The sequence below is a fragment of the Cupriavidus cauae genome, assembly GCF_008632125.1.
Taxonomy (GTDB): Bacteria; Pseudomonadota; Gammaproteobacteria; order Burkholderiales; family Burkholderiaceae; genus Cupriavidus; species Cupriavidus cauae.
Genome location: NZ_VWRN01000027.1, coordinates 57208 through 113160, shown reverse-complemented (window position 1 = coordinate 113160; position 55953 = coordinate 57208). Strand labels below are relative to the sequence as shown.

Below are 55953 nucleotides of genomic sequence, written 5' to 3'. Positions count from 1 at the left end.
GTGGACAAGACCGACCTCGGCTTCGGCAAGCGCAGCTGGCGCTATTCGATGCTGGTCAAGAACGGTGTGGTCGACAAGATGTTCATCGAGCCGGAAGAGCCGGGCGACCCGTTCAAGGTCTCCGACGCCGACACGATGCTCGCCTACGTCGCCCCGGACGCCAAAAAGCCGGACCAGGTCGTGGTGTTCTCGAAGGAAGGCTGCCCGTTCTGCGCCAAGGCCAAGCAACTGCTGGCGGACAACGGCTACCAGTACATCGACGTGCCGCTGGAACACAAGATCCGCGGCAAGGTGCTTGGCGCGGTGTCCGGCACGATGACCGCCCCGCAGGTGTTCATCAACGGCAAGCTGATCGGCGGCGCCGAGCAGGTCGAGCAGTATCTGGCCGCCTGATCGCCCGCAGCGCCTTTATCCCCCGATTCCACTGATTCTTCCGTGGCGCGGTCCGGCAGTCGCCGGACCCGATGGCGGCGTGCCGCCCTCGGGTCCGTGGATTGAACCGCCCCGAATACTTCGAACATCCCGAATAGCTCGAATTCACCCATCGTCTCTCCGAACAGGAATTTCGCCATGCAAACCATCGTCACCGACATCGCCGTGATCGGCGCAGGCACCGCCGGCCTTGCGGCCTATCGCGCCGCCAAGGCCGCCGGCAAGCGGGCCGTGATCATCGAAGGCGGGGAATACGGCACCACCTGCGCGCGCGTCGGCTGCATGCCGTCGAAGCTGTTGATCGCGGCGGCCGAGGCCGCGCACGAGCTGCGCCATACCGCGCCGTTCGGGGTCCATGTCGATGGACAGATCCGCATCGATGGCCGCGAGGTGATGGACCGCGTGCGGCGCGAGCGCGATCGCTTCGTCGGCTTCGTGGTCCGTGGCGTCGACAATATTCCCGAGCGGGACCGTCTGCGCGGCTATGCCCGCTTCATCGACAACACGGTGCTGCAGGTCGGCGACGATGCCGACGGCACCGTGGTTCGCGCCGGCCGCGTGGTCATTGCCACCGGCTCGAGCCCGGCCGTGCCGCAGCCCTTCCGCGTGTTCGGCGACCGGCTGGTGGTCAACGACGACGTCTTCGACTGGCAGGACCTGCCGCGCCGCGTGGCCGTGTTCGGCCCCGGCGTGATCGGCCTCGAACTGGGCCAGGCGCTGTCGCGGCTCGGCGTGCATGTGCGCGTGTTCGGCGTGCGCGGGGGCGTCGGTCCGCTGACCGACCCGGCGATTCGCGCCTATGCCGCCCAGGCCTTCCAGCAGGAGTTCTATCTGGACCCGGATGCCAAGGTCACGGACATGGCGCGCGAAGGCGACGAGGCGGTGATCTCGTTCATCGACCGCGACGGCAATGCGGTCACCGAGCGCTTCGACTATGTGCTGGCCGCCACCGGCCGCCAGCCCAACGTGCGCAATCTGGGCCTGGAAAACACCGGGCTGGAGCTGGACGAGCGCGGCGTGCCCGTGTTCGACCCTGCCACGCTGCAATGCGGCTCGGCGCCGGTCTTCATCGCCGGCGACGCCAACGATGTCCTGCCGCTGCTGCACGAGGCCGCCGACGAGGGCAAGAGCGCCGGCGAGAATGCCGCCGCCTGGCCGCAGGTCTCGCCGGTGCCGCGCCGTGCGCCGATCGCGGTGGTGTTCGCCGATCCGCAACTGGCCATGGTCGGCCAGCGTTATGCCGACTTGCCGGCCGACAGCTTCGTCACCGGCGAGGTCAGCTTCGAGGACCAGGGGCGCAGCCGCGTGATGCTGAAGAATCGCGGGCTGATGCATGTCTATGCCGACAAGGCGAGCGGGCGTTTTCTCGGTGCGGAATGGATCGGGCCACGCGCCGAACATATCGCCCATCTGCTGGCATGGGCCTATCAGCAGCAATTGACCGTCGATCAGATGCTGGCGATGCCGTTCTATCACCCCGTGATCGAAGAAGGATTGCGCACCGCGTTGCGCGACGCACAGGCCCGGCTGCGCGCCTGAGCCGGTTAAATGCCGCCGTGGCGGCGTTCCTTGCCATTGCCGTTATGCGGCTTGCCGCGCATCCCCGCCTCGACATTGCGGGGGTGCGCATTATTATGTAATTGCCGAATATTGTGATTCTGTCTTATTGGATTACATTTTTTATAGTGACGCGCACATAACCGTGAGCTAGCATAACGGCACCCTACAACTGGCAAGGAATGACGATGGCGACTTACAAACAATTACTGGCAGAAAAGGAAAAACTCGAAGCGCAACTTGAGGAAGCCAGGCAAACCGAAGTGGCGACGGTGATCGCCCAGATCCAGCAGCTGATGGAGGATTATGGTTTGACGGCCGAGGATCTGGCACCGCGCCGCCGTGGCCGTCCTCGCAAATCGGCGGGACGCTCGGGTACGCCGGCGCCGGCCAAATACCGCGATCCCAAGACCGGCAAGACCTGGTCCGGCCGCGGCCGCGCACCGGCATGGCTGGGCAAGAATCGCGATCGCTTCCTGATCGCCGAGTAAGGTCGTGCGTGTAAGTCCGGGCGTGTAAGGTCGTGCGTTATTGCATTTCGCGAACGGTAATGCGTCGAATCGCAATATCCGACGCGGCCGATGTCCTGCCAGGGGATGCGATTTGCCGCCGGCCCGCCTGCGATTCTGTGCGATAGCCGATCCACGGGCGCCAGCATACCCATTGGTGTTTTGCGGGAATTCCCGCGTTTTGCACCGGTTCCGCCAAGTCTGCTTGCAAGAAGACATTGCGACAAGACAATGTGCAAGACATTGACGGCACTCAATTAAGTCTTTTCTTACAATCGAGCCGATCCTCCGTATTGCGCCGGGTCAACGCAATACGGGCCGGCCGCCGCCGAATTGCCGAAACGATAACGGTAACGGTGCGCCGCGCATCGAAACGCTCGCCGCACGCCAATACGATATCCTGCGCCGCTTCGGCGCGATCCTCCGATTCGCAGGTCAGCCATACCGCGCCTTGCAGGCAAACGACGGTGTATCCTTGGCCGATCACCAGCCGAAGCGGTTCGGTGCCAATGCGGCCAATCCGGCCAATTAGACCCATCCTGCCGATCCGGTCGGTCCCATCCATTCCGTCGAGTTCAGCGAATGCATGCATGGCAGTCTCCTGGCGTGCCCCGCATCGAGAAAGGGCGCCTTGTCATTGTGGCCACCCGCCTGATTCGCTGGCCGGATGTTTCGTCATCCCCGGTATTCCGGCGGATCATGGCCACCGCCGATGACAACGCCATCGGGGCCATATCCCTATCGGCTTCGGTCCGCGCCTGTGTCCACGCCTCTGTCCGGGCATTTGTGCCGGCCTCTGTCCGCGCATTTGGTCGCGCGTTTTTCCGCATCAGCCCGCCATGACGCCAATCAGCCAGGCCGCTTCCCATGCCCTGCGCGCGATGTCGCTCGATGCGCTGCGCGGATTCGACAGCGCGGCGCGGCATTTGAGCTTTACCGCCGCAGCCGACGAGTTGTGCCTGACGCAGTCGGCCATCAGCAAGCAGATCAAGAGCCTGGAGGACGCGCTCGGCGTGCCGCTGTTCCGGCGCGGGGCCAAGGGCTTGTCGCTGACGCCCGAGGGACGCCTGCTGCAGCAGGCCGCCAGGGAGGCCATCGAACGGCTGGCCGGCACCGTCGAGCGCCTGATCGCACCGGAGCGCAGCGCGATCTCCGTCACCACCACGCCGTCATTTGCCTCGCTTTGGCTGGTGCCACGCCTGGCGCGGTTCCAGGCGGAGGCGCCGGAGATCGACGTGCGCATCGACGCCTCGGAGGCGATCGCCAATCTGGACAGGGATGGCTTCGACCTGGCGATCCGGCTGAGCCAGCCGGGGCAGGCCCCCACCGCGCTGCTGCGCGAACGGCTGATGCTGGTGGCGGCGCCACAGGTCGCCGCGCGCATTCATCGGGCGGACGACATCCGTGCCGCGACGCTGCTGGTCTATCACGATCCGAATGCGCGTTTCGGCTGGATGTCGTGGGGCGAGTGGTATCGCCGCCTGGGCCTGACGCCGGTGGCCAGCCAGCCGTGCCTGTATTTCTCGCGCTACGAGCACGTCGTCGCCGCGGCCGCGGAAGGCGCGGGCGTCGCGATCGGCCGCACGCCGCTGATCCTGCCGCCGCTCGCCCGCGGCGAGCTGCAGGTGGTACTGCCGGATGCCGGAATCGACGGCATGGAATACCAGGTCGTGACCGCCGACCATGCACAGGCACGGCCCGCGGTGCACCGTTTCGAGGCCTGGTTGACGCGCGAACTGACGCGCGACGTCACCGGTTGACCAGAGGCGCCGCGCGCTCCCAGGCCGACACCGAGGACACCGACGACACCGATGACACCGACGACACCGACGACACCGACGACACCGGCGACACCGGCGACACCGGCGACACCGGCGACACCGGGCGATCAGAAGCGATGGCGCACGCCGACCCCGTAGTTGTTGCCGTGGGACAGGCCGCCGACCTTGTCGTAGTAATAGGCGACATAGACGTCGGTGCGCTTTGACAGGTTGTAGTCGTAGGCCACCGCCGCGGTGTTGCGCTCGACGTCGGCGACCTCGTTCTTGACCTTGCCGTAGGCATACGACAGCAGCAGGCTGCCCGCGCCGATCGGCACCGAAGCGCCGATCTGCCCGTTCGTGTGCTTGATGTCGCCGGTCGCGCTGTCGATATCGGATCGGATGTGCTGGCCCTGCGCGAACAGCTTGACCACCTTGAAGTCGTAGCTCAGGCCGGCCTGTACGGCGTTCTGCTTGCGAAAGCCCACCATCGCGGCCGGCGAGGTCACGTCGCCCGGCGTGTTGTGGAACTTGACCTGCTGGAAGGCGACGGTCGCGGCAAACGGGCCGTTGAAGTACAGCACGTTGCCGCCCCACTTGTTCTTGCCGTTGTCGCCGGCCTGCTCGCCGAAGGCGTAGATCGCGTTGAAGCTGAGCCCGCCGAACTTCGGCGACGAATAGACCAGCGAATTGCTCCAGCCCGAATCGCCGACGATGCCCGGATCGTAGACCGTGCCGCCATTGCTGCTGACATAGGTGTGGAAGATGGTCGGCGAGAAGTGGTACGAATCGACCAGCGGATTGAACAGGATCGTCGACAGGAAATAGGGCGTGGTATTGCGCCCGAGCCGGAGAGTGCCGGCCCTGTCGCTCTGCAGCCCGACGTAGGCGCTGCGCGTGAACATGCCGTCCGCATCGAAGCGGCCCGCGCGGCCGCCGTCGGCGCGATAGAAGCCGTTCAGGTCGAAGATCGCCTTCAGGCCGTTGCCCAGGTCCTCGGTGCCCTTGATGCCCCAATACGAGGTCTGCATGCCGCCGGCGCCCAGCACATAGGCGCGATCGCCGCCGACCGCCTTGTTGCTGCCGACGTAGGTGTCGACCTGACCGTACAGCGTCACGCTGGACTGCGCCAGCACGCCCCCGCTTGCCAATGCCGCCATGGCGGCCGCCAGCGCGCGCGCCGGCCTGGATTTCGTTGTTGTCATGCAAACCTCCATCGTTGACCCTGATTTCTCTCGTGCTTCGTTGTGATGTTTTTGTCGTGACGTCGCCGTGATCGTGCGCGTCGGCCCCGCTCGGCTGGCTCGGCCGTAGGACGGGGCGTTCGGATCAGTGTGCGGAAATCGGGCGGGACCGACCACCATCATTTTTCGCGCGACGCGAGCGCAAAATGTGTGCGGTGCCGGGGCAAGGACGGTGCAGCCGGATCGGCGCGCAGAGCCGACGCCGGGCGCTACGCGGCTACCGAGGCTACGCGGTTACCGAGTGCCAAATGAACCGCCAATGAGCGGCCAATGGGCAGCCACCAATGAGCGGCCAATGAGTGGCCACCGAGGGGCTGTCGAGCGGATACCGGCCGGCCACTACGCGACCAACGTCAACGGCGGGTGCAGCGCCCCGATGGCGGTCTTCAGATGTTCGGCGAATGCGGCCGCGGCCGGCGGCAGCGCGCGGCCCTTCCGCGTGGCCAGCACCAGCCGGCCCAGCGCCAGTTCCGGATCGCTCAGCGGCACCGCGGTCAGCGTGCCCTGCCGCGTTTCGCGCAGCGTGCCGGCATGGAACTGGAAGCAGATCGCATCGGTCTGCCGGACGAAACCCTTCAGCGTCTCGACCGTGGTCGCCTCGAGCATCACCGACAGATGCAGCCGATTGCGCGCGGCAATGGCCTCGATCAGCCGGCGGCTGGCAAAGTTGGCCGGACCGAGGGCGACCGGAAACGCCGCACAGTCGGCCAGCCGCAGCGTGCGCCGGGCCGCGAGCGGATGGTCCGGCCGCATCATCGCGCAGAACGGCTGCGGCGCGGCCGCCAGCTCCTGCAGCAGCGGACTGGCAGGCGGATCGTGCGCGAGCAGCAGGTCGGCGTCGTCCTGCTTCAGCGCATCCATCAGGGCATCGGTGCCGCCGATCGCCACATGGAATTGCACGCCGCGATGGCGCGCCTGATAGCGGCCGATCGCATCGGGCAGGAAATCGGTTGCCACCGACTCCGCCGACGCGATCCGCACCGAGCCGCGCACCAGCCCGCGCAGTTGCGCCATCTGCGCCGCGGCCGCGTCCAGGTCGGCCAGGCTGCGCCGGATCGTGGCCACCAGGACCTCGCCGGCCGACGTCAGGCGCACGCCGCGCGGCAGCCGCTCGAACAGCGGCGTGCCGATCTGCTGTTCCACCTCGAGAATCTTGCGGTTCAGCGCGGTGGATGCGACATGCAGCTGTTCGGCCGCCTTGCGGATCGAGCCGCAGCGGGCCACGGTGTCGAGGTACAGATAGACGCGGGGAGGGTGAAGCATCGGCTCGGGGCAGCAGGAATCGGAACGATCACTGCTAGCAAGGATCGTGCGCACCCTGTGCGCCCGGCGGACAACACGGCGATTGGGGCCCTGCGCTGGCCGATCGTCCGTTCGCGTCCTATTGTGGGACGTGGTTGGGTCGGTCCGGACGGTGCGCGGCCGGCCCTTGATCTGTAACAACTTCGACGGAGCGCAAGGCTATGCAGAAGACTGGATCGGCAAGATGGCAAGGCGGCATCAAGGACGGCGGCGGCACGATCTCGACCCAGAGCGGCGTGCTCAAGGATGCGCCATACGGCTTCAAGGCGCGCTTCGAGGGCGGCCCCGGCACCAACCCCGAGGAACTGATCGGCGCCGCGCATGCCGGCTGCTTTTCGATGGCCCTGTCGCTGATCCTCGGCGAGGCGGGCATGGTGCCGGACAGCATCGACACCAAGGCCACCGTGACGCTGGAAAAGGAAGGCGGCGGCTCCAGTATCACGGCCATCCATCTCGACGTGGCGGTGCGCATCCCCGGCGCGGACCAGGCCGCCTTCGACAAGTGCGCGCAGACCGCCAAGGAGAACTGCCCGGTGTCCAAGCTGATGAAGGCGCCGATCACGATGAATGCCACCCTGAATGCCTGAGGCCGGGTCCGCCGCCGTGCCGCGCCAACATGGCCCGGCGGCGAGATTCGCGGGAACCGGGCGCGAAACGCGCTTTCTATAATGGACAGGGCGCAGCGCCCCGCCATCCGGCGCTGCTGCCCGCCACCTCAGGAGGCAACATCATGCAGAGCAGCGAAGCGGTGCTCACGCAGGCCCGCGCGGCGCTGGCCAATCTGCCGTTCCACGGCCAGCATCTCCATCCCACCATCAATCTGCGCCTGTCCGACGGCGCTCTGATCCTCGAGGGCGACGTGCCGGATATCGTCGCCAAGACCCGGGCCGCGGCCCGGATGCGCAAGATCGACGGCGTATCGTGCGTGATCGACCATCTACGCGTGGCCAACGGCGCCGCGCCCGCAGGCGATGGCGAGCTGCGCAATGCCGTCTGCCAGCGACTGCTGCAGGCGGTGGATTTCCGCAGTTGCAAGATTTGCGTGCATGCCAAGGGCCGGCTGGAAACGCTGCGCGAGGCGGTGGGCGAGCGCAGCGGCTGGATCGAGGTCAATACCGTCGATGGCATCGTGACCCTGCGCGGACAGGTGATCAGCCTTTCCCATATGCGCCTGGCCGGCGTGCTGGCCTGGTGGTCGCCCGGCTGCCAGTGCGTGGTCAATGAGCTGGAGATAGCGCCGGCCGAGCGCGACAACGACGAGGAGATCACCGAGGCGCTGCGCCTGGTGCTCGAGTCGGACCCGCTGGTCAATGCGGACCAGATCGTCATCCGCACCGAAAACCGCGTGGTCACGCTGGAGGGCTATGCGGGCGAGGGCGCGCGCCGCCAGGCCGAACGCGATGCCTGGTATCTGCACGGCGTCGAGGACGTGGTCAACCGGATCGAGCGCCGGCCCGACGCCGTCTGACGTCCGAACGCGCGAGAAGCGCTGCCGAAGGGTTTGTGCTGTTTCTCGCCCCGGGCCCTGGCCCCCGCCCCCGGGCCCCGGGGCCCCGGTCCTTCAGGCCGCGGCGCCTTCGCGCAGCGCGTCCTCCACGCGCCAATAGCGGCGCCGCGCCCGCAGCGCGTAGCGGGCGCGATAGTGCGACATCGACATCCCTGTCGCGCGCTGGAACAGCCGCCGGAAGGTCGCCGCATCGCTGTAGCCGCACGCTTCGGCGATCGCCTGCGTGCCGTGCAGCGATACCTCCAGCAGCGTCTTCGCGCGTTCGATCCGCAGCGCATGCAGACAGGCCAGCGGCGTCGCGCCGGTGACCTGGCGGAAATGCCGCAGCAAGGTCCGCTCGCTGACCGCGGCGGCGCGGGCCACTTCGGCCAGCCGGTATGGCGCGCCGATATGGTCCTGCAGCCAGCGCTTGGCGCGGAACACCGGGCTGTCCGCCGTGGGCGTGAGCCAGCGCTGCGCCGTCAGCGCCGGTGTCAGCTGCTGGCGTTCGGCCTGCAACAGCAGCACGCGCGCGCTGGCCTGGGCCAGATCGGGATCGTGCAGATGGCCCAGCACGCGCAGCATGAATTCGGTCTGCAGAGCCGGCGCCACGCTGTGGAAGACGCGCCCGTGCACGCCCATCGGCTCGTCGTGCGTGAAGTCGCACAGCGGATAGCGGCGCGCCATCCAGCTTTGGTACAGCCACGGCGCGCTCACGCGCGCGCCGTCGAGCAGGCCGAGTTCGGCGGCATAGGCGATGCCGTTGAAGGACGCGGCGATCCAGCCGCCCGCCTGCGCATGCCGCTCCACCAGCCTGAGCACCGCGCGCTGCTGTTCGAACAGCTCGCCCAGATGCGGGGCGTTGCGGGCCATCACCCCGGGGATCACCAGCAGTGAATGCGCTTCGGCAGGCTGGGGAGGGGGTTCGACAGCGCGTTCGACGGCGCGCTTGTCCGCGCCCTTGTCCCCGCGCTTGTCCCCGCGCTCCGCCGGGCGCGAGCGCCGGCGCGCCCGGGCCAGCCCCGGTACCGGCATCGGCAGCGCGCGTCCCGTTTCCCCGATCACCTGCCAGCTGAGGCCGCAATCGCGGCCGGGGCGCTGCAATTGCGCGATGCCGCTGGCCGTGCGCAGCACGTCGAGCGCGGCAAACAGCGAGCCCGGCATGGCGTGGGGCAGCCACAGCAGCCGCACATGCAGCTCGGGCGCGGGGCGATCCGTCGCCGGCAGCAGGCCGAGTTCGGGGAAATCGTGTGCGGCAGCATCTTCGTCTTGGCAGGGCGGGCGGGACACGGACTTGGCGGGATCGGCATCGGAAATGGCGATATTGGTCCTCCCCTGTGCGACGGACAAGCCCTAGCATCCCGGATTGACTCCCGGCACAAGGCGGCCCTTGCCGCCACGACATTCCTACCCCGGGCCCTCACCAGGAGACTTCATGCAGCCACGTCTGCCCCCCGCCGTACGCCGCCTCGCCGCGGCCGCGCTGTTCGTCTGCACCGCCGCCGCCACCAGTGCGGTGCAGGCCGCGCCCGACGCGACGCTGTTCGAGGCAGCGCGCGCCGCGCAGCCGAAACTGATCGAATCGCTGAAGGAAATGGTGTCGATCGAATCGGGCAGCCGCAACGCGGCGGGACTGGCGCAGATGGCGGCGTATGCCGAGAAGCGGCTCGCGGCGCTGGGTGCGACCGTCGAGCGCGTCAAGCCGAAGAGCGGGGACAGTCCGATCGTCAAGGCGACGCTGACGGGCAACGGCAAGGCCCGCATCATGCTGATCGCGCATATGGACACCATCTATCCTCCCAACACGCTGGCCACGCAGCCGATCCGGCAGGATGGCAACAAGCTGTACGGGCCGGGCATCGCCGACGACAAGGGCGGCATTGCGGTGATCCTGCACGCGCTGGAGATCCTGCAGGCGAGCGGCTGGCGCGACTATGCGCGCATCACGGTGCTGCTGAACGCCGATGAGGAAATCGGCTCGGAGGGCTCGGGCGAGCTGATTGCCGCGCTCGGCGAGCAGCACGACGTGGTGCTGTCGTGCGAGCCGACCGCGGCCAAGGCGGTGGTCAAGGCCGAGGCGCTGCTGCTCGGCGCCAGCGGCACCGCCAGTGCGACGATGGAGGTCAAGGGACGCGCCGCGCATGCGGGCGCGGCGCCCGAGCATGGCCGCAACGCGCTGCTCGAACTCGCCCATCAGCTGCAGCAGACGCGCGATATCGCCAAGTCGGTGCCCGGCACGCAGCTGAACTGGACCGGCGCGCAGGCGGGCGTCGTGCGCAACCAGATTCCCGAAGTCGCGGTGGCGACCGCCGATGTGCGCACCACGGTCAAGGACGGTCCGCAGAAGCTGAAGGCCGCGCTGGAGCGCAAGGTCGCCGAGAGCAGGCTGATTCCGGATACGCATACCACGGTGTCGATGGAGGAGGGCCGTCCGCCCTTTGTCGTCAACGAAAAGGGCCGCGCGCTCGCGAAGCGGGCCCAGCAGATCTACGCCGAACTGGACGGCCGCCCGCTCGCGCTGGCGGAGGGGACCGGCGGCGGCACCGACGCCGGCTATGCCGCGCTGTCGGGCAAGCCCGCCGTGGTGGAGAGTTTTGGCCTCGCCGGGTTCGGCTATCACGCACGCGACGAGTACATCGAAATCGACTCGATCGTGCCGCGGCTGTATCTGATGACGCGCATGCTGCAGGAAATCGGCAAGCAATAGCGGGGTAGTCCACTGCGCGGGAGTCGCATTCCGCGGCAGTCGTATTTCACGGCAACCCCATTCCGCGGCAATTCCATTCCGCGGCAATTCCGTTTCGCAGTCGTTCCGCTTAAAACCCGCGCCATACCGCTTGTCCAATGCGCCCGCCGGCAAGAAACCGGCGCGCGCATTTTTTTGCGCAACGCTGCGCGAGCCGCCAGCGCAAGTTTTGCAAGGCGTGCAGGGATTGTCTTCCGGATTCACAACGTGGCGCCTGCGCTGGCGCGCAGCGGGATCGGCACGCCCGTTGCTAGAGCAAGAAACGCGTCGCCGGCGGCATGCCGCACGGCGTCTTTCGCTCACCCCACAATGGAGTTTCCATGGACACCTTGACCGATCTGCTGGATGCCAAGGGCTGCCCGCTGGGCCAGCAACATTTCACTTGGAAGGACCTGGTCCAGGCGCCGATCAGCAAGCTGGACGACGACGCATTCACTCGCGTCCGGATCATTCTGATGAATGGCATCGAATCCGATGCGCTGCGGCTCAAGCACATCATGTCCCGCTGCAATCGGGAATTGCGCATTCCGCTCGCGCAGATCCGCCGCGTCGAGCATCACCAGGCGACGATGATCAACTGGCTGATCGGCGCCGACCATTCCCCGCTGGAGACCACGATCGCCTACGAGCAGGTAGCCATCGAGGTCACCGCGGCCGTCGCGCAGACCGAGCCCGATCCCTACCAGGCGCAGGCCTATCGCTTCGGCCTGCTGGAGGACTTCGATCACCTGTACCGCTATAGCGCGCTGCTCGACCGGCTCGAAGGCAAGGACGCGAACGCGATCACGCAGGGCCATACCGACATCGTGCCGGGGCGCTCGACCTGGGTCGAACACCGCGCGCCGCAGGACGACGTGCGCGAGAGCTACGACCGCGCCAACGCCGCGCTGATCACCAAGATCCACGCCGCGATGATCACCGCGGCCGAGTACCAGACCCACGACTACTACATGAACATCGGGCCGCTGTTCACCGATCCGCTGGCGCGCCAGCTGTACGCCGAGATCGCCTCGATCGAGGAGCAGCACGTGACGCAGTACGGCTCGCTGATGGACCCCGACGAAAGCATGATCGAGAAGTGGGTGATTCACGAAGCGATGGAGGCCTACAACTACTACAGCTGCGTGCAGCAGGAGAGCAACCCGCGCATCAAGGCGATCTGGGAACGCTTCCTCGATTACGAGCTGGGGCATCTGCATGTCGCCTGCGAAATGCTCAAGCGCCACGAGAATCGCGATCCGGCCGAGATCTTGTCCGGGCCGCTGCCCAAGCCGATCGACTTCGCCAGTCAACGCGATTTCGTGCGCAAGGTGCTCGCGGACGAGGTGGACCTGCGCGCCAACGGCATGGATTTCGTACCGCTCGACAAGGACAGCCCCGCCTCGATCGAATACCGCCGCGTGATGAATGCCGAAGGCTCGCCGTCGCAGCTGGTGTCCGCCGGCTATGTGTGGACGCCCGGCACGGAACTGGCGCGGATGCACACGAGCGCCTGAGGCGTTTGTTGCCGAGGCGGCTGCCGAGGCCCGCACGCTGAACTACCGAGCCGAACGATCGCTTGAACTATCGAGCCTGACTATCGAGCAGGACAACCGAAACTGGAGAGAACGCATGCAACAGACCACCCAGATGGGCGTCAACCGCACCGGCGCGCAGATGTCGCCGATCGACACCGAGACCATGGAGCGTTATGCCGAAAACATGGGTCCGGACAGCGGTATCGACGATATGAACGTGCCGGCCGAATCGCAGCCCGCCGCCGACATGCGTGCCCAATATATTGATGCGGCCGATCCGGTCGGTTCGGTGCCGCTGCCCGGTACGCTCAAGGGCGCGATGAGCACGACCGTGGACAAGCTGACCGGCAATCGTCCCGAGGTGCTGATCGACAAGCTCGGCGAGCGCCTGGCTTTCGAACGTACCGGTACGCGCCTCTACGAACTGATGATCGCCAAGTGCAAGGAGATGGATACCAGCGCGGTCGATCCGGACGTGCTCGGCACGCTGATGCATTTCCACGATGAAGAGGCCGAGCACTTCGCGATGGTCGACGAGACCATGCGCGCGATCGGCGCGGACCCGACCGCGGTCACGCCCTGCGCCGACGTGGCGGGTGTCACCGCGATGGGCGTGCTGCAGACCATCGCCGATCCCCGCACGAACTTCGCGCAATGCCTCAATGCGCTGCTGACCGCGGAGATGACCGACAACGCCGGCTGGGAGCTGCTGATCAAGCTCGCGACCGAGACCGGTCATACCGAGATGGCGCAGAAGTTCCAGCAGGCGCTGACGGAGGAAGAGCAGCACATGGCCACGATCCGGCAGTGGCTGGAGCGCGCGGTCATCACCGAAGCGACGTAATACGAGGCGCACCGGCACCAACACCAGCACCAGCACCAGCACCAGCACCAGCACCAGCACCAGCACCAGCGCCGGTTGCCGCGCCAGCGCCGCGGCATCCCCCCGCCTGAAGGAGAGCGCATGAAGGAAATGTTCTATCGCGACCATCTGATCGCCGCCCACGCGGTGCCGGTCGGCGCCAGCGCGGGCGTGCGCTACGGCTACCAGGGCGAGATCCTGCCGGCCGGGGCGCGTGCGGCCACGACGCAGGACCTGCCGACGTCCTTCGCCTCCGATGTCGACACGGCGTTCGACAACGCGGCCACGGCGATCGAGGCCTGCCTGCTCGAGGGCCGGCGGCTGATCGATACCCGGCTCGACGGCGCCGACACGCCGGCGGCATCTTCGGACCCGGCCCGGGCGCCGGGCTCGGGCAACAGCAATCACAGGAGCATGCAATGACCCAGAAGCAGACCGACCAGGGCAAGAGCGGATCGAGCGGCAAGGGCGCCGCGCAGGGTGGCAAGGATGGCGGAGGCGGACGCGAGGAGCCGAGCCCGATCGATGTGCAGAAGTCCCTGAAGGGCATCGACTTTCCCGCCACCAAGGACGACATCCTCTCGCGCGCCCGCGACGGCGGCGCCAGCGAGGAAGTGATGGCCGAACTGGAACAACTGCCCGAGCGCGACTACGATTCGCCGGCAGAGATTTCGCGGGAGTTGGGCAAGCTGCATTGAGCTCGGCCCCCTGCGGGGTATCCGCGCCGGCGCCCCTCGTTGCACGCGTTCCGTGTGCGACTTTTCGCAAAAGCGCGCCGCAGACTTGCGGCGCGTTCGCACGTCCTCTAGATTGGCCCATCGACTTTGGAGGGCCAACATGCGCACGATCAACATTGATGAAGCTTCGGCCGACTTGCCGCACCTCGTGGAGATGGCGGCCCAGGGAGAGTCGTTCGTCATCGCCAAAGGCGGCAAGCCCATGGTCAGAGTCGTCCCGGTCCATGCGACGCATCGCTCCGGCGAAAAGCGGATTGGCATTCTGCAGGATCGGTTCGAGGTGCCCGAGGATTTCGACCGGCTGTGCAGTGACGAAATTGAAGTGCTGTTCACTGGCCGGATATGAAGCTGCTATTCGATACGCATATCCTGCTGTGGGCCTTGGTCAAGCCCGGACGGCTTCCTGCCGGCGCGCGCCTGCTGATCGAAGACGACCTCAATGAGCCCGTATTCAGCGCGGCAAGCATATGGGAAATCGCCATCAAGGCGTCGTTGTGCCGGCGCAGTTTCGATGTTGACCCCAGGATCATGCGACGGGGTCTGCTGGAAAGCGGCTATCGCGAATTGCCGATCGTCTCGGAACACGCCATGGCTTTGGAAGACCTGCCGCTATTGCATAAGGATCCGTTCGATCGCGTGCTGGTCGCACAAGCCATCGTGGAAGACATGGCGCTGATTACGGCGGATCCGGTGGTCGCGCGATATCCCGGGCCGGTGCGGCACGTCTGATACCGTACCGAGGGATTTCGGCGGACCCGCCCTACGACACCGCCTCGAGCACCGGCGCCACGACCGGGCGCGGGCCCGGGAACGAATCGCGATAGCCCATTTCCGGATCTCGCGCGAATATCTCGGCGGCCCAGTCGACGAAAACCCGCACCTTGGCCGACAGATTCCGGTTCTGCGGATACATGGCCGAGATCGGCATGACCTCTTCCTGCCAGTCGCCCATGATTTCGACCAGCCGGCCGCTTTCCAGATACGGTTGCGCCATCACGCGCGAAATGACGGCGATGCCGTGTCCTTCCAGCGCACAGCCGATATAGACCTCCGGATCGTTGGTCGAGATCGCCGACGGCAGCAGCAATTCATGGCGTTCGTCGCCGCGCGTCAGGATCCATGGCATTTCCCGGCCGGTGCGCGTCGACAGGTAATTGATCGCGCGATGCTGCATCAATTCTTCGGGCGTGGTCGGCGTGCCGTGCTGCTTTAAATAAATCGGCGACGCGTAGAACGCCAGACGCAATTGGCCGATGCGGCGCGCCACCATCGTATCGTCGACGGTATCGCCGACGCGGATCACCACGTCGACGCCTTCCTTCAGCAGATCGATTGGCTTGCCATTGATGGTCAGTTCGACCTTCAGGTCCGGATAGCGCGCGAAGAACTCATGCAGATTGGGCACGAGCGCCAGGCGCGCCAGCCCGCCCACGGTATCGACGCGCAGCGTGCCGCGCGGGGTCTGGTTCTGATGGGTCAGCGACTGCTCGGCTTCGTCGACATCGGCCAGAATGCGCACGCATCGCTCGTAATAGGCGGCGCCTTCGGAAGTCACGCTGATCCGGCGCGTGGTACGGTGCAGCAGCTTGACGCCCAGATGCGTTTCCAGATTCTGGATCAGCCGTGTCAGCGTGGCCTTGGGCAAATCGAGCGATTCGGCCGCGCGGGCGAAACTGCCGACGTCCACGACGCGGGTAAAGGCTTGCATTGAGACGAAGCGGTCCATGGCGGCTGTCCAATTAGAAGCCATAGCGAGCGGACGGCGCCGCGCGGCTGGCGAGGGCGAATCTTACTCACTCTGTCGGTCGTATGCACGGTAGGGTCTTTCATTGGCATAACCGCAACAGTGGAGCGGTTATTCGCCGAATGGGGACGATCTACCGGAACAGACCACGGGCCGGCGCGATTATTCCATCCGCAGAATAGTGCGTTGGCAAACTGCGCCTTTATCCCGTCTACGTCAATCACCATAATTCGATGCAACGCAACATGCAAACCATGCGTCGAGCCGTTTTCCCGGCCGGCGCAACGGGACCGACACCATGACCAAACCGACGCAAGCCACCGCATCCCAGCCCGCCAAGGCCGGCGCCGCGGCGCGCGTGGTGCGGCATGAGATCGCCAGCGGCGAGCGCACCATTGCTGTGCACGTGTGCTATCCGGCCGGGTATCCGACCGCCTGGGCGCCGGCGCCGCTGCCGTGGCTGCTGTATCTGCACGCCGGCAGCTTCGTCGACGGCGGCATCGAGAAGGCGGCCCATCTGACCCGCCAGCTGGCCGGCGCGGTGCCGGCCGTGGTGGTGGCGCCCGAATACTCGCTGGCCCCGGACCATCCGTTCCCGGCCGCGCCGGAGGACGCCTTCAATACCGCCGAATGGGTATTGCGCCAGGCGCGCCGGCTCAAGGTCGACAAGATGCGTTTCTCGCTGGTCGGCGAGGAAGCCGGCGGCAATCTGGCGATTGCGGTGGCGCAGATGCTGCGCGATCGCGGCCTGCCCGCGCCGCGCGCGCAATGGCTGATCCGCCCGGTCACCGACCCCTGCCTGCAGCACGCCTCCTGCGCCGGCCAGGCGCACGTGCCGCTGGAAACGCTGCAGCGCATGGCCGTCTGCTATCGCGATTATCTGCCGACCCCCGCTGCGTCGGTCCACCCCTACGCCGCGCCGGCGCATGCGATGCGCCTGGCCGGCCTGCCGCCGACGCTGATCCAGGTGGCCGAGCTCGATGCCCTGCGGCCCGAAGGCGAGGCCTTCGGACGCAAGCTGCTCGACCGCGGGGTGGCGGCGGAAACCCGAATCATGCCCGGCGCCTGTGGCGCCGGTGTCGAAGCATCCCACGACCGATGTCAGGTATGGGTCGATGAAGGCGCGCGCTTTCTGCGAGAACGATTCGCGGACAGCGACGATGCCTCGCCACAGGCCGAACGCCGGCCGGCAGCCAAGCCTTCCGGTTGGGCGCCGTGACGTGCCTGCGGCCGCGCCAGCGTTCATCGCGCTAGCGCCGGCCGCCATTCGAGAAGTCAGCCGCGTGTGAATGTCTCCGGACCCCGCGTCGGCGCCCCAGGGTGTGCTCACCCGCAAGGCGCCGAACGGGCCCGGCGGGCGGCGTTCGTCCTTTTGCTTTTCCGGTTGAAGAAAACCCGAAACGGAGTGAAGAAATGAAGCTGCAATCCCGACGTAGCCTGATCGCCGTCGCCATCGTGGTCGTGCTGGGCACCGGCCTGGCGACCTCGATCCTGCGCCCCTGGCATGCCGGCGAGGCGCAAGCCGTGCCGAGCCCCGCCGCCAGCGCGGCGGCGGTCGATGTCGCCGCCGCCATCGGCAAGACCATCACCGAGTGGGACGAATTCTCGGGCCGCCTGGAGGCGATCGACCGCGTCGAGGTGCGTCCGCGCGTCGGCGGCACCATCGACGCGGTGCACTTCCGCGAAGGCGCGATGGTCAAGAAGGGCGATCTGCTGTTCACCATCGACCCGCGGCCGTACGCGGCCGAGGTGGCCCGCGCCGAAGCCGCGCTGGCCGCGGCGCAGGTGCGCGCCAGCCACGCGCAGAGCGAGCAGGTGCGGGCGCAGCGGCTGCTGGACGACAACGCGATCTCGCGCCGCGAATTCGACGAACGCATCCATGCGGCGCGCGAGGCCAGCGCCAACGTGCGCGCCGCGCAGGCCGCGCTCGACTCCGCCAAGTTGAACCTGGCCTACACCCGCATCACCTCGCCGGTGACCGGCCGCGTCTCGCGCGCCGAGATCACGGTGGGCAATCTGGTCGCCCCGGGCGCCAATGCCCCGGCCCTGACCACGGTGGTGTCGGTGTCGCCGGTGTACGCCAGCTTCGAGATCGATGAGCAGAGCTATCTGCGCTACACGGCGCCGGGCGCCGCGGGCGGGTCCAACGGCAAGGGCATGGCGGTGTATCTGGGCCTGGCCAACGAGGAAGGCCATCCGCACGAGGGCCGCATCCAGTCGGTCGACAACCGGCTTGACCCGCGCAGCGGCACGATCCGCGTGCGGGCGGTGTTCGACAACCCGGACGGACGCCTGCTGCCGGGGCTGTACGCCAAGGTCAAGCTCGGCGGCAACGCGCCGCATGACGCGGTGCTGATCAACGACCGTGCGATCGGCACCGACCAGGGCAAGAAGTTCGTGCTGGTGGTCGACAAGGACAACAAGCTGAACTATCGCGAAGTCCAGATGGGGCCCAACTACGACGGCCTGCGTGTGATCCGCTCCGGCCTGAAGGCGGGCGAGGTGATCGTGGTCAACGGCCTGCAGCGCGTACGGCCCGGCGATACGGTCGCGCCGACGCCGGTGCGCATGGCGCTCAAGCGCGAGCTCGAACGCGGCAATGCGACCGAAAAGAGCGCGGACAACCAGCCGGAGCCGGCCAAGAAGGAGTCGGTCGGATGACGTTTGCCAGCCTGATTTTCTCGCCTCGCCCGCGGGCTGGCGAGGGAGAACCAGCCCCGCCAGCCACGGCATCCTGAGCTGACCCAGTCAGCCAGCTGCATCGCCCAAATGCGTTTCCATGGCGTCCAGAAAACGGACCGCCAGGGGGCTCCCTTTTTTATCGAGACCCGTCATGAACCTCTCGAAATTCTTTATCGACCGGCCGATCTTCGCCGGCGTGCTATCGGTGCTGATCTTCCTGATCGGCGCGATCGCCATGTTCAAGCTGCCGATTTCCGAGTATCCGGAAGTCGTGCCGCCGTCGGTCGTGGTGCGTGCCCAGTATCCGGGCGCCAACCCGAAGGTGATCGCCGAAACCGTCGCCTCGCCGCTGGAAGAGCAGATCAACGGCGTCGAGGACATGCTGTACATGTCCTCGCAGTCGAACAGCGACGGCCTGCTGACGCTGACCGTGACCTTCAAGCTGGGCACCGACCCGGACAAGGCCCAGCAGCTGGTGCAGAACCGCGTCTCGCAGGCCGAGCCGCGCCTGCCCGAGGACGTGCGCCGGCTCGGCATCACGACCGTCAAGAGCTCGCCCGACCTGACCATGGTGGTCCACCTGGTCTCGCCGAACGATCGCTATGACATGACCTACCTGCGCAACTACGCGGTGATCAACGTCAAGGATCGCCTGGCGCGTATCCAGGGCGTGGGCCAGGTGCAGCTGTTCGGCTCGGGCGACTATGCGATGCGCGTGTGGCTCGATCCCGAGAAGATGGCCGAGCGCCAGCTCGCCGCCAGCGACGTGGTGCGCGCGATCCGCGAGCAGAACGTGCAGGTGGCCGCCGGCGTGATCGGCGCCTCGCCGTCGCTGCCGGGCACCGACCTGCAGCTGTCCGTCAACGCGCAGGGGCGCCTGAACACCGAGGAAGAGTTCGGCGGCATCATCGTCCGCACCTCGCCGGACGGCGGCGTGACCTATCTGCGCGATGTCGCGCGCATCGAGCTGGGCGCGTCCGAATACGCGCTGCGCTCGCTGCTCGACAACAAGCCGGCGGTGGCGATTCCGATCTTCCAGGCGCCGGGATCGAACGCGATCCAGATCTCCGACGATGTGCGCAAGACCATGGAAGAGCTCAAGGAGAACTTCCCGGACGGCGTCGACTACAGCATCGTCTACGACCCGACGCAGTTCGTGCGGCACAGCATCGAGGCGGTCACGCACACGCTGTTCGAGGCGATCGCACTGGTGGTGCTGGTCGTGATCCTGTTCCTGCAGACCTGGCGCGCGTCGATCATTCCGCTGCTGGCGGTGCCGGTGTCGATCGTCGGTACGTTCGGCCTGATGTACGCGTTCGGCTTCTCGATCAACGCGCTGTCGCTGTTCGGCCTGGTGCTGGCGATCGGTATCGTGGTCGACGACGCGATCGTGGTGGTCGAGAACGTCGAGCGCAACATCGAGGAAGGACTGTCGCCGAAGGAGGCCACCTACAAGGCCATGCGCGAAGTCAGCGGCCCGATCATCGCGATCGCGCTGGTGCTGTGCGCCGTGTTCGTGCCGCTGGCCTTCATGACGGGCCTGACCGGCCAGTTCTACAAGCAGTTCGCGCTGACGATCTCGATCTCGACGATCATCTCGGCGTTCAACTCGCTGACGCTGTCGCCGGCGCTGTCCGCGCTGCTGCTGCGCAGCCATGACGCGCCGAAGGACTGGCTGGCGCGCGCGATGGATCGCGTGCTGGGCGGCTTCTTCAAGCGCTTCAACCGCTTCTTCGGCGCCAGTTCCGAACGGTACGGGCAGGGTGTCAAGGGCGTGGTGCGCCGCAAGGGCGCGGTGTTCGGCGTCTACGCCGTGATGCTGGCGCTGACCTGGGGCATCTTCCAGATGGTGCCGAAGGGCTTCGTGCCGGCGCAGGACAAGCAGTACCTGGTCAGCTTCGCCAAGCTGCCCGATGGCGCGACGCTCGATCGGACCGAGGACGTGATCCGCCGCATGTCGGAGATCGCGCTGAAGCATCCGGGCGTGGAATCGGCGGTGGCCTTCCCGGGCCTGTCGATCAACGGCTTCACCAACAGCCCGAGCGCGGGCATCGTGTTCGCCACGCTCAAGCCGTTCGAGGAGCGCAAGTCGGAAGACCTCAGCGGCAATGCGATCGCGGCGCAGCTGAACCAGCAGTACGGCGCGATCCAGGACGCGTTCATCGCGGTGTTCCCGCCGCCCCCGGTGCAGGGCCTGGGCACCATCGGCGGCTTCAAGCTGATGATCGAGGACCGCGCCGCGCTCGGCTATGACGCGCTGTTTGCCGCGACCAATGCGTTCGCCACCAAGGCGCGCGCGACGCCGGAACTGGCGGGCATCTTCAGCAACTACCAGGTCAACGTGCCGCAGCTCGACGTGCAGCTCGACCGCGTCAAGGCCAAGCAGCTGGGCGTGCCGGTGACGGACGTGTTCGACACGCTGCAGACCTATCTCGGTTCGGCCTACGTCAACGACTTCAACAAGTTCGGCCGTACCTACCAGGTCAAGGTGCAGGCGGATGCCAGCTACCGCCAGCATGCCGAGGACATCCTGCAGCTGAAGACGCGCAACGCCGCCGGCGAGATGGTGCCGCTGTCGTCGATGGTGCAGGTCAAGCAGGGCTTCGGTCCGGACAGCGTGGTGCGCTACAACGGCTTTACCGCCGCGGACATGAACGGCGGACCGGCGCCCGGCTTCTCCTCGGGCCAGGCGCAGGCCGCTGCCGAGCGCATTGCCGCGGAGACGCTGCCGAAGGGCATCAAGTTCGAATGGACCGAGCTGACCTATCAGGACATCCTGGCCGGCAATGCGGGCGTGTGGATCTTCCCGCTGTGCGTGCTGCTGGTATTCCTGGTGCTGGCCGCGCAGTACGAGAGCCTGACGCTGCCGCTGGCGGTGATCCTGATCGTGCCGCTGTCGCTGCTGGCCGCGCTGACCGGGGTGTGGCTGTCGGGTGGGGATAACAACATCTTCACGCAGATCGGCTTCATCGTGCTGGTGGGCTTGTCGGCGAAGAACGCGATCCTGATCGTGGAGTTCGCCCGCGAGCTGGAGCATCAGGGCCGCACCATCGTGCAGGCCGCGATCGAGGCGAGCCGCCTGCGTCTGCGCCCGATCCTGATGACCTCGTTCGCTTTCATCATGGGCGTGGTGCCGCTGGTGGTGTCGACCGGCGCGGGCGCGGAGATGCGCCAGGCGATGGGCGTGGCGGTGTTCGCCGGCATGCTGGGCGTGACGTTCTTCGGCCTGTTCCTGACGCCGGTGTTCTACGTGGCGCTGCGCAAGCTGGCCACGCGCGGCAAGGCGCAGCCCGAGCCGGCGCCGGAGCCGAAGCCCGACAACAGCGTGGCACTGGCTGAACCGCAACATTGAGTCGCAGTGAAGGTGTGCTCGCTCCCCCGGGGAGGGAGCACACCGAACGAGCCAAAGAACGAGAATCAAGGAACAACGACATGACAGCAAACCTGCAATCGTGGATGCCGCGGCTGGCCACGCTGGCCGCCGCGCTGGTGCTGGCAGGCTGCTCGCTGGCGCCGACCTACAAGGTGCCGGAAACCGCGACCGCCCCGGCCTTCAAGGAGGCCGAGGCCGCGCAGGCCGAAGGCGCCCAGTGGAAGGTGGCGACGCCGGCCGAGGGCGTCGAACGCGGCCAATGGTGGAAGGTATTCGGCGACGCAGAACTCGATCGGCTGATCGACGCGGCCAACAGCAATAACCAGGACCTCGCGGCGGCGGCCGCGCGCGTCAAGCAGGCGCGCGCCTTCACCGGCGTGGCCGAAGCCGACCTGTATCCGCAACTGAGCGTCGGCCTCGATCCGACGCGCAGTCAGCCGTCCGCGGCCTCGCTCGGCTTGCCCGACGGCACGCCGGTGTCGCCGCGCACCGTGCTGCGGGCCCGTGCGATCGCCAGCTACGAGGTGGACCTGTTCGGCCGCGTGGCCGACAGCGTGCGCGCCGCGCGCGCCGAGGGCGAAGCGGCCGAGGACCTGTTCCGCTCGGTGCAGTTGACCTTGCAGGCCGACGTTGCGCAGGCCTATTTCGTGCTGCGTACGCTCGACGCCGAGCGCCAGCTGCTGCGCGCGACGATCGCGCTGCGCGAGGACGCGGTGCGCCTGCTCAAGCGCCGTTTCGATGCCGGCGAGACCACCGACCTCGATCCGGCACGCGCCGAGGCCGAGCTTGGTACCGCCCGCGCGGATCTGGCCGATATCGAGCGCCGTCGCGCCAACCAGGAGCATGCGCTCGCCGTGCTGACCGGCGTGCCGCCGTCGCAATTCGCGCTGGCCGAACGTCCCTTCGACGCCGCGCCGGTGGCGATTCCGGCCGGCTTGCCGTCGGACCTGCTCGAGCGCCGGCCTGACATCGCGCAGGCCGAGCGCCTGATGGCGGCGGCCAACGCGCGCATCGGCGTGGCCAAGTCGGCGTTCTTCCCGCGCATTTCGTTGACCGGCGTGTTCGGCTTCGAGTCCAGCGAGCTGTCGAATCTGTTCCGCTGGTCCTCGCGCGCCTGGCTGCTCGGGCCGCTGATCGGCTCGACCATCGCGGCGCCGATCATCGACGGTGGCCGCAACCGCGCCAACCTGGCCGCGGCGCGCGCCCAGCATGAAGAAGCGGTCGCTGCCTACCGGCAGACCGTGCTGGTGGCGTTCCGCGAGGTCGAGGATGGGCTGGCCGATGTCCGCTGGCTGTCGCAGCAGGCCAGCGCGCTCGACAGCGCGCTCGCCGGGGCGCGCCGCGCGCAACGCATCTCGCGCAGCCGCTACGATGCCGGCGCGGTCGACTATCTGACCGTGATCGATGCGGACCGCACCGTGCTGCAATCGCAGCGCGCGGCCAATCAGGTGGCGGGCCTGCGCGCCGCCGCCACCGTGGCGCTGGTGCGCAGCCTCGGCGGCGGTTGGGGGCCGGTGCAGGCGTCGAGCGACGCGGCGGCACGGTGATCGCGGTCAGGGTGATCGCGGTCAGGGTGATCGTGGCCAGCGTGATCGTGGCGAGGCAATAAAGCAGCACGCCCGCTGTCTGCTGTGCGCAGGCAGCGGGCGTGCCGCAACAAGGGGAGAGGCCGGCGTGACCGGCCTCTTTTTTTCATCCAGGATCAAAGCAACATGCCGCCCGAGGCCTCGACCCGTTGCGCGTTGATCCAGCCGGTGCCCGGGGCAAACAACGCCGCCACCACGGCGCCGATATCGTCCGGCTTGCCGGGGCGGCCCAATGCGGTCACCGAAGAAACGAAGGCGTTGACTTCCTCGTTGTCGCGCACGACGCCGCCGCTGAAGTCGGTCTCGATGGCCCCGGGCGCCAGCGTGTTGACGCTGATGCCGCGCGGGCCCAGCTCCTTTGCCAGATAGCGCGTCAGCACTTCGACGCCGCCCTTCATCGTCGCGTAGGCCGAGTAGCCCGGCAGCGCGAAGCGGGCAAGGCCGGTCGACACATTGAGGATGCGCCCGCCGTCGGCGATCAGCCCGAGCAGAGCCTGCGTCAGGAAGAACGGCGCCTTCAGATGGACGCGCATCAGTTCGTCGAACTGTTCTTCGGTGGTATCGGCAAAGGCGGCATGCACGCCGATGCCGGCGTTGTTCAGCAGGAAATCGAAACGACTGCGGCCCCAGCCGGCCAGCACCGACTCGACCTGTGCCGCGAAGCCGGGGAAAGCGCGGCTGTCGGCCACGTCCAGCTGCAGCGCGGCGGCGCGCCGGCCCAGCCGCTCGATCTCCGCGACCGCGCTGTCGGCCTCGGCGCGCTGGCCCCGGTAGGTCAGGATTACGTCGGTGCCCTGGCGGGCCAGGTGGATCGCGGCATTGCGGCCCAGGCCGCGGCTGCCGCCGGTGATGACGGCGATGGTGGAAGTTGTGGTCATGAAGTGGACTCCGGATAAGGGGGTTGGGGGTTTCGCGTTGCGGATCGCGGTCGAGCCGCGTGAATCCACTTTATTGATTCGTCCGTGACGCATAAACTGGCGTGGCGCGATAGCTCTGTTTTCTATCGATAAACAATCGATCGGACCGCCCACCCATGGACTCCCTCGACACGCTGCGCATCGTTCTGCGCGTCGCCGAACTCGGCGGCTTCGCCCGGGCCGCGGACAGCCTCGAGCTGTCGAAGGCCGCGGTATCGATCGCGGTGCAACGGCTGGAGGCGAGCCTCGGCACCCAGCTGTTCCATCGGACCACGCGCCGGGTCCAGCTGACCGCCGACGGGCAGGCGTTCTACGAGCGTGCCCGCGATCTGCTCGATGACATGGACGAGCTGCACGGGATGTTCCAGCGCGACGGCGGGGCGCTGAGGGGCCGGCTGCGCGTCGACATGCCGGCCGGCATGGCCTCGATGTTCGTGATTCCGCGGCTTCCGGAATTCCTCGACAGGCATCCCGAGCTTTCCATCGAAATCAGCGGGACCGACCGTCGTGTCGATGTGGTGCGCGAAGGCTTCGACTGCGTGGTGCGTGTCGGCACGCTGGAGGACAGCAGCCTGGTGGCGCGGCCGTTGGGGGCGATGCGGCTGATCAACTGCGCCAGTCCCGGCTATCTGCGTCGCCATGGCGTGCCTCGCACCATCGACGATCTTCGCGATCATCGGCTGGTGCACTACGCCAGCACACTGGGGCAGCGCCCGCTCGGCTTCGAATACCCCGATGGCGCCGGCCATGCGGCGATGCCGATGGCGGGCGCCGTCACCGTCAACAACGGCGCCGCGTACGAAGCCGCGGCGGTCGCCGGACTGGGCATCATCCAGGCGCCAGCCACGGCGATGCAGGCCAGGCTGGCCGCAGGCGAGCTGATCGAAGTCCTGCCGGATTTCCGGCCGCCGGCGATGCCTGTCACGCTGCTCTATGCGCAGCGACGCAATCTGCCGCGGCGCGTGCGCGTCTTTATGGACTGGATCGCGCAGGTCCTGGAACCCCATCTCGAACCGCTGCCGTGACGCTGGTGCCCTGCCTTGCCGGATAGCCTCCGCAAGACGCTGGCAGGCCGCCCGCGGCGTGAACTGCCCACGTTGCTGCGGTACAGTCGAGGCCATGAGCAAGCCCCGTCCCATCGAGCCCGCCCACGACCATGACGATGCCGCGCTGCGGCAGCGCGCCGCGCGCCGCAGCACGCTGGTCAGCGTGGCGGCCAATCTGGTGCTGACCGTCGCGCAGGCCGTCACGGGCATCGTTGCCGGCTCGCAGGCGCTGCTGGCCGATGCCGTCCATTCGCTGTCGGACATGCTGTCCGATTTCATCGTGCTGTTCGCAGGCATGCACAGCGGCAAGGGGCCCGACGAAGATCACCAGTACGGCCACCAACGCTTCGAGAACGCGGCTTCGCTGGCGCTCGGCGTGCTGCTGCTTGCCGTCGGCGTGGGCATGCTGTGGTCGGCGGCCGGCAAGGTCGATCCCGCGGGCGACACGCCGCCGGTCGGCATGGCCGCGTTGTGGGTCGCGCTCGGCACGCTGGTGCTGAAGGAATCGCTGTTCCGCTATCTGCTGTCGGTCGCGCACCGCGTGCGCTCGAGCATGCTGGCGGCCAACGCCTGGCATTCGCGCTCGGATGCCGCGTCGTCGCTGGTGGTCGCGCTCGGCATCGGCGGCAGCCTGCTCGGCTATCGCTGGCTCGATCCCGTCGCCGCCATGGTGGTCGGCCTGATGATCATCCGCATGGGCTGGCGCTTTGGCTGGAATGCGATGCAGGACCTGATGGACCGCGGCGCGGACGCGCACACCGTCGAGGCAATCCGGCACAGCCTGTTGTCCACGCCGGGCGTGCTGGGCGTACACGACCTGCGTACGCGCAAGATGGGCGACCTGATCCTGGTCGACGTGCATCTGGAGATGGAGGCGATGCTGACCGTCGAGCAGGGCCACGCGATCGCGATGGAGGCCCGCCGGCGCGCGATGGAAAACCGCGACGTGCTCGACGTGATGACCCACATGGACCCGGTGCGCCGTGGCGGCGCCACCGTCGACCGCGCAGCCGGCTAGCGCTTTCGCAGCGGCGCGAGCAGATGCGACAGGCCGTTGTGGTCGAGCTCCTGCATCAACGCCAGCAACCGCCCGATCTCACCCGGCGGAAACCCTTCGCGCGCAAACCAGTTCAGGTAATTGCCCGGCAGATCGGCGATCAGCCGGCCCTTGTACTTGCCGAACGGCATGGTGCGGGTGACGAGGAGTTGCAGGTCTTCGGGGTGCATGGAGATAAGGGGGCCGCAACTGCGCTTGCCGGCGGCTCGTCGCCTTGTCGCGGTTGCCCCATATCGTAGCGGATCCATGGCCGCGTCCTCACGTGTCGGTCCCCGGGGAGCAACTGTGCCCCATCAACCGGCCTCGGCCCCCGCCGCACACGCAGGCAACGACGGCCGTGCCCGTTCCAGCCGCACGCTCCAGGCCGCGACCGCCAGTGCCGACAGCGGAGCCAGCGCGGCAACCCAGGGCAGGGCGGTCAGGCCTGGACCGTGGTCGATCACCATGCCACCGAGCCAGGCGCCCAGCGCATTGCCGAGGTTGAAGGCGGCGATATTGAAGCTCGACGCCAGGTTCTGGCCCGGTCCGCGCGCGTGCCGCAGCACGCGCAGTTGGAGCGGCGACACCGTGGCGAAGGCCGCGATGCCGAGGATGCCGACGAAGGCCACCACCGCGACCTGGTGGTGGATGGCGAAGGTCATCAGCGCCAGCACAGAGGCGAGCGAGAGCAGCGTGGCGAGCACCGCGGCGACCGGACGGCGGTCCGCCAGCCTGCCACCGAGCAGATTGCCGACGATCATGCCGGCGCCGAACAGCAGCAGGATCGGCGACACCGCCGCCTCGCCATAGCCGGCCACCTTGGTCAGCAGCGGCTGCACGTAGGTGATCACCGCGAAGATGCCGATGGCCTGCAGGATCGTCATGGCCAGGCCCAGCATCACCTGCGGCCGCACCATGGTCGCCAGCTCGTCCTTCAACGAGGCCGGCGCGCTGTGGTCGCGGCTGGCCTTGACCAGCATGCCGATCACGACGAGCGATACCAGCCCGATCAGCGTCATCGCCCAGAACGTCGAACGCCAGCCCAGATGCAGGCCCAGCCAGGCGCCGGCGGGCATGCCGAGCAGCGTGGCCAGCGTCAGGCCGGAGAACATCACCGAGATCGCCGAGGCGCGGCGGTCTTCCGGCACCAGGCCGGTCGCCACCACGGCGCCGACGCCGAAGAAGGTGCCATGCGTCAGCGAGGTGATCACGCGGGCGATCATCAGCGTGGTGTAGTCGGGCGCCAGCGCGCAGGCCGCGTTGCCGACGGTGTAGATCACCATCAGCGCCAGCAGCACGGCCTTGCGCGGCATGCGGCGGGTCAGCAGCGTCAGGATCGGCGCGCCGGCGGCGACACCGAACGCATAGCCGGACACCAGCATGCCGGCCGAGGCGATCGACACGTGCAGGTCGGCGCTGACCTGCAGCAGCAGGCCCATGATCACGAATTCGGCGCAGCCGATGCCGAACGAGCCGGCGGTCAGCGCGTAGAGCGCCAGCGGCATGCCTGCGCGCGCGGGCTTGGCAGGAGGCTTGGCAGTGGGTGGGGTGGTGGACGGGGTGGTGGACGGGGTAGTGGCGGTAGGCGGGGCGGCCATGACAACTCTCCTATTGGAAGGCTCGCAGTTTGCTCGCCCGCATCTTTTTGAAAAACCGGCGGTATCATGAATCAGTTTCAATATCCGATTGATAGTCATGGACCGAATCGGCGATATCGCGCTGTTCCTGCGCGTACTGGACCTCGGCTCGATCAGCGCTGCCGCGCGCAGTCTCGACCTGTCGGTGGCCGTGGCCAGCCAGCGCCTGAAGCGGCTTGAGCAGGACCTGGGCGTACGCCTGCTGCACCGGACGACGCGCCGGCTGCACGCGACGCCCGAAGGCGCGGCGCTGGCCGAGCAGGGCCGGGGGCTGGTCGAGGAACTGGAGGCCCTCGGCAGCTCGTTGCGCCGGGCCGGTGGCGAGGTCACCGGTACGCTGCGTGTGACCACGGCATCGTCGTTCGGCCGCCAGTACCTGTCGCCGCTGCTGCCCGAATTCATGGCGCGGCATCCGCAACTTCGGCTGAACATTCATCTGGACGACCGCGTGGTGGATCTGGTCAGTGCGGGCTTCGACTTGGCGGTTCGCATCGGCGCGCTCGACGATTCGACGCTGGTCGCGCGCAAGCTCGCCAACAATCGGCGGCTGCTGTGCGCGTCGCCGGACTATCTGCGCCGGCATGGCACCCCGCGCACGCCGGAAGAGCTGGCCCAACACGAATGCCTGGTGCTGGTGGGCAGCCAGGGCAGGCAGGACCTGTGGCGGCTCGAAGACCGTGACGGCCGAGAGATTGCTGTGCGGGTGCGGGGCCGGATCGAGGCCAATACCGGCGAATTGCTGTCGGACGCGGCGCTGGGCGGTCTCGGCATCGCGCTGCATTCGTACTGGCATGTCTGCCCGATGCTGCGTGCCGGCCGTCTGGTGCAGGTGCTGCCGGACTACCAGATCCCGGACACGGGCATCTATGCGGTGATGCCGCAGCGACGACTGGTGCCGCCGCGCGTGCGAGCGCTGGTCGATTTCCTGGCCGAGCGCTTCGGCGATATCCCGCCGTGGGAGCGCGACAGCGGACTCAAATGACCGCGCGCGCGGTGCCGATCCGCTCGAGCACGAAACGCACGCGCGCCGCCACGTCGACGCGCGGCAGCTCGATCAGCGTATAGCCGCAATCGCGATAGGCCTGTGCCACCGCGTGATAGGTCCGTTCGGCCTCGTCCAGGCTCTGCTTGCGCTCGGCGTCCTGCCGGTAGATTTCCGGCCAGGGCGGTGCGATGAAGACCTGCTGGCGATAGCGGAACGTCGCCGCGGCGCGCAGCAGATGGTCGGGCACCGGCAGCTCGCACAGCCGCAGATAGCCGATCACGTCCGGCACGCCGCGGTCGAACAGCACCGGGCCGGTATGCCGCTGCGCCAGACGATACGAGCGCAGTTCCCAGCCGAGCATCGCCTCGGCGAAGACCTGCCGGTCGCGCCATGGCAGCGCCGGGCCGTCGATCGCGACCTGGTCCTGGATGATGCCGCGGCCCGCTTCCTCCGAGCGGGCATGGCCCAGCTGCTCCAGCGCATCGATCAGCGTGCTCTTGCCCGAGCCCGGGCCGCCGGTGAAGACGATCAGGCGGTCGATATGGCCGGCGACGCCGGCTGCGGCATGGTCTTCGGTCTGGTTGAAGCTTGGTGCCGACATTGGCTTCTTCCTGGATGATTGGAATTTCGGGGCGCTGCGAATGGTGAAGCATGGACGGCCGGGCGCGTGCCGGCTTACTTCGACGTCGCGATGCGCGCCGTCAACAACGGATAGGGATTGATCGCACCGGTCGGCGTATAGATGCCGTAGTGCAGATGCGGCGGCGTGCCGCGCGCGTTGCCGGTATTGCCGACATACCCGAGCACGGTGCCGGGCGTGACGCGATCGCCGGGCGCGATCTCGCCATAGCGGTCGAGGTGGGCGTAGTAGTGCATCTGCCGGCCCGGTCCCATGACCCAGACCACCTGGCCACCGAGATTGTTGGTGCCGACGCGGGACACGATGCCTTCGGTGGCCGACACGACCTCGCGACCGCGCGGCGCGAAGATGTCGATGCCCTGATGCTGCCGGCCGCCGGAGCGCGGGGCGTTCCAGGTATCGCGCAAGGCGTTGGCCGGTACGCCTGCGACGGGCACCGGCAGCGCTTTGGGCGCCGGCATCGCCGCGAGGCGCATGCTGTAGAACACGCGGTCCAGCACCGGCTGGACGCGTGGCCAGGCCCACCATGCCGCCGCCGCGAAGGCCGCGACCCATAACCACCCCGAACGCCTGCGCAGGATCGACACGGGGTCAGGCTGCCGCGGTGTTCGCCGATCGGCGCGGACTCAGGCGGTTGCCTTGGTGGTCGCGATCGACACGCCGGCCTGCAGCGTCAGCGTGACCGGCGTCTTGCCGGCGATCTCCAGCAGGCGTTCCCATTGCTCGTCGCTCAGCGCCGCCGACGCGTGCAGCGTGCGTTCGATGCGCGTATCGCCGTCGCGGTTTTTCAGCAAGGTCAGCTCGACGCGCAGATCGCCGAGGTCCCAGCCCTTGCGGTCCGCATACATGCGCAGCGTGATCGCCGTGCAGGCACCGAGCCCGGTCAGCACATAGTCGTACGGAGCCGGCCCGGCATCCTGCCCGCCCGCCTTGGCAGGCTCGTCGGCCACCAGCTGATGCTTGCCGGTGGTGATTTCGTGCCGGTAGTTCGGTCCGGCGGCGCGGACACTGGCGTGGGAAACCGGGGTCATGACGGGCGGCTCCTTGCAGAAGAGGGAAAGAGGGGAAAGATGGGACGGTACCGAAAATGCTGACTGCCGAGGCCGGTGCCGGAGCGGTTCACACTATCACTTAAGCGCTCTCGCGTACAGCCAGCCTCGGTGCCAGGGCTCCCGGAATCCCGGTCGATCCCTCGTCAGCTCCTCGTCAGTCCCTCGTCAATTCGTCGTCAGCACCCGCACCGGTCCGCGCCGTTCCAGCATGTCGACGACGACATGCCGGCCCGAGCGCCGCAGCGCGACGTCGGCCGAGCCGCCGCCGACCGCCAGATTGCGGAAGACCACCTCGTCGAGGAAGGCCGGCAGCGCCGGCTCGTCGAAGGTGATATGCACGCGCTCGGTGTCGAAGCCGAGCCCGAGGCTGGCCTGCAGCATGTATAGCGGTGCGGCCGCGGCCCAGGCCTGCGGGGTGCAGGCGACCGGATAGAAGGTCGGGCCCTGCGTGCCCTGGCGCGGGAAGCCGCAGAACAGCTCGGGCAACCGGCGCAGGTCGATATAGGTGGAGGCCGCGAACAGGCCCTCGAAAATCCGCGCGGCCTCGCGATGGAAGCCGTAGCGCGCCATGCCGCCCGCGATCAGCGCATTGTCGTGCGGCCAGACCGAGCCGTTGTGATAGCTCATCGGGTTGTAGCGCGCCTCGGTCGACGCCACGGTGCGCACGCCCCAGCCGCAGAACGACGTTCCCGACATCAGCGTACGTACCACCGCGGGGGCGCGCTCGGGCAGCGCGATGCCGGTCAGCAGCGCATGGCCGGCGTTCGACGTGCGCACCCGGCATGGGCGCTTGTCGCCATCGAGCGCGAGCACGTAGGTGCCGAGCGCCTCGTCGAAGAACTCCGCATCGAAGGCCGCGCGCAGGGCCTCGGCGCGCGCCGCGCATTGGGTCGCACGCTCGGTCATGCCCAGTTGCGCGGCGATATCGGCGCCGGCCTGCCAGGCGCCGTAGACGTAGGCCTGCACCTCCGCCAGCGCGATCGGGCCCCTGGCCAGCGTGCCGTCGGCATGGAAGACCGAGTCCTGGCTGTCCTTCCAGCCCTGATTGACCAGCCCTTCGGTGGTGCGCCTGCCGTACTCGACGAAGCCGTCGCCATCGCGGTCGCCATAGCGCTCGATCCATTGCAGCGCGGCCTCGAGGCTCGGCCACAGCCGCTGCAGCGTGCCGAGATCTCCGGTGCGATGCAGATAGGCGCCGGCCAGCATCACGAACAGCGGCGTCGAGTCGATGCTGCCGTAGTAGCGGCGGAACGGCACCTCGCCGAGCTCCGCCATCTCGCCGTGCCGGACCTCGTGCAGGATCTTGCCCGGCTCGGCGTCGGCGGCCGCATCGTTCTCGGTGGCCTGGTTGGCCGCCAGATAGCCGAGCACGCCGCGCGCGATATTCGGGTCCAGCCACAGCGTCTCCAGCGCGGTGATCAGCGCATCGCGGCCGAAGACGGTGCTGAACCACGGAATGCCGGCATAAGGGTAGGGACCCTCCGGCGTATCGGTGATCAGCATGTACAGGTCCGACACGCTGCGCCGGACCGCCTCGTTGAAGATCTCGTTCGAGGTCACGATCGAGGCCGCGCGCGAGGCCGAGTTGCGCAGCGCCCGCCGGGCGTCGCGCAGCGCGCTGAAGAAGGCGCAGCGGGTCTGCTGCGGAATCTCGCCGATACCGCAGCGGATCTCGACGAACAGCAGGCGCGCCTCCTTCGGCTGGATATCGAGCGTGAAGCGCGCGCAGTTGCCGGTCAGCCGGGTCGGCGCCGGATCGAACAGCAGCGCCGTGTGCCGGCTCTGCTGATCGAGCCCGGTATAGCCGAGGATGACCCGATTGTTGCTGATGCGGGGCGGATGATGTTCGCCGCGGCGCTCGCGTTTCGAGCCGCGGACCTCGAACAGGTCGGCGAAGTCCGCCGCGAACGCGAGTTCGAGCTGGATGCGGCGCGGCTCCTCGTCGAAGTTGCGGATGATCAGCCGTTCGTAGCAGGTCGCGTTCCACAGGAAGCGCGAGCGGCGCAGATGCAGCAGATCGTGTTCGATCATCAATTTGCCATCGCCGTCGAACAGATCGGGATTGGTCAGGTCGCAGGTCAGCGTCGCGTTGTCGTCGCGCAGCGTCGACGACAGCAGCATCGGCCGCGCGCCGTCGATCGAGAGGAACAGGTGCGACAGGTGGCGGGTGTCCCGATGGAATATGCCCTCGGGACTGCCGGGGCCGGACAGCGCATCGCCGTTGTGATCGAACACCGCGAAGGTGTCGCCATGCTTGAGCGTGCGCGGCCTGCGCTCCTGCAACGACGCGGCGGCCGGGATGAAGAACTGGGCGAGCTGGGTACCGCCGGGCCCGGTGGGCGCCGGCGCGTGGGAGGCGGCAACAGTGCTGGCGGTTGGCATCGTCGCGATCCTTTGCGGTTCAGGCGAGGGCGGGCAGGCCGACACGGTCGCTGCCGGTCACGCCGCCCACCGTTGCACCCATGGCTCGGCGCAGCAGCGCACCGGCGCTGACATCGGCCAGGCTGCGATAGATCTCGACATACTGCTGCGCCATTCGTTCCACGGTGAAGCGCTGCTCGAAGGTCGCGCGGATCCTGCCGCGGTCCAGTTCGTCGATGCGTCCGACCGCCTGCGCGGCCTGCTCGATGTCCTCGACGATAAAGCCGGTCACCCCCTCGTCGATGACTTCGGGCACCGAGCCGCAGCGATAGGCGATCACCGGCGTGCCGCAGGCCATCGCCTCGATCATCACGAGGCCGAAGGGCTCCGGCCAGTCGATCGGGAACAGCAGCGCGCGCGCGTTGCCGAGGAATTCGGCTTTCTGATGCTCGTTGATTTCGCCGATGAACTTGACCTTCGGATGCGCGGCGATCATCGGCGCGATGACTTCGTCCCAATAGGCCTGGTCGGCCTTGTCGATCTTGGCGGCGATCTTCAGCGGCATGCCGGTGCGCGCGGCGATTTCGATGGCGCGATCGGGCCGTTTTTCGGGCGAAATGCGGCCGAGGAAGGCCAGATAGCCGCCCTTCGCCTCGGCGGTGAAAGGCAGCAGGTCGCGCGGCAGGCCATGGTGCACCGTGCCGACCCAGTTGACGGGCGGCATCGGGCGGCGCTGGTCGTCGGAGATCGACACCAGTGGAAATTCGGGGAAGGCGCGATAGAACGGCACCAGATCGGGCAGATCGAGCCGGCCGTGCAGCGTGGTGACGGTGCGCTCGGCGATGTCGCGGATCAGCGGGAAATGCAGCAAGTCGATGTGGAAGTGCAGCACGTCGAAGTCGTCGGCACGCCGGCGGACCTCGTCCAGCATCATGATGTGATAGGGGATCGGGTCTTTCACCCTGGGATCGAGCCGTAGCGCGATGTCGGAGCCGCGTACCAGCCGGGCGGCGGTCCTGGAGTCGCCGCTGGCGAACAGGGTCACGTCATGACCCTGGCGGACAAGCTCTTCGGTCAGATAGGACACGATGCGCTCGGTGCCCCCGTAGAGCTTGGGCGGGCAACGCTCGGCAAGCGGGGCGATCTGGGCAATCTTCATCAGCAAACCTCCTCTTCAAGCGAAGTTGACTGTCCGGAAGCCGCACGGCCGCGATGGCCGATGCGGCGTGGGTGCCGTTCCAGAGAAGACGGGCCGACGCCAAATTAAGGGCGGCTGTGTGACCTTCAAGAGCCGCCCGGCAAAAATTTTTTTGGGCGGCGCGTAGCGGCGCCGCCCTCTTCAGCTAGTTATATGCGATGCGGAAGCGGTGTGAAGGACGGGCCGCATGCGGCCCTTGCCGGCCGGTGGTCCGACGGCGTCAGCGCTCGCCATTGCCGTCGCCGAGGCCATGCCGGGCATGCCATTGCGCCAGCGATTCGTCGGGCCACTGGCGGCAATGGACATGTCCCTTGCCGCGCGGCACGTCGACCCAGGGCGCGGCATAGTCCAGCGCCGCCTCGACGACCTCCGGCGGGCGCGGCAGCGGGGTGTCGATCGCCGACGCATGGGGATGGACCAGTTCCGGCCAGCGCGGGTCCCACAGCCACAGCGGGCTGCCGCATTGCAGGCAGAAATGGCGCGACGCCGGCGAGCGGGTCGCGCGCTTGCCGGGCTCGCGCATCACGGCGTGATAGATGCCCAGATGCTTGCGGCCGCGTACGCGCAGCGTGTTGGCGTCCGCGCCGAGATTGATCGCATAGCCGCCGGAGCCCGCGGTCTTGCGGCAGATCGAGCAATGGCAATGCATGAAGGGGTAATACGAAGACGACTCGACGCTGAAACGCACCGCGCCGCAATGACAGGAGCCTTCCAGATGCATGGCGACCTCATATCCAGGAGTGGTGGATCGAGGTTCCTATTGTGGAAGCTGGCCGGCGGAATACCAATCCAATACCAGGCCTGTACCAGACCGATACCAGGCCGATACCAGGCCGATACCAATGCAATGCGCCTATCGGTCAGCAGCGAAGACGCCGCGCCAAAACAAAAAACCCGCCGATCTTGCGATTGGCGGGTTTTCTGCTTTTGCTGGCGGAGTGGACGGGACTCGAACCCGCGACCCCCGGCGTGACAGGCCGGTATTCTAACCGACTGAACTACCACTCCTTGTCGGCTTGCCTGCTGGTGCCGCTGCAATGGCTGGCATGGTTGCCGGCATTGCAGCGATCGGTCCAGTCGGCGTCCGGATGCATGGCATCCGGTCAAGCTGGCGTCCCCTAGGGGATTCGAACCCCTGTACTCACCGTGAAAGGGTGATGTCCTAGGCCTCTAGACGAAGGGGACTGGAACCGTTTCGCATTGACGCTGTGTTTTGCGTCGCGAGGGGCGCAAGTATAACGCCGATTTTTTTGCCTGTGAAGCCTCTTCGATGCGATTGGCGAATCGGCGGGTCCGACAGATGCCTATGGCATCATTCCGGCACGACAACATGAGGATGGACATGCTTCAGGACACGCACAGCAAGCTGATCGGTTATTTGCTCTGGATCTTCGGTTTTACCGGCTCGCATCGCTTCTACTATGGCAAACCGGTGACCGGCACGATCTGGTTCCTGACGCTCGGCCTGCTGGGCATCGGCTGGCTGATCGACCTGTTCCTGATTCCGGGCATGGACCGGGATGCCGACCGCCGCTTTACCTCGGGCCGCGTCGATTTCAATATCGCCTGGATTCTGCTGACCTTCCTCGGCATCTTCGGCGTGCATCGGATGTATATGGGCAAATGGCTGACCGGCCTGCTGTATCTGGTGACCGGCGGCTTCTTCCTGATCGGCGTGCTGTACGACTTCTGGACGCTCAATGACCAGGTGTCCGACAAGAACCGCGTGTTCTCCTGAGCTTCTCCTGAGCGGCGGACCGCGTCCCATGCGCACGGAGCGCTGAACCATGGCAGGCAGGCAAGGCACCCTCGGGCTGAAAGGCATCGCGCTGCTGGAGGCGACCAAGGGCGCGCTGGTGGTGCTGGCCGGCATCGGCCTGGCGGCGCTGCTGCATCGCGACGCGCAGGCGCTGGCCGAGGCCATCGTCGCGCGGCTGCACCTGAATCCCGGCAGCCGCTATCCGACGATCTTCCTGTCGCTGGCCGCGCATCCCGACGATCCGCGCCTGTGGGCCATCGGCGCGTCGGCCGCGCTCTATGCGGCGATGCGATTCGCCGAGGCCTACGGCCTGTGGCACGAACGCGCCTGGGCCCAATGGCTGGGCGTCTGGTCCGGTGCGATCTATATTCCGGTGGAACTTTACGAAGCGGCGCGGCATCCGACCTGGATACACATCGGCGTGGCCGTCGCCAACGTGGCGATCGTCGCCTATCTGGCCGCAAGCCTGGCCCGCCGACGCGGCACGCCGCGATGACCGGCGCCTGATGCAGGCACGGCCCGTGCATCGGGGAGGACAGGGGGATCGCCAGGGGAACAAGCGGAACGAGGGGACGAGAGGGCCCAGGGGGACTCTCGAAGACCGACCACGCGAGGAGCCAGACATGCCTGAATCGAACGATCCGACCCGATCATCGGCCGATCCATCCGCACGGCCGCGGCATTTCTCGATGATCCGCGAACTGGCGCTGGCCGACGTCTTTACGCTGGCCAATGCGGCCTGCGGCATGGCGTCGGTGTTCTTCGCGATGTTCTACATCGACAGCCAGTCGCTGCGGCACTTCCTGATCGCGGCGGCCTTCGCGCCCGCCGCCTTCTTCTTCGACGTGATCGACGGCCGCGTCGCGCGCTGGCGCCATGCGCATTCGGCGCTGGGCCGCGAGCTCGATTCGCTGGCCGACATCATCTCGTTCGGCGTCGGTCCCGCGACGCTGGCCTTTGCCGCCGGCATGCGCGGCGGCTGGGATCTGCTGGCGCTGATCTATTTCGTCTGCTGCGGTGTCAGCCGGCTCGCGCGCTTCAACGTCACGGCCGAATCGCTGTCCGGAGCCAGCGGCAAGGTGTCCTATTTCGAGGGCACGCCGATCCCGACCAGCGTGGTGCTGACCGGCGTGCTGGCGCTGTGCTCCTGGCAGGGCCGCATCGGCGATGCGCTGTTCGGCGGTGCCTGGACGCTCGGCCCGGCGGTACTGCATCCGCTCGTGCTGCTGTTCGTGCTGTCGGGCTCGCTGATGATCAGCAAGACGCTGCGGATTCCGAAGTTCTGACGGGGTGATCGTCCGCGGCGATCGTCTGCGGCGACCGAATGCGGCCACCGAATGCGGCCACCGAATGCGACGACCGGATTCGGCGATCGCCTATCGCAGCGACAGCCAGACGGTCTTCGGTTCGGTGAAGTTCTGCAGCGCCGCGTCGCCGTGTTCCCGGCCCAGCCCCGAATCGCCGGCTCCGCCCCAGGGCAGCCGGACATCGGTATAGCCGTAGGTGTTGATCCATACCGTGCCCGCCTTCAATTCGCCGGCGACGCGGTGCACGCGCCCGATGTCCGCGCTCCAGACGCCGGCCGCCAGGCTGAACGCGGTACCGTTGGCGATGCGGATCGCATCGGCCTCGTCATCGAAGGGAATCACGGCGGCCACCGGGCCGAAGATCTCCTCCTGCGAGATGCGCATCTCGTGCGCGACGTTGGCGAACACCGTGGGCGCGACGAAGTAGCCGCGCTCACCGACCCGCATGCCGCCCGCGACCGCGGACGCGCCTTCCTGCTTGCCGATCTCGATATAGTCCAGCACCGTCTTCAGCTGCGCCTTCGACACCAGCGGTCCCATCGTCGTCTCGGGCGAGGCCGGGTCGCCGACGCGGATCGCGTTGGCCCGTGCCGCGAGCCGCTCGACCATCTCGTCGTAGATGGCGCGTTGCGCGAGGATGCGCGATCCGGCGGAGCAGACCTGGCCGGCGTTGAAGAAGATGCCCGATGCCGCGGCCCGTACCGCCGCGTCGAGATCCGCGTCCGCAAAGATCAGGTTGGCCGATTTGCCGCCGAGCTCGAGCGTGACGCGCTTGAAGTTGCCCGCCGCGCCCTGCATGATGCCGCGGCCCACGCCCGGCGAGCCGGTGAAGGTCACCTTGTCGATGCCGGGATGGCCTACCAGCGCATCGCCGACCACGCTGCCCTTGCCGGTGACGATATTGAGGACGCCGGGCGGCAGGCCGGCTTCGAGCGCGAGTTCGCCGACGCGCAGCGCCGACAGCGGCGTGATTTCCGCGGGTTTGACGATCACGGTGCAGCCGCATGCCAGCGCCGGCGCGATCTTCCACATGCCGATCATCAGCGGGAAATTCCACGGCACGATCGCGGCCACCACGCCGACCGGCTCGCGCACGGTATAAGTCAGCGCGTCCGGGCGGGCCGGTATCACGTCGCCGTGGATCTTGTCGGCCCAGCCCGCGTAGTAGCGCACGGTGTCGATCACCGCCGGCAGGTCCTGCCGGCGTACCGCGGCCAGCGGCTTGCCGGCGTCGAGGCTCTCCAGCGCAACCAGCTCGTCCCGATGCGCCTCGAGCAGGTCGGCGAAACGCTGCAGGATGCGGCCCCGTTCGGCGGCGCGCATGCGGCTCCAGCCCTTCAGCGCGCGGCGCGCGGTCTGCACCGCCAGATCGACCTCGGCGGCCCCGCCCTGCGCGACCAGCGCGATCGGTGTCTCGGTGGCGGGATCGATATCGGTCGAATAGGTGCCGGACATCGGCGCGATACGTTCGGCGCCGATCAGTAGGTCGTGGCGCGGTAGCGAGGACGAATTGGGCCAGATCGGTGAATTCGGGGAGGGCAGCGAACTCGTTGGCGGCAGAGGCGACGGCATGATGGCTCCTCACGGGATCGACCCGGTGTAGTGTCGATTCAGTGTCCGCAAGGCTTGGATCAAAGTCCAATTAATAGATTGGATTGATTTATCCGAAAAAGTTATGGCGCCGACGCGTCCGATTTGCCGGGTCTATCTGGCTGCTCGGTCTCGCCCTGTTCGTCAGGTCCGTCCGTTCCCTCGCCGGGGCGCACCGTGCGTGCTTGGGCCGCGAGCGGCGGGACCAGCCCCACGATCGCCGCATGCAGTTCCGCGGCGACCACGGGCTTGTGCAGCAGCACGGTGCCGCTCGCATGCACGCTGCGCAGCCGGTCCGCCGCGGTATCGCCGGTGATGACGATCGCCGGTACCGCCTCTCCCAGCTGCTTGCGCAGTGCCGCCATCGCCTGCAGGCCGTCCCGGTTTCCGCGCAGCCGATAATCCGCCACGATCAGGTTGGGCCGGAACGCCGGCAGGCAGGCCAGCGCGTCGCGCTCGGACTCCGCCGCCCGGCAGTTGCATTGCCAGCCCGACAGCAGCTCGGTCATCGCCAGCCGGATATGCGGATCGTCGTCGATGACCAGCGCCCGCACGCCCGGCAGCGGTTCCAGCTGCATCGGCGCATCGCTCGGCAGCCGATGTACCAGCGCCTCCATGCCGGCCGGCGGCAGCCAGACCCAGGGCAGCGCCATGCGGAACACCGAGCCGCGCTGTGGCGTCGAGGCGAGCGTGACATCGGTGGACATCGTTCGCGCGAGGCCGCTGGCGATCGACAACCCGAGTCCCAGGCCCTTGCGCTGATCGCGCTCGGGATTGCCGAGCTGATGGAACTCCTGGAAGATCGCCGCGTGCTGCGACGCCGGGATGCCGATCCCCGTGTCCCATACCTCGAGCACCGCATGCTCGCCGCGCCGGCGGCAGCCCACCAGCACGCCGCCGCGCTCGGTATAGCGGATTGCATTGGCGATCAGATTGCGCAGCACCAGCTCGACCAGCGCCGGATCGGCGAACACCGCGCAGGTCGTCTCGCGCGTCCGGTAGACCAGCCCGCGTGCTTCCGCCAGCGGCGCGAACTCGTTCTCGAGCCGGTAGAGCAGCGGCTGCAGGCGAAACGCCATCGGCCGTGCCTGCACCACGCCGGCTTCGAGCTTGGAGAAGTCCAGCAAGGTGTTCAGCATTTCCCGCGCGGCGTCCGAGGCCGCCTCGATATGCGTCAGCAGCTGGCGCTGCTTGTCATCCAGCGAAGTGCGGCTCAGCGAGACCAGAAACAGGCCGAGCGCATGCAGCGGCTGGCGCAGGTCGTGGCTGGCCGATGCCAGGAACACCGATTTCGCGCGGCTCGCCTGCTCGGCCGCGCGCTGGGCGGACTCCGCGCGCGCCGTCTGCTCGCGCAGCTGCCCGATCAGTTCGATATTCTCGAAGCGCAGCGCGATCGAATGCCGCGCCACGCGGGCGTAGTTGCGCGCGAACACGATCAGCACGATCAGATAGAGCGGCGTCGCCAGGAACATCGGCAGATAGTCGGGGTCGCCGGTGGCCAGGAAGCTGATCCATACCGGCAGGATCGCCGGCACGAAAAAGCCGACGGCGACCGGCAGGCAGGCCGAGAACACGGCCAGCGCCGCGGCGCTCATGCCCGCGATCAGCGACAGCACCGAAATGACGATCGGCGGCTCGCGGACATCGAGATAGAGCAGCGCGATCACTCCCCACAGCGAGCCAATGCAGGTCAGCAGCATCGTCATCCAGCGCGCGTAGCAAGGCGCTGCGGCCTCGGTGGTGCGTTCCGGCATCCGCTGCCGGCCGACCAGGCCGTAGGCGCAGGCCAGCGTCATCGCGATGGCCCACGGCAACGCCAGCGGGCGATCGCCGGACAGCACCAGCCCGGCCGTCAGGAACCAGGATGCCAGCGCGCAGCCGATCATCGCGACGCTGAAGCTCTGGTCCAGCAGATCCATCTGGGCGGCCAGCAGCCGTCCCTCGTCGAAGCGCGGCAGCAAGGGCAGCCGCCGGCGGCCGCTGGCGCGCTTCACCGCGCGGCCTGGATCAGGCCACGCCGCTGCGCCTCGATGATGGCCTCGACGCGGCTGACCACGCCAAGGTGATCGAGGATGGCGGCGACATGCACCCGCACCGTGTTCTCCGACAGGCCGAGATGGTGCGCGATGATCTTGTTGGAACGGCCCAGCGCCAGCTGGCTCAGCACCTCGAGCTGGCGCGGTGTCAGCTGGCTGGGACGGTAGCGGGCCGCATCCGTGGCGGACGGGTCCGGCGCGATGGCGTCATCCGCATGGCAGAAGTAGCTGCCGCCCTGCAGGCAGCGCGCGATCGCCTTCTCGATGCGCGTGGCGTCCGCCGATTTGGGCAGGAAGCCGGCCACGTCCTTCCGCACGTCGGGGGGAATCGCGTCCGGGCCCGAGGTACCCGAGACGATCAGGATGCGCGCCGCGGGAAAATGCCGGCGCAGCACGCGCACGCCCTCGATGCCGTTCAGGCCCGGCAACTGGATATCGAGCAGGATGATATCGACCGCGGCTCCGGCATGGTCCTGCACCGCCTCCATCACCGTGCCGGCCTCGACGATCGCGGACACGCTGGCGCTGTCGGCCAGCAGCAGCCGCAGGCCGGTGCGGAACAGCGTATGGTCGTCGATCAGCAGCAGGCAGGCATCGGGCATGGCGGTCGATAAGGGCCGGTCATCGGCGTGGCGGGCCGCTAGAACCTTGCGGTCGGGGTATCGCATGGCAGGGTGAAGGCGCGCGGATGGCGGCCGGCGGCCCTTGCCAGTGGTGGATTGGAATCGATTCCCGACCGCTTGTCCATGCCTGCCGATCCGGGTTGCCTAGTCCGGATGGATTATTGGCGTGGCTGGCGCGTGATGCGAGGATGCGTCCTGAGCGGAACCGCGACTCGCTCATACCACTTTGAAGTACCCGCACCTCCCGGCTGCGGGTATTTTTTTGCCCGATCGCTGCTCGGCGACATGGCCGCCATGCAGCGCATGCATTCACGATCGCGATTGCGCCCGCCATGCCTCGCCATGTCGTGCGATGCCCGTGCGATGTCGGTGCGATACCTGCGGCCATCATGCCGCCCGATCCAGCGGCCAGACCCGCGTATCGCGCGGCGTATCGAAACGATAGTCGCTGTAGGTCCGCGCAAACAGCTCGGCGCCGAGTCGCTCGGCCTGCGCGATCGCATCGGTCGGATCGCGTACCACCTCGCCGCGGCGATTGCCGGTACCCCGCACCACGCCCGCCAATTGCGAATCGGTATAGCGGGCATACTCCTGCAATTGATGAACGATGCCGAGCGCCGCGCCGGCATAGCTTTCCTCGGACGCCAGCACCAGGCCGAGGCGCTTGCGGGCCAGCTTCGGCACCACGGTGGCCGAATCCGGATGCGAGGCGGCGTAATAGCAGAACATGCGGTCGAAGAAGGCCTTGGTCTGCGCCGACAGGCCATACCAATAGATCGGCGAGCAGAACACCACGCCGGCCGCGGGAAGAAAGTCCTGCAGCAATAGGTCGCGATAGCCGTCGTCGATGCCGCAGCTGCCGTCGGCGCGCCGGCATTGGCGGCAGTCGCGCAGCAGCCCGCCGATATGGTCGTCGAGAAAGCGCAATTTGACCGGGTGGCCCGCTCGCTCGACGCCGCGCTGCACCGCGTGCGCCATCGCCGCCGAATTGCCGTCGCGCCGAGGGCTGCCCACCAGGATCAATACCGGCCCGGAAGGAAGAGTTTGGTAGAAAGTCGTATCCGTCATCATGTTCCTTGCATTGCGTGGTAGGGACACGGCGACTGTAGGATGGCGGCTGCGGCGCGACAAACGAGCAATTCTTGCGTCGAACAAATTCGGTTCATCTCTGGGTTTCCTGCGCATTTTTTTGGAGCGCAATGCATGTTCGCTTCCTTGCCGATCGCCGCCCTGCGGGTATTCGAATCCGCCGCGCGGCATCTGAGCTTCAAGGCCGCGGCGGCCGAGCTGTCGGTGACGCCGGCCGCCGTCTCGCATCAGGTGCGCGGGCTCGAGTCCTGCCTTGGCGTGGCACTGTTCACGCGCCTGCCGCGCGGCGTGGCGCTGACGGTCGAAGGCGAGCGGCTGTTCCATCGGATGCATGGCGCGCTGCTCGATGTGGCCCAGGCCATCGACGAGCTGCTTCCGCAGCCGGCGGCGGGGTCCCTGACGGTGACCACCACCATGTCGTTCGCCGCGCTGTGGCTGGTGCCGCGGCTGGGGCGCTTCTATCAGGCGCATCCCGATGTGCACGTGCGGATCGACAGCGATGGCGCGCCGGTCGACCTGCACCAGGACGCGCGCATCGATGTGGCGATCCGCTATGGCACCAGCGCCTGGCCCTCGCTGCTGAACGCATGCCGCCTCGGCGAAACGTTCGGCGTTTACGGATCGCCGGCGCGGATCGCAACTGCCGGCCAGGAGACGCCCGAACTGATCACGGTGCGATGGACCGATTCGACGCTGTACGACGATGGCTGGCAGGCGTGGTGCGATGCGGCCGGCGTGCGTTGGCTGCAGGAAGGCGCCACGATGCGCGCCTACGACGAGGAGAGCTATGCGCTGCAGGCCGCCGTCGCGGGACAGGGGCTGGTGCTCGCCAGCTCCATCATGGTGTCCGACAGCGTGCGCAATGGGCTGCTGCTGCCGTATCGGCCCGATATCACGGTAGCCGGCGCCGCCTATACCGCGCTGTGCGTGCCGGGGCGCGAGCGGCATCCGCCGGTGCGGGCGTTTCTGGCCTGGCTGGCGCGGGAATGGGCCTGAAGGCGCGGCCTTTCGCCCATGCGCCTCAATGCCACGTCAATGACGTGTTACACCGTGTAGGGCACCCGTTGGCGCGGCCCGCGCATGGTCTCCCCCATGGCGCGACGCAACATGGCGATTCCTGCCGCCGCCCGGCAATTCGCGTTGCCTAATATTCAGATCGTGGCGGTTCCGCCAGCGGCCATCGGGAGGAAAGCATGCCGACCGCAGTCCGACACCGTTTTCCCCTTGCTGCCCGCATCGCCAGCATCGCGCTCGGCATGGTCTGTTTCGCCGGCATGGCGCCGACGGCAACGTTGGCGGCATTGCAGGACCACTTCCTGTACTTCCCGAGCAAGGCACCGCTGGCCGCGCTGATTTCCGACGAATTGCGCCCCTGGCCCGGTGAAGACGACTTCATGGGCCTGCTCGCCGAGCCCAGCGGGCCGGCGCGTGCCACCGCGATCGTGTTCCATGGCAACGCGGGCCATGCCGGCCACCGCAAGGTCTATGCGGACGCGCTGGTGCAGCACGGCGTGCGGGTCATCCTGGCCGAATATCCGGGCTATGGGCCGCGCGATGGCGAGGTAGGCGAGGCCAGCTTCGTCGCCGATGCGCAGCGCACCATCGAACTGGCCCATGCGCGCTTCGGCGCGCCGCTGCTGCTGATCGGCGAATCGCTCGGCGCCGGCGTGGTGGCCGCAGCCGCCGCGCGGCAACGCGACCGGATCGCCGGCCTGATGCTGATCACCCCGTGGGATCGGCTGGCCCGTATCGCCGCCCATCACTACGCATGGCTGCCGACCTCCTGGCTGTTGCGCGACCGCTATGACAGCGTCGCCAATCTGGTCGCATTCGATCGGCCGGTATTGGTAGTGGTGGCCGAACGCGATCGCATCGTGCCGGCACGCTTCGGCCGCGCACTGCACGACGCGCTCGGCATGCGGCGGCAATTGCGCGTGGTGCCGGGTGCCGACCACAACGACTGGTTCGACCGCGTCGATGCACAGTGGTGGGGGCAGGCGCTCGCCTTCCTGCTCGAATCCGGGCCCAACGCCGCCGCTCCGTGAGCCGGTTTGCCAGCGATTCTCCAGCGATTCTCCAGCGGTCCGAGGGTAATTGCATTAATGTTGGAACTTACGGATTTGGACGCGCATTGGTTATCCTTGTGTCATTGCATTGAATGAACCAATCCGATGAAGCTCTCTCCCGCCATTCCAATTCTGCGTATCTTCTCGGTGGACAAGGCCAGGGAGTTCTATCTCGATTTCCTTGGATTTTCCGTCGACTGGGAGCATCGCTTCGAGGAAAGCCTGCCGCTGTACATGCAGATATCGCGCTCTGAATTGCTGCTGCATCTGAGCGAGCATCACGGCGATGGCACGCCCGGAACGGCAATATTCCTGCGGGTCGATGACATCGAAGCGCTGCATCGGGAATTGGCGGCGAAGCCGTACCGATATGCGCGCCCCGGCGTCGAAACGATGGACTGGGGCAAGGAAATGCAGGTGGCCGACCCGTTCGGTAATTCGCTGCGTTTCTGTCAGCTCATTGACGATTAATTATATTTCGAACACCTACCGTAGTAGGGGTAACGCGGCGCCACGCGAATTCCGTTGTGCGAAATCAATTACACTGGCGCAAAAAATAAGCTTTATTTCGGCAGGGGTCAGGAGCCAAAGCTTGGTGAAGAGTCGAATTGCGTCGGGCATGGCCCCGGCGCGCCAGTCGTATGCCATCGTCGTCGACGACCATCCGCTGGTGGCGCGCGGTATTGCGGGATATCTGACAACGCATTGCGACTACGCGGTGGCGCACTATGCCGCGAATGCGCAGGAGTGCTTTCAACGGATCGATAGCGACGGTCCGCCCAGCCTGCTGGTGGTCGATTTCTGGCTGCCCGGCGGCACCGCCCTGGCGCTGCTGCGCGAGGCCGCGGCAAAGCTGCCATCGTGCCGCCTGCTCGTGATGAGCGGGGATGAAGACGCACGCGTACAGATCAAGGCCATGGAGGCGGGCGCGCACGGCTTTCTGCGCAAGAGCGAGCCGCCGGAGACGTTCGCGCAGGCGGTGGCCACGCTGCGGCAGGGCGGCACCTGGTTCCCGGCCGTGCCCGCGGCGGAACTGACGCCGGCCCTGCGCCGCGAACTGCCGCTGAGTCCGCGCGATCTCGGCCTGACCGATCGGCAGGGCCAGGTGCTTGCATTGATGCTGCGCGGCCTGCCCAACAAGCAGATTGCCAAGGAACTGGCGATTTCCGAGCAGACCACCAAGGAACACGTGACGGCCATTCTCGGCAAGCTGGGCGTCAGCAATCGCGTCGAGGCCATCACGCTGCTGCACGGACGCCGGCTCGAACCGTGAGCGGGTCGATCTCGCAACGGCTGGGCCTGCGTGCCGCCGCCGCCGAATCGAGCGTCAGCCCGCGTGCCCGCGCGCGCCTGGTCGACATGACGTTCGAGCGCCTCGTCTTCAGCGTCAACGCGATTCCCTTCGTCGGCCTGCCGTTCGTCGTCTGGCTTCATGTCACGGGCAGGGATGCCCGTTCGCTGCTGGTGTGGACGCTCGCCTACTGCCTCGCCGCCGGCTGGATGCAGCTGGAGCGCCGCCACTATCGGCGCGAGCGCGCGCAGTCCGACGACGCGGCGATGGCCGAGCGCTGGCTGCCGGTGGTTCGGCGCATCGCGCTGGTCCACGGCCTGTGCCTGTCGATGGCGACGGTCTTGACCGCGGGCCAGGTTACGTTCGACTTCGCGCTGCTGCTGCATATCAGCCTGGCCGCCATTCTTGCGGCCAATGCCACGCACCAGACGCCGATACTGGGCGCTTTCCAGCGGTTCTTCTTTGCGTGCTGGGGTGTGGTGACGGTCAACGTGCCATGGAGTTTCCCCCATCACTGGCAGGTGGTGCTGCCGCTGACGCTGCTGTACGCGGTGGCGATCTATCGGCACGCGCTGATCGCCAATCAATTCTTCCGCCAGCAGGTGCAGCTCGAGGACGACGGCATCCGGCTTGCGGAGAGCTATCGGCTCGCCAAGGAGGCGGCCGAGGATGCGCTGCGCGCCAAGAACCTGTTCCTGACCACCGCCAGCCACGACCTGCGCCAGCCCGTTCATGCGATGGGGTTCCTGATCGAAGCGATCGCACAGCGCAATCGCGATCCGGCGCTGAATCCGCCGCTGGAGGACCTGCGGCGCAGCGTCCGATCCGTTCATCTGATGTTCAACTCGCTGCTTGACCTGTCGAAGATCGAGCAGGGCATGGCGATGCCGCGCAGCGCACCGGTGGCGCTCGCACCCATCATGGAGGAAGTCGCCGCGCTGTTCCGCGAGGAAGCGCATAGCCGCCATCTCGATCTGCGCGTGCGGGTGCCGAAGCAGGCCGCGGCGGTGCTGGCGGATGCTTCGCTGCTGCGCCAGTCGCTGGTCAACCTGGTCCACAACGCGCTGCGGTACACGCAGCGTGGCGGCGTGCTGCTGTCGGCGCGGCGCCGCGAAGCGGACTGGCTGCTGGAAGTCTGGGATACCGGCATCGGCGTGGCCAACGAGGACAAGAGCCGGATCTATTCACCGTACTATCGCAACGAATACGCCTGGCGCATCGATAGCGCGGGTCATGGCCTCGGTCTCGCCGTGGTTGCCCGCTGCGCGACCATGATGGGTGCCGCCTACGGGCTGGACTCCGTCGAACGTCGCGGCTCGCGATTCTGGCTGCGCTTTCCGGCCGCTGACCCCGGGCAGGCCCATGTGCACGCGATGGCGGCCGAGTCCCAGGCCCGCCCGACGAGCGCGCTGCCGCCGCTGAGCGGTTGCTGTCTGATCGTCGAGGACGATCCGGTCGTCGTCAGGGCGTGGGGGAGCCTGATGCAGGCATGGCATGTCGATGCACACTGCGCGGCCTCGGCGACGGAAGCGATCGCGCTGCTCCATGCCGGCCTGCGTCCGCAGGTGATCCTGTGCGACCAGCGCCTGCGATCCGGCGAGAGCGGCTTCGAGGTGCTGAAGGAGCTGCTGGAGCGCTGTCCCGGCGCCAGCGGCGCGATGGTCAGCGGCGAATTCGATTCGCCCGCCCTGCTGCAGGCCGAACGCGAGGGCTATGTGGTGCTGCGCAAGCCGGTGGAGCCTGCGCAGTTGCATGCATTGCTGTACCAGTGGCTTCGGCCGGAAGAGACGCTGCACCGCGCGTCGTGATCCGTGGGCGATGATCCGGTGCCAGCATCGCCATCCCACCTCCTTGTAGAGGACCGACTATGCCAATCCAGATCCGTGACGAAGTCCCCGCCGATATTCCGGTGATCGAGTCGGTCGTCGCCGAAGCCTTCCGCAGCGCGACGCATGCCAGCGGTACCGAACCGCTGATCGTCAATGCATTGCGCGCGCGAGGGCAGCTGTCGATTTCACTGGTGGCCACGGACGCCGATCAGCTCGGCGGCCGCATCGTCGGTCATGTGGCGGTGTCCCCGGTCGCGATTTCCGATGGCAGCGCGGACTGGTATGGCCTTGGACCGATCGCCGTGCTTCCCGCCTGGCAGTCGAAAGGCGTCGGTACGCTGCTGATGAATGCGGCACTGGACGCGCTGCGCCGGCGCGGCGCGCGAGGCTGCGTGGTGCTTGGAGAGCCCGCCTATTACAGCCGCTTCGGCTTCGTTTGCCGTGCGGACCTCGTATTGCCCGACGTCCCGCCGGAATATTTCCAGGCGGTACGCTTCGAAGGCGAGTGGCCGGCGGGGACGGTGGAGTATGACGAGGCGTTCTGGGTGACGGGGTAGAGTGTGGGCGCGCCGGCGACGACAGGAGCGAGACATGAAAGGAGGCTGCCTCTGCGGCGAGATCGCGAGGACCGGCCGCCTGCCAAGGTGCCGGCTCGGACATCGTCCGTTCACCTGCGTACAATGCCGGCCTCGACTACCGAGATGATCCCGTGAAGAAAACCGACCTCGAAAAGAACAAAGGCCTGAAGATCGCCAACAGCATGAAACAGGCCGGCGCCAAGCGCGGCGGCCCGGCTCCGAAGACCGAGCGCCGCGGCTCGGCAGCGGCCAAGACTGGCCTGCTTGGCAAATTGCTGGGGAAGGCGGTGCCGCCGGAGAAGTCCGGCGATTGATCGTGCTTGCTCGGCTTCGAAAGCGACCGTAGCGTTCTGGCTCGCGGCCTGTCGCTGCCCTGAGGTGTTTCCCCCTTCGGCGGTATGGCGAGATTCGAGCCCGCCTCCGACAATCGTACGTCTTCGTGTTGGCATCGCGCCACGTCAGGACGATAACGATTAGAACGGGAGGGTCGCATGCGTGTATTCAGCGCTGTTTCGGAGCTTCACATCGGTGGACGCGATGTTGGGGCGACGATCCTGCAGTGGGGGGCAGGAGCCATTTTCTTTTTGTTCACGGGGGCGGCGAGTGCCCATGGGGGCGGACTGAACGCCGAGGGTTGTCACACGAACCGGAAAACTGGCGAGTACCACTGCCACAGAGGAAGCGGACATACCGGCGTCCGCGCGGTGCCGTCACCTGGCGCCAGGACCCACCCATCGGCCAATGCCTTCATGGCCCGCCAAGGTTCGTCCACCGGCCCTACCTGCTATCGCGGGCCGCGCGGCGGCACCTATACGATTACCGCTAGCGGTCGCAAGAACTACGGCGGGTGCTAGCGCGCCTCGCGGCCCCGAAGTTCGCCAATCGCCTTATCGCGCCCCAAACACCAGCGACTGATGCGCGGCCACGCCCGCCATCACGCCATCGGCACTGGCGAACGTCGCGCTCTGCATGCCGCGGGCGATATCGCCCGCGGCGTAGACGCCCGGTACCGTGGTGTTCTTCTGCGCATCGGTACGGATGATCGAACCGAACGGCATGTCTTCCATTTCGCAGCCCAGCTGCTGTGCCATGTCGCTGTTCTGGCGGCTGCGAACGGCGAGATAGAGCGCGTCGACCGCGGTGGTTCGGCCATCGGCAAACTCGATTGCCGATAGCGCCGTGCCCTCGCCGTGCAGCGCCTTGATCGGCGCCGCTTCGATCGCGACACCACGCTTTTCCAGCTCCGCGAGCGCGGTTTCGTCGGCGGCCGGCTCCCCATTCAAATAAAGTGTGGTCGGTCCCCATTCGGCGATCAGCATGGCCTGATGGACCGACATCGGCGACATGCCGAGCACGCCCAGGCGTTGGTCGCTGAATTCGAAGCCATGGCAGTACGGACAATGAATCACCGACTTGCCCCAGCGCTCCTTCAGTCCCGGCAGGTCGGGCAGTTCGTCGGAGATGCCGTACGCGAGCACCAGCCTGGCGCCTTCCACCACCTCGCCGTTCTCGAGGCTCACCGAGAAGCCGCCCAGCTCTCCTGACGCACCGATGGCTCGACCTTCGATAAACGTGGTCGTGGGATACGCCGCCACCTGCTGTCGCGCGGTCGCGAGCATGGCGGCGGGATTGCTGCCGTCCTGGGCCAGGAAGCCGTGCGAATGCGTGGCAAAGCGATTGCGCGGGGCGCCCGCATCGATGATGCAGACCGAGCGCCTTGCCCGCGCGATATAGGTGGCTGCCGACAGGCCGGCGAAACTGCCGCCGATGACGATGGCGTCATACCGCATGGACGTGCTCCAGATCGTGGCGGCCGCCGCGGGCGACCATCCGTTTGTGAAAATCGGCGCTCAGCATCGCCAGCGTGACCTCGCCCAGCCGCGCGAGCAACAGCGCTTCCGCGTCGTTGAAGGCCTGGTCGAGCGCGGCATTGACGGCTTGCTCGACCAGGCAACCGGGTGATTCGGTCCGGTTGCCGATCGCCAGAAGCGAGGGACAGCCAAGCGCGGTATAGACGTCGCGCAGCGTGACCCTGGACAGGTCGCAGGCGAGCGTCCAGCCGCCGCCATGGCCCTTTTCCGAGCGCACATAGCCCTGCTCGCGCAGGCCGGCCATCACGCGGCGGATGACCACGGGATTGGTTTCCATCGCCTTGGCGAGAACCTCGGAAGTGACCGGGCCATCGTGCTCGGCCATGTGCAACAGGACGTGGAGCACGCCTGACAGTCTGCTATCGCGTTTCATGGAACTTATGGTGTTACATGAAACGCCGAATGTCAAGATAAAGGAGAGCAGGTCGATTGCGACGCCCTGACCGCGGGAAGCCGGGGCCGATGATTGGGTGGCTTGCATGGGTTCTCTCCGTGAATGCGGGAGAGCGCAGCGTAATGCGGACGCGGCTGCGGCGTCTTGAACGATTGTGCGAGCCGAATCAGCGGCCGTTGGCCGACTGGACCATGCGCAGCCATCTGGCCGGCGGAATGCCGTAAGCCTTGGTGAAGTGCCGCGTCATGTGGCTCTGGTCCGCAAAGCCGGCTGCCACGGCGCTGCGCCGATACTGGAAGCACTGCACGCCGGCCGGCGTACGGCCGATGGCATAGGTATCGTGCCGGTGCATTGCATAGGCGTTGCCGATGAAGAAGGCCTCGATGCGCTCGATGCCCTGCGCCGGTTCGGCGCGATGCACCCAATCGGGGCTCTTGGCACGACGTTTCGTCATGGCCGGCAGGGGCCGGCATGGGGCCCTCTTGTGGGAAGGGACGCTGTCATTGTCTGCTGAATGTATAGCCTTGCGCCTGCGTCCGCAATCGGCTGTAATCCCGTGGCGCCTTTTTTTCACCGGCGTCGCCCGACAATGACCGAATAACGAGACAAGCGAACCAGCCGTGTTGAAAACCCGAATTGGCATTCTTGCTCTGGCGATTTCCGCCCACGCCATTCCCGCCTTTTCCCAATCCGCAGTGAATCGCGACGAGTTCTATTGGCTCGGCGAAATCAACAAGGCCACCACCGTGATCAATACGGAGGAAGGGCTATTGGACAAGTCGCTCGCGCCGCGCATTGCCTCGGGCATCGTCAAGGTGCTGGAAGACGGCAATCGGCCGGGCGGCAAGCGTCCTTCCACGGTGATCACCTTCGAGCCGTTGCTGATCCAGGCCGCGGGCGTCGAGGTGACCCTGCTGCATGCGGGGCGGTCCAGCCAGGACATGCATGCGACCTACCGCGCCGCGATCCTGCGGGACCATCTGCTGAGCCTGGCCGACCAGTTGAACAAGACCAGCCGTTCGCTGGTGTCGCTGGCGGAGAAGCATGCCAATACCATCGTGCCGAACTACACCAACGGCGTGGCGGCGCAGCCGAACAGCCTGGGCCATTATCTGCTCGGCCATGCGGCGGGACTGGAGCGCGACGCACAGCGGATTCGCGAGGCCTATGCGCGCATCGATCGTTCGCCGATGGGAACGACCGTATTGAACGGCACCAGCTGGCCGCTGAATCGCGCGCGCATGGCCGACTATCTGGGCTTCTCGGCGATCGTCGACAACGCCTACGATGCCGCGCAGATTTCCTCGACCGAACAGCCGGTCGAGGTCGGCGCCATCGTCACCAGCATTGCGCTGCATGCGGGCAACTTCATCGAAGACGTGATGACGCAGTATGCGCAATCGCGTCCGTGGATGCTCTTGCAGGAGGGCGGCAGCAATACCTATGTCTCCAGCGCGATGCCGCAGAAGCGCAATCCCGGCCTGCTGAACACGACGCGCCGGCACGCCTCGACCGCGGTCACGCTGGCGATGGGGCCGGTGATTCAGGCGCACAACATCACGCCGGGAATGGGCGACGCCAAGGAGGTCAAGCCCAACAGCGAAATGGTGCAGAGCGCAATCCGCGTGCTGCAGGGCTGGGACAAGATCCTGAACGCGCTGGTGATCAGCCCCGAGCGTGCGCTGGAGGAGCTGAACAGCGACTGGACTGCCTCGCAGGAACTGGCCGATGTGCTGATGCGCAAATACAAGCTGCCATTCCGCGTGGGCCATCACTTCGCATCGGAGATCGTCGACTATGCGAAGGCCAACAATATCCGGCCCAGCGAATTCCCGTATGCGCAGGCGCAGCGCATCTATGCGGAAGCGGTCAAGGGCCAGGGGCCGGCGCAATTGCCGATGAGCGAAGCGGAATTCCGCGCCACGCTCGATCCCGTGGCGATCGTTCGCCATCGCGCCACCGTAGGTGGTCCGCAGCCTGCGGAGATGGAGCGGATGCTGAAGGCGGCAAAACAGACGCTGGCGCAGCAGGATGCCTGGATCAAGGAAAAGCGCGGCCGGATCGATGCATCGCTGGCCCGGCTGGATCGGGATTTCAGCAAGCTGGCCAAGTCGGCGAATTAGGAAGACAACCAGGCCAATAACAAGGCCACCAACGAGGGCCACCAACGAGGGCTACCACCGTGGGCTACCACCGTGGGCTACCAACGAGGCGACTAACTAGCTTTCTGCGCGATGCCGATCGGGTGAGATCCGTTCCATCAGCCGTTGCGCATCGAATGGCGCTTTCACCTTCTGATCGTTATCGAAATAGCAGTAGACATCGCGCCGCGCCGCCTTGCGCGGCTTGATCGGCGAAATGCGCTTGGCGTCGTCCGGCTCTCCGCCGGCACCCCATGCGCTCAGGCGATCGGCCCAGCGATCGAGCGCGGGATCCGAATAGGCGCCGCCGTACAAGGTCTCCGTGCCGTGCAGCCGCAGATAGACGAAATCCGCGGTCACGTCCTCGACGTAGGGCCAGTCGGCAACCGCATCGGAGACCACCAGCGCGACGCGATGCTTGCGCAGCAGCGCGGGAAATTCCGGCGTACAGAAGCTGGCATGGCGGATCTCGATGGCGTGGCGCAGGCGCCGTTTGCGCGTCGGCTCGCACCAGGGATCCTTGACGCGGCCATCGTGCTGGCTGGCCAATTTCCTTGCTTCGTCGGTGGTGCGCGGCAGCATCGCGAGGAAGCGTTCCAGCCGGTCCGGCTTGAAGCTGAAATTCGGCGGGAATTGCCACAGGAAGGGTCCCAGCTTTTCCTGCAGCGCCAGCACTCCCGAGGCAAAGAAATTTGCCATGGCCGGGCGCGCCTTTTCGTCGCGGAAACGCAGCATGTGGGTCAGATAGCGCGGTCCTTTTACGGCGAAGACAAAGCCCGGTGGCGTCGCCTCGTACCAGGCGCGGTAGCTGCCGATGGTCTGCAGCGAATAGTGCGAGCCGTTGATCTCGATCGTGTCGACGGCGCGCGCGGCGAATTCGAGTTCGCGCGCCTGGGCCAGTCCCTTCGGATAGAAGACGCCACGCCAGCCCTCGTAGCGCCACCCCGAGATGCCGATTCGAATAGTCATCGGATTGCGCCGGCGAGCGCCCATTCGCCTTGCGTGGTGGCGAGGGCTTCGCTGGGCGACGAATGATCGATATGGACGATCATACGCGAGCGCCGGCAAATTACAGGTGCCGCGACATCCACCGCGCGCGTAGGAACCGGCCTACGCCAGTCTCCGTTGCCGACCGATCCCTGCTGCGCGGCATGGCCCCTACATTGCACTTAAGCCGCAGCGGATCGCGGCAATTGCCAGGAGCTCGGTTATGTCGTTTGCACTATTCCTGATTGGACTGCTGATCCTTGTCGGCGGCATTGCCTGGGGCCTGATCACGGCCGGCGTGCCGGAGACCTACGTCGCCATCGCCTGTGTGATCGTGCTGGGCCTTGGCATCATGGGCGCGGTGTCGCGCACCCGGACCAAGGACCCGTCATAACGGCATCAGGCGCGCGGCGAGTCGGGGCTGGGGCTGGAGGCCGATGAGGGCGAGCGAGTCGAAGCAGCCAAAGGGGGCGAAGGAGGCGAAGGAGGCGAAGAGGGCGCCTGCTCCATCGCTGGCGCCCCCGTCCGGACCGCCGCCCCGCGTTGGCTCAACCACATGCTGACCAGCACCAGCACCATGCCGGCCAGTTGCGGCGCGCTGAGCCACTGATCCAGCAAGCCCCATCCCAGCAGCACTGCGCTCACCGGGCTCAGAAAGCCCAGCGACGCCACCGCCGGCGGCCCAAGCCGCGCGATGCCGCGAAACCACAGCACATAGGTCAGCGCGGTGCCGACCAGTCCCAGATAGAGGAATCCCAGCACATTGGCCTGTGTCAGCGGGCCGAGCGGGGGTTCGTACCAGAGCGCGACAGGCAGCAGCAGGATGCCGCCCGCCACCAGTTGCCATGCGGTGAAGGTCAGCGCGGATACCGGCGGTTGCCAGCGCCGCGTCAGCACCGTGCCGAGCGCCATCGAGGCGGCGCCCAGCAGGCCGGCGGTCACGCCTGCGGTATCGAGCGCCGCCTTGGGCGTCAGCACCAGCAGCGCCACGCCCGCCATGCCCCCGATCGCGGCGACCACGGCCACCGGCCGGATCGCGTTGCCCAGCAGCAGCCGGGAGAACAGGATCACGATCAGCGGCTGCACGGCGCCCAGCGTCGCCGCGACGCCGCCCGGCAGCCGATAGGCGGCGACAAACAGCATCGCCTGGAACACCGAGAAATTCAGCGCGCCGAGCACGAATACCCGCAGCCACCAGCCGCGCTGCGGCAATTGGCGGACCCACAGCAACAGCAGCAGCCCGGCCGGTAGCGCGCGCAACATCGCTACCGTCAGCGGATACCCGTCGGGCAGCAGGCCCGTCGTGACGACATAGGTGCTGCCCCAGATCGCCGGGGCCAGGCCGGTCAGCAGCAGGTCGGTGGCGCGGTTCATGATCCTTGCCTCAGGCGAAATCGAGTACTTCGGCCAGGGGGCGGCGCGGCTTTTGCGGCCAGTTGCCCGGCGCCGCATGGCCGACCGCCACCAGGATGGCCGGCACCTCGTCGGGCCGCAGCGCGAATTCGCGTGCCACGCCCTGCGGGTCGAAGCCGGTCATCGGACCGGTTGCCAGGCCCATGCCCTGCGCGGCCAGCATCAGGGTGGCGGCGCCCAGCGAGGCGGTGCGGATCGCTTCGTCGCGCCGGCTCTGCGGCTGCTCCAGATATTGGCCGCGCGCCGCATCGACCCAGGTCTGCACCATGCCGGCCGGCATCAATCCGGCTTCGACCGACGGCTGAAGCCGCTGCGCCAGCGTGGCCGGATCGGCCAGCACGCCGCAGACGATAAAGACGACCGCCGCATCGGTGACTTTTGGCTGGTTCCAGGCGACCGCGCGCAGGCGTGCCTTGGCTTCGGCGGTCCGGACCGCGATGAAGCGCCAGTTCTGCAGGTTGTAGGCGGTGGGCGCGCGAGTGGCCAGCGCGGTCAGCGCTTCGATTTGCGCGTCGGACAGCGGACGCGCGGCATCGAAGAAGTTGGCGGAGATGCGCTGCTCGATGGCGT

At 67.1% G+C, this 55953-nt stretch carries 57 protein-coding genes, 2 tRNA genes and 1 pseudogene (2 of these 60 cut by a window edge); 33 read left to right on the top strand and 27 right to left on the bottom strand.

What is annotated here, in order from left to right; genetic code table 11:
• The 3 genes from F1599_RS09510 to F1599_RS09500 all read left to right on the top strand — a co-directional run.
• Positions 1-393 carry the 3' portion of a glutathione peroxidase gene (locus F1599_RS09510; protein WP_150082867.1) on the top strand. It extends 339 nt beyond the left edge of the window, so 393 of the gene's 732 nt are visible here — the last part of the coding sequence; the start codon falls outside the window, past its left edge; the stop codon is at positions 391-393.
• Positions 394-570: 177 nt separating this feature from the next.
• Positions 571-1971, top strand: a complete 1401-nt coding sequence (locus F1599_RS09505) for a dihydrolipoyl dehydrogenase (protein WP_150082866.1) — start codon at positions 571-573, stop codon at positions 1969-1971.
• A 206-nt stretch (positions 1972-2177) separates the two neighbouring features.
• Entirely contained in the window at positions 2178-2480 is a 303-nt protein-coding gene (locus F1599_RS09500) for an H-NS histone family protein (RefSeq protein WP_149316543.1), read from the top strand.
• 271 nt (positions 2481-2751) lie between these two features.
• Here the strand turns inward: F1599_RS09500 and F1599_RS09495 are convergent, their stop codons facing one another.
• Positions 2752-3090 (bottom strand): DUF2917 domain-containing protein, encoded by a 339-nt coding sequence (locus F1599_RS09495; protein WP_150082865.1) that lies wholly within the window; start codon positions 3088-3090, stop codon positions 2752-2754.
• 247 nt (positions 3091-3337) lie between these two features.
• Here F1599_RS09495 and F1599_RS09490 point away from each other — a divergent pair, with 247 nt between their 5' ends.
• Positions 3338-4258, top strand: coding sequence for a LysR substrate-binding domain-containing protein (locus F1599_RS09490; protein WP_150082864.1), 921 nt, complete (start codon positions 3338-3340; stop codon positions 4256-4258).
• Here F1599_RS09490 and F1599_RS26440 read toward each other — a convergent pair.
• From F1599_RS26440 to F1599_RS09475, 3 genes are all read right to left on the bottom strand, one after another.
• Positions 4248-4379 (bottom strand): hypothetical protein, encoded by a 132-nt coding sequence (locus F1599_RS26440; protein ID WP_263364033.1) that lies wholly within the window; start codon positions 4377-4379, stop codon positions 4248-4250. The genes F1599_RS09490 and F1599_RS26440 overlap by 11 nt on opposite strands.
• 7 nt (positions 4380-4386) lie before the next feature.
• The gene (locus F1599_RS09480; RefSeq protein ID WP_150082863.1) at positions 4387-5463 is read right to left on the bottom strand and encodes a porin; all 1077 of its coding nucleotides are present in this window, start codon (positions 5461-5463) and stop codon (positions 4387-4389) included.
• A 378-nt stretch (positions 5464-5841) separates the two neighbouring features.
• Positions 5842-6765, bottom strand: coding sequence for a LysR family transcriptional regulator (locus F1599_RS09475; protein WP_150082862.1), 924 nt, complete (start codon positions 6763-6765; stop codon positions 5842-5844).
• 200 nt (positions 6766-6965) lie between these two features.
• Here F1599_RS09475 and F1599_RS09470 point away from each other — a divergent pair, with 200 nt between their 5' ends.
• Positions 6966-7391 carry an OsmC family protein gene (locus tag F1599_RS09470; RefSeq protein WP_150082861.1) on the top strand — a complete coding sequence of 142 codons (426 nt, stop codon included), beginning with the start codon at positions 6966-6968 and terminating at the stop codon, positions 7389-7391.
• Positions 7392-7534: 143 nt separating this feature from the next.
• Entirely contained in the window at positions 7535-8272 is a 738-nt protein-coding gene (locus F1599_RS09465) for a BON domain-containing protein (RefSeq protein WP_149316383.1), read from the top strand.
• A gap of 93 nt (positions 8273-8365) precedes the next feature.
• On the opposite strand, the gene F1599_RS09460 is transcribed toward F1599_RS09465, so the two are convergent.
• Positions 8366-9517, bottom strand: coding sequence for a GlxA family transcriptional regulator (locus F1599_RS09460; protein ID WP_395895230.1), 1152 nt, complete (start codon positions 9515-9517; stop codon positions 8366-8368).
• 220 nt (positions 9518-9737) lie between these two features.
• On the opposite strand from F1599_RS09460, the gene F1599_RS09455 reads away from it, so the two are divergent.
• From F1599_RS09455 to F1599_RS09425, 7 genes are all read left to right on the top strand, one after another.
• The gene (locus tag F1599_RS09455; protein ID WP_150082916.1) at positions 9738-10997 is read left to right on the top strand and encodes a M20/M25/M40 family metallo-hydrolase; all 1260 of its coding nucleotides are present in this window, start codon (positions 9738-9740) and stop codon (positions 10995-10997) included.
• A gap of 359 nt (positions 10998-11356) precedes the next feature.
• Complete coding sequence (locus F1599_RS09450) at positions 11357-12532, top strand: hypothetical protein (RefSeq protein WP_149316382.1); 1176 nt, start codon at positions 11357-11359, stop codon at positions 12530-12532.
• A gap of 115 nt (positions 12533-12647) precedes the next feature.
• Positions 12648-13397, top strand: a complete 750-nt coding sequence (locus F1599_RS09445; protein ID WP_149316381.1) for a DUF892 family protein — start codon at positions 12648-12650, stop codon at positions 13395-13397.
• A gap of 120 nt (positions 13398-13517) precedes the next feature.
• On the top strand, positions 13518-13838 hold the full coding sequence (locus tag F1599_RS09440) for a hypothetical protein (protein ID WP_149316380.1): 321 nt from the start codon (positions 13518-13520) through the stop codon (positions 13836-13838).
• Complete coding sequence (locus F1599_RS09435) at positions 13835-14113, top strand: DUF2795 domain-containing protein (RefSeq protein ID WP_149316379.1); 279 nt, start codon at positions 13835-13837, stop codon at positions 14111-14113. The genes F1599_RS09440 and F1599_RS09435 overlap by 4 nt, the downstream gene beginning before the upstream one ends.
• A 139-nt stretch (positions 14114-14252) precedes the next feature.
• Entirely contained in the window at positions 14253-14498 is a 246-nt protein-coding gene (locus tag F1599_RS09430) for a type II toxin-antitoxin system Phd/YefM family antitoxin (RefSeq protein ID WP_149316378.1), read from the top strand.
• The gene (locus F1599_RS09425; RefSeq protein ID WP_149316377.1) at positions 14495-14881 is read left to right on the top strand and encodes a type II toxin-antitoxin system VapC family toxin; all 387 of its coding nucleotides are present in this window, start codon (positions 14495-14497) and stop codon (positions 14879-14881) included. Before F1599_RS09430 ends, F1599_RS09425 begins: the two co-directional genes overlap by 4 nt.
• A 31-nt stretch (positions 14882-14912) precedes the next feature.
• Here F1599_RS09425 and F1599_RS09420 read toward each other — a convergent pair whose 3' ends face one another.
• On the bottom strand, positions 14913-15878 hold the full coding sequence (locus F1599_RS09420; protein ID WP_053824353.1) for a LysR family transcriptional regulator: 966 nt from the start codon (positions 15876-15878) through the stop codon (positions 14913-14915).
• A gap of 316 nt (positions 15879-16194) precedes the next feature.
• On the opposite strand from F1599_RS09420, the gene F1599_RS09415 reads away from it, so the two are divergent.
• The 4 genes from F1599_RS09415 (at position 16195) to F1599_RS09400 (ending at position 23498) form a co-directional block, all read left to right on the top strand.
• Positions 16195-17115 (top strand): alpha/beta hydrolase, encoded by a 921-nt coding sequence (locus F1599_RS09415; protein ID WP_149316376.1) that lies wholly within the window; start codon positions 16195-16197, stop codon positions 17113-17115.
• A gap of 194 nt (positions 17116-17309) precedes the next feature.
• The gene (locus F1599_RS09410; RefSeq protein ID WP_150082860.1) at positions 17310-18557 is read left to right on the top strand and encodes an efflux RND transporter periplasmic adaptor subunit; all 1248 of its coding nucleotides are present in this window, start codon (positions 17310-17312) and stop codon (positions 18555-18557) included.
• A gap of 172 nt (positions 18558-18729) precedes the next feature.
• Positions 18730-21930: an efflux RND transporter permease subunit gene (locus F1599_RS09405; RefSeq protein WP_149316374.1), complete on the top strand. Its 3201-nt coding sequence runs from the start codon at positions 18730-18732 to the stop codon at positions 21928-21930.
• Positions 21931-22010: 80 nt separating this feature from the next.
• A complete protein-coding gene (locus tag F1599_RS09400) occupies positions 22011-23498 on the top strand; it encodes an efflux transporter outer membrane subunit (protein WP_150082859.1) in 1488 nt (495 codons plus the stop codon).
• A gap of 155 nt (positions 23499-23653) precedes the next feature.
• On the opposite strand, the gene F1599_RS09395 is transcribed toward F1599_RS09400, so the two are convergent.
• A complete protein-coding gene (locus F1599_RS09395) occupies positions 23654-24415 on the bottom strand; it encodes an SDR family NAD(P)-dependent oxidoreductase (protein WP_149316372.1) in 762 nt (253 codons plus the stop codon).
• A 155-nt stretch (positions 24416-24570) separates the two neighbouring features.
• Between F1599_RS09395 and F1599_RS09390 the strand changes: the two genes are divergently transcribed.
• A complete protein-coding gene (locus F1599_RS09390) occupies positions 24571-25479 on the top strand; it encodes a LysR family transcriptional regulator (protein ID WP_150082858.1) in 909 nt (302 codons plus the stop codon).
• 94 nt (positions 25480-25573) lie between these two features.
• On the top strand, positions 25574-26518 hold the full coding sequence (locus F1599_RS09385) for a cation diffusion facilitator family transporter (RefSeq protein WP_149316370.1): 945 nt from the start codon (positions 25574-25576) through the stop codon (positions 26516-26518).
• Here the strand turns inward: F1599_RS09385 and F1599_RS09380 are convergent.
• Both F1599_RS09380 and F1599_RS09375 read right to left on the bottom strand, forming a co-directional pair.
• Positions 26515-26727, bottom strand: a complete 213-nt coding sequence (locus F1599_RS09380) for a DUF3820 family protein (RefSeq protein WP_149316540.1) — start codon at positions 26725-26727, stop codon at positions 26515-26517. The two genes, F1599_RS09385 and F1599_RS09380, sit on opposite strands and share 4 nt — an antisense overlap.
• A 123-nt stretch (positions 26728-26850) precedes the next feature.
• On the bottom strand, positions 26851-28041 hold the full coding sequence (locus F1599_RS09375) for an MFS transporter (protein ID WP_150082915.1): 1191 nt from the start codon (positions 28039-28041) through the stop codon (positions 26851-26853).
• A gap of 190 nt (positions 28042-28231) precedes the next feature.
• Between F1599_RS09375 and F1599_RS09370 the strand changes: the two genes are divergently transcribed.
• Positions 28232-29155, top strand: coding sequence for a LysR family transcriptional regulator (locus F1599_RS09370; RefSeq protein ID WP_149316369.1), 924 nt, complete (start codon positions 28232-28234; stop codon positions 29153-29155).
• Here the strand turns inward: F1599_RS09370 and F1599_RS09365 are convergent.
• The 8 genes from F1599_RS09365 to F1599_RS09330 form a co-directional block, all read right to left on the bottom strand.
• On the bottom strand, positions 29148-29759 hold the full coding sequence (locus F1599_RS09365; protein ID WP_223819546.1) for an AAA family ATPase: 612 nt from the start codon (positions 29757-29759) through the stop codon (positions 29148-29150). The two genes, F1599_RS09370 and F1599_RS09365, sit on opposite strands and share 8 nt — an antisense overlap.
• Positions 29760-29833: 74 nt before the next feature.
• Positions 29834-30385 (bottom strand): M23 family metallopeptidase, encoded by a 552-nt coding sequence (locus F1599_RS09360; protein ID WP_395895189.1) that lies wholly within the window; start codon positions 30383-30385, stop codon positions 29834-29836.
• A gap of 39 nt (positions 30386-30424) precedes the next feature.
• Positions 30425-30829 carry an OsmC family protein gene (locus F1599_RS09355; protein WP_150082857.1) on the bottom strand — a complete coding sequence of 135 codons (405 nt, stop codon included), beginning with the start codon at positions 30827-30829 and terminating at the stop codon, positions 30425-30427.
• Positions 30830-31015: 186 nt separating this feature from the next.
• A complete protein-coding gene (locus F1599_RS09350; protein WP_150082856.1) occupies positions 31016-33232 on the bottom strand; it encodes an amylo-alpha-1,6-glucosidase in 2217 nt (738 codons plus the stop codon).
• A gap of 19 nt (positions 33233-33251) precedes the next feature.
• Positions 33252-34370: a glycosyltransferase family 4 protein gene (locus F1599_RS09345; protein WP_150082855.1), complete on the bottom strand. Its 1119-nt coding sequence runs from the start codon at positions 34368-34370 to the stop codon at positions 33252-33254.
• A 259-nt stretch (positions 34371-34629) separates the two neighbouring features.
• Entirely contained in the window at positions 34630-35130 is a 501-nt protein-coding gene (locus F1599_RS09340) for a GFA family protein (protein WP_149316365.1), read from the bottom strand.
• A 210-nt stretch (positions 35131-35340) separates the two neighbouring features.
• Positions 35341-35417, bottom strand: a tRNA-Asp gene (locus tag F1599_RS09335).
• Positions 35418-35518: 101 nt separating this feature from the next.
• Positions 35519-35594: transfer RNA gene (locus tag F1599_RS09330), tRNA-Glu, on the bottom strand.
• A gap of 157 nt (positions 35595-35751) precedes the next feature.
• On the opposite strand from F1599_RS09330, the gene F1599_RS09325 reads away from it, so the two are divergent.
• From F1599_RS09325 to F1599_RS09315, 3 genes are all read left to right on the top strand, one after another.
• Positions 35752-36147, top strand: a complete 396-nt coding sequence (locus tag F1599_RS09325; RefSeq protein ID WP_223129660.1) for an NINE protein — start codon at positions 35752-35754, stop codon at positions 36145-36147.
• A gap of 49 nt (positions 36148-36196) precedes the next feature.
• On the top strand, positions 36197-36664 hold the full coding sequence (locus F1599_RS09320; RefSeq protein WP_150082854.1) for a DUF2127 domain-containing protein: 468 nt from the start codon (positions 36197-36199) through the stop codon (positions 36662-36664).
• A gap of 193 nt (positions 36665-36857) precedes the next feature.
• Positions 36858-37454 (top strand): CDP-alcohol phosphatidyltransferase family protein, encoded by a 597-nt coding sequence (locus F1599_RS09315; RefSeq protein WP_149316536.1) that lies wholly within the window; start codon positions 36858-36860, stop codon positions 37452-37454.
• Between the two features lie 90 nt (positions 37455-37544).
• Here the strand turns inward: F1599_RS09315 and F1599_RS09310 are convergent, their stop codons facing one another.
• The 4 genes from F1599_RS09310 to F1599_RS09295 form a co-directional block, all read right to left on the bottom strand.
• Complete coding sequence (locus F1599_RS09310) at positions 37545-38930, bottom strand: aldehyde dehydrogenase family protein (RefSeq protein WP_223819552.1); 1386 nt, start codon at positions 38928-38930, stop codon at positions 37545-37547.
• A gap of 218 nt (positions 38931-39148) precedes the next feature.
• The gene (locus tag F1599_RS09305; RefSeq protein WP_395895226.1) at positions 39149-40984 is read right to left on the bottom strand and encodes a hybrid sensor histidine kinase/response regulator; all 1836 of its coding nucleotides are present in this window, start codon (positions 40982-40984) and stop codon (positions 39149-39151) included.
• 71 nt (positions 40985-41055) lie between these two features.
• Positions 41056-41703 carry a response regulator transcription factor gene (locus tag F1599_RS09300; protein WP_150082852.1) on the bottom strand — a complete coding sequence of 216 codons (648 nt, stop codon included), beginning with the start codon at positions 41701-41703 and terminating at the stop codon, positions 41056-41058.
• Positions 41704-42111: 408 nt separating this feature from the next.
• Positions 42112-42795: a flavodoxin family protein gene (locus F1599_RS09295; RefSeq protein WP_190286334.1), complete on the bottom strand. Its 684-nt coding sequence runs from the start codon at positions 42793-42795 to the stop codon at positions 42112-42114.
• Positions 42796-42927: 132 nt separating this feature from the next.
• Between F1599_RS09295 and F1599_RS09290 the strand changes: the two genes are divergently transcribed.
• From F1599_RS09290 to F1599_RS26595, 8 genes are all read left to right on the top strand, one after another.
• Positions 42928-43809 (top strand): LysR substrate-binding domain-containing protein, encoded by an 882-nt coding sequence (locus F1599_RS09290; protein ID WP_150082851.1) that lies wholly within the window; start codon positions 42928-42930, stop codon positions 43807-43809.
• Positions 43810-44069: 260 nt separating this feature from the next.
• Entirely contained in the window at positions 44070-44858 is a 789-nt protein-coding gene (locus F1599_RS09285) for an alpha/beta hydrolase (RefSeq protein WP_150082912.1), read from the top strand.
• Between the two features lie 126 nt (positions 44859-44984).
• Positions 44985-45350, top strand: coding sequence for a glyoxalase superfamily protein (locus F1599_RS09280; RefSeq protein WP_149316359.1), 366 nt, complete (start codon positions 44985-44987; stop codon positions 45348-45350).
• A 124-nt stretch (positions 45351-45474) separates the two neighbouring features.
• The gene (locus tag F1599_RS09275) at positions 45475-46152 is read left to right on the top strand and encodes a LuxR C-terminal-related transcriptional regulator (RefSeq protein WP_223819544.1); all 678 of its coding nucleotides are present in this window, start codon (positions 45475-45477) and stop codon (positions 46150-46152) included.
• Positions 46149-47978, top strand: coding sequence for a hybrid sensor histidine kinase/response regulator (locus F1599_RS09270; protein ID WP_150082850.1), 1830 nt, complete (start codon positions 46149-46151; stop codon positions 47976-47978). The genes F1599_RS09275 and F1599_RS09270 overlap by 4 nt, the downstream gene beginning before the upstream one ends.
• Positions 47979-48037: 59 nt before the next feature.
• Positions 48038-48556 carry a GNAT family N-acetyltransferase gene (locus F1599_RS09265; protein WP_150082849.1) on the top strand — a complete coding sequence of 173 codons (519 nt, stop codon included), beginning with the start codon at positions 48038-48040 and terminating at the stop codon, positions 48554-48556.
• Between the two features lie 152 nt (positions 48557-48708).
• Positions 48709-48891, top strand: coding sequence for a hypothetical protein (locus F1599_RS09260; protein WP_150082848.1), 183 nt, complete (start codon positions 48709-48711; stop codon positions 48889-48891).
• A gap of 177 nt (positions 48892-49068) precedes the next feature.
• The gene (locus F1599_RS26595; RefSeq protein ID WP_150082847.1) at positions 49069-49431 is read left to right on the top strand and encodes a YHYH domain-containing protein; all 363 of its coding nucleotides are present in this window, start codon (positions 49069-49071) and stop codon (positions 49429-49431) included.
• A 33-nt stretch (positions 49432-49464) separates the two neighbouring features.
• On the opposite strand, the gene F1599_RS09250 is transcribed toward F1599_RS26595, so the two are convergent.
• From F1599_RS09250 to F1599_RS26155, 3 genes and pseudogenes are all read right to left on the bottom strand, one after another.
• Complete coding sequence (locus F1599_RS09250; protein WP_150082846.1) at positions 49465-50367, bottom strand: NAD(P)/FAD-dependent oxidoreductase; 903 nt, start codon at positions 50365-50367, stop codon at positions 49465-49467.
• Positions 50357-50821 (bottom strand): Rrf2 family transcriptional regulator, encoded by a 465-nt coding sequence (locus tag F1599_RS09245; RefSeq protein ID WP_149316532.1) that lies wholly within the window; start codon positions 50819-50821, stop codon positions 50357-50359. The genes F1599_RS09250 and F1599_RS09245 overlap by 11 nt, the downstream gene beginning before the upstream one ends.
• A gap of 301 nt (positions 50822-51122) precedes the next feature.
• Positions 51123-51296 (bottom strand): annotated as a pseudogene (locus F1599_RS26155) (AraC family transcriptional regulator); the annotation flags it as partial.
• A gap of 166 nt (positions 51297-51462) precedes the next feature.
• Here F1599_RS26155 and F1599_RS09235 point away from each other — a divergent pair.
• Positions 51463-52965: an argininosuccinate lyase gene (locus F1599_RS09235; RefSeq protein ID WP_150082844.1), complete on the top strand. Its 1503-nt coding sequence runs from the start codon at positions 51463-51465 to the stop codon at positions 52963-52965.
• Between the two features lie 96 nt (positions 52966-53061).
• Here F1599_RS09235 and F1599_RS09230 read toward each other — a convergent pair whose 3' ends face one another.
• A complete protein-coding gene (locus tag F1599_RS09230) occupies positions 53062-53952 on the bottom strand; it encodes a DUF72 domain-containing protein (protein ID WP_150082843.1) in 891 nt (296 codons plus the stop codon).
• 241 nt (positions 53953-54193) lie between these two features.
• On the opposite strand from F1599_RS09230, the gene F1599_RS25810 reads away from it, so the two are divergent.
• The gene (locus F1599_RS25810) at positions 54194-54364 is read left to right on the top strand and encodes a hypothetical protein (RefSeq protein ID WP_006576660.1); all 171 of its coding nucleotides are present in this window, start codon (positions 54194-54196) and stop codon (positions 54362-54364) included.
• A gap of 5 nt (positions 54365-54369) precedes the next feature.
• On the opposite strand, the gene F1599_RS09225 is transcribed toward F1599_RS25810, so the two are convergent.
• Positions 54370-55344 carry an EamA family transporter gene (locus F1599_RS09225; RefSeq protein WP_150082842.1) on the bottom strand — a complete coding sequence of 325 codons (975 nt, stop codon included), beginning with the start codon at positions 55342-55344 and terminating at the stop codon, positions 54370-54372.
• Between the two features lie 10 nt (positions 55345-55354).
• Positions 55355-55953: the 3' portion of a nitroreductase family protein gene (locus tag F1599_RS09220; RefSeq protein WP_149316348.1), read on the bottom strand. It continues 19 nt past the right edge of the window; 599 of the gene's 618 nt are visible here — the last part of the coding sequence; the start codon falls outside the window, past its right edge; it ends in the stop codon at positions 55355-55357.

Coding starts and splice junctions, on each gene's coding strand:
- F1599_RS09225 (WP_150082842.1), bottom strand. CDS start 55,344: ATGAACCGCGCCACCGACCTGCTGCTGACCGGCCTGGCCCCGGCGATC.
- F1599_RS09350 (WP_150082856.1), bottom strand. CDS start 33,232: ATGCCAACCGCCAGCACTGTTGCCGCCTCCCACGCGCCGGCGCCCACC.
- F1599_RS09265 (WP_150082849.1), top strand. CDS start 48,038: ATGCCAATCCAGATCCGTGACGAAGTCCCCGCCGATATTCCGGTGATC.
- F1599_RS09250 (WP_150082846.1), bottom strand. CDS start 50,367: ATGCGGTATGACGCCATCGTCATCGGCGGCAGTTTCGCCGGCCTGTCG.
- F1599_RS09395 (WP_149316372.1), bottom strand. CDS start 24,415: ATGACCACAACTTCCACCATCGCCGTCATCACCGGCGGCAGCCGCGGC.
- F1599_RS09420 (WP_053824353.1), bottom strand. CDS start 15,878: ATGGACCGCTTCGTCTCAATGCAAGCCTTTACCCGCGTCGTGGACGTC.
- F1599_RS09505 (WP_150082866.1), top strand. CDS start 571: ATGCAAACCATCGTCACCGACATCGCCGTGATCGGCGCAGGCACCGCC.
- F1599_RS09465 (WP_149316383.1), top strand. CDS start 7,535: ATGCAGAGCAGCGAAGCGGTGCTCACGCAGGCCCGCGCGGCGCTGGCC.
- F1599_RS09490 (WP_150082864.1), top strand. CDS start 3,338: ATGACGCCAATCAGCCAGGCCGCTTCCCATGCCCTGCGCGCGATGTCG.
- F1599_RS09400 (WP_150082859.1), top strand. CDS start 22,011: ATGACAGCAAACCTGCAATCGTGGATGCCGCGGCTGGCCACGCTGGCC.
- F1599_RS09305 (WP_395895226.1), bottom strand. CDS start 40,984: ATGGATCTGCTGGACCAGAGCTTCAGCGTCGCGATGATCGGCTGCGCG.
- F1599_RS09385 (WP_149316370.1), top strand. CDS start 25,574: ATGAGCAAGCCCCGTCCCATCGAGCCCGCCCACGACCATGACGATGCC.
- F1599_RS09290 (WP_150082851.1), top strand. CDS start 42,928: ATGTTCGCTTCCTTGCCGATCGCCGCCCTGCGGGTATTCGAATCCGCC.
- F1599_RS09415 (WP_149316376.1), top strand. CDS start 16,195: ATGACCAAACCGACGCAAGCCACCGCATCCCAGCCCGCCAAGGCCGGC.
- F1599_RS09425 (WP_149316377.1), top strand. CDS start 14,495: ATGAAGCTGCTATTCGATACGCATATCCTGCTGTGGGCCTTGGTCAAG.
- F1599_RS09355 (WP_150082857.1), bottom strand. CDS start 30,829: ATGACCCCGGTTTCCCACGCCAGTGTCCGCGCCGCCGGACCGAACTAC.
- F1599_RS09475 (WP_150082862.1), bottom strand. CDS start 6,765: ATGCTTCACCCTCCCCGCGTCTATCTGTACCTCGACACCGTGGCCCGC.
- F1599_RS09320 (WP_150082854.1), top strand. CDS start 36,197: ATGGCAGGCAGGCAAGGCACCCTCGGGCTGAAAGGCATCGCGCTGCTG.
- F1599_RS09440 (WP_149316380.1), top strand. CDS start 13,518: ATGAAGGAAATGTTCTATCGCGACCATCTGATCGCCGCCCACGCGGTG.
- F1599_RS25810 (WP_006576660.1), top strand. CDS start 54,194: ATGTCGTTTGCACTATTCCTGATTGGACTGCTGATCCTTGTCGGCGGC.
- F1599_RS09445 (WP_149316381.1), top strand. CDS start 12,648: ATGCAACAGACCACCCAGATGGGCGTCAACCGCACCGGCGCGCAGATG.
- F1599_RS09470 (WP_150082861.1), top strand. CDS start 6,966: ATGCAGAAGACTGGATCGGCAAGATGGCAAGGCGGCATCAAGGACGGC.
- F1599_RS09450 (WP_149316382.1), top strand. CDS start 11,357: ATGGACACCTTGACCGATCTGCTGGATGCCAAGGGCTGCCCGCTGGGC.
- F1599_RS09430 (WP_149316378.1), top strand. CDS start 14,253: ATGCGCACGATCAACATTGATGAAGCTTCGGCCGACTTGCCGCACCTC.
- F1599_RS09375 (WP_150082915.1), bottom strand. CDS start 28,041: ATGCCGCTGGCGCTCTACGCGCTGACCGCCGGCTCGTTCGGCATCGGC.
- F1599_RS09295 (WP_190286334.1), bottom strand. CDS start 42,795: ATGATGACGGATACGACTTTCTACCAAACTCTTCCTTCCGGGCCGGTA.
- F1599_RS09365 (WP_223819546.1), bottom strand. CDS start 29,759: ATGTCGGCACCAAGCTTCAACCAGACCGAAGACCATGCCGCAGCCGGC.
- F1599_RS09285 (WP_150082912.1), top strand. CDS start 44,070: ATGGTCTGTTTCGCCGGCATGGCGCCGACGGCAACGTTGGCGGCATTG.
- F1599_RS09300 (WP_150082852.1), bottom strand. CDS start 41,703: ATGCCCGATGCCTGCCTGCTGCTGATCGACGACCATACGCTGTTCCGC.
- F1599_RS09435 (WP_149316379.1), top strand. CDS start 13,835: ATGACCCAGAAGCAGACCGACCAGGGCAAGAGCGGATCGAGCGGCAAG.
- F1599_RS09370 (WP_149316369.1), top strand. CDS start 28,232: ATGGACCGAATCGGCGATATCGCGCTGTTCCTGCGCGTACTGGACCTC.
- F1599_RS09380 (WP_149316540.1), bottom strand. CDS start 26,727: ATGCACCCCGAAGACCTGCAACTCCTCGTCACCCGCACCATGCCGTTC.
- F1599_RS09390 (WP_150082858.1), top strand. CDS start 24,571: ATGGACTCCCTCGACACGCTGCGCATCGTTCTGCGCGTCGCCGAACTC.
- F1599_RS09405 (WP_149316374.1), top strand. CDS start 18,730: ATGAACCTCTCGAAATTCTTTATCGACCGGCCGATCTTCGCCGGCGTG.
- F1599_RS09280 (WP_149316359.1), top strand. CDS start 44,985: ATGAAGCTCTCTCCCGCCATTCCAATTCTGCGTATCTTCTCGGTGGAC.
- F1599_RS09245 (WP_149316532.1), bottom strand. CDS start 50,821: ATGAAACGCGATAGCAGACTGTCAGGCGTGCTCCACGTCCTGTTGCAC.
- F1599_RS09325 (WP_223129660.1), top strand. CDS start 35,752: ATGCTTCAGGACACGCACAGCAAGCTGATCGGTTATTTGCTCTGGATC.
- F1599_RS09230 (WP_150082843.1), bottom strand. CDS start 53,952: ATGACTATTCGAATCGGCATCTCGGGGTGGCGCTACGAGGGCTGGCGT.
- F1599_RS09345 (WP_150082855.1), bottom strand. CDS start 34,370: ATGAAGATTGCCCAGATCGCCCCGCTTGCCGAGCGTTGCCCGCCCAAG.
- F1599_RS09315 (WP_149316536.1), top strand. CDS start 36,858: ATGATCCGCGAACTGGCGCTGGCCGACGTCTTTACGCTGGCCAATGCG.
- F1599_RS09480 (WP_150082863.1), bottom strand. CDS start 5,463: ATGACAACAACGAAATCCAGGCCGGCGCGCGCGCTGGCGGCCGCCATG.
- F1599_RS09340 (WP_149316365.1), bottom strand. CDS start 35,130: ATGCATCTGGAAGGCTCCTGTCATTGCGGCGCGGTGCGTTTCAGCGTC.
- F1599_RS09310 (WP_223819552.1), bottom strand. CDS start 38,930: ATGTCCGGCACCTATTCGACCGATATCGATCCCGCCACCGAGACACCG.
- F1599_RS09495 (WP_150082865.1), bottom strand. CDS start 3,090: ATGCATGCATTCGCTGAACTCGACGGAATGGATGGGACCGACCGGATC.
- F1599_RS09410 (WP_150082860.1), top strand. CDS start 17,310: ATGAAGCTGCAATCCCGACGTAGCCTGATCGCCGTCGCCATCGTGGTC.
- F1599_RS26595 (WP_150082847.1), top strand. CDS start 49,069: ATGCGTGTATTCAGCGCTGTTTCGGAGCTTCACATCGGTGGACGCGAT.
- F1599_RS09500 (WP_149316543.1), top strand. CDS start 2,178: ATGGCGACTTACAAACAATTACTGGCAGAAAAGGAAAAACTCGAAGCG.